Annotated in this window: 42 protein-coding genes and 1 riboswitch (1 of these 43 running past the window's edge); of the genes, 17 read left to right on the forward strand and 25 right to left on the reverse strand. The window is 44.7% G+C overall.

The genetic code is table 11. The annotated features are described in order from the left end of the window. Window positions 1–1,002 precede the first annotated feature (1,002 nt). Together QME03_RS05915 and QME03_RS05920 are read left to right on the forward strand one after the other, a co-directional pair. Window positions 1,003–1,452, forward strand: coding sequence for a lytic transglycosylase domain-containing protein (locus tag QME03_RS05915; protein WP_281723775.1), 450 nt, complete (start codon window positions 1,003–1,005; stop codon window positions 1,450–1,452). A gap of 534 nt (window positions 1,453–1,986) precedes the next feature. After that, window positions 1,987–3,195, forward strand: a complete 1,209-nt coding sequence (locus tag QME03_RS05920) for an MFS transporter (RefSeq protein ID WP_281723776.1) — start codon at window positions 1,987–1,989, stop codon at window positions 3,193–3,195. Between the two features lie 250 nt (window positions 3,196–3,445). Here QME03_RS05920 and QME03_RS05925 read toward each other — a convergent pair whose 3' ends face one another. The 5 genes from QME03_RS05925 to clpB all read right to left on the reverse strand — a co-directional run bounded on the left by QME03_RS05925 (window position 3,446) and on the right by clpB (window position 10,407). Next, window positions 3,446–4,114: an RluA family pseudouridine synthase gene (locus QME03_RS05925; protein ID WP_273149089.1), complete on the reverse strand. Its 669-nt coding sequence runs from the start codon at window positions 4,112–4,114 to the stop codon at window positions 3,446–3,448. Window positions 4,115–4,346: 232 nt separating this feature from the next. Next, window positions 4,347–5,093 (reverse strand): 3-oxoacyl-[acyl-carrier-protein] reductase, encoded by a 747-nt coding sequence (fabG, locus tag QME03_RS05930; protein ID WP_025817738.1) that lies wholly within the window; start codon window positions 5,091–5,093, stop codon window positions 4,347–4,349. A gap of 113 nt (window positions 5,094–5,206) precedes the next feature. Then, window positions 5,207–5,695: a hypothetical protein gene (locus QME03_RS05935; RefSeq protein ID WP_244912960.1), complete on the reverse strand. Its 489-nt coding sequence runs from the start codon at window positions 5,693–5,695 to the stop codon at window positions 5,207–5,209. Continuing rightward, on the reverse strand, window positions 5,692–6,288 hold the full coding sequence (locus QME03_RS05940; protein WP_273116919.1) for a TetR/AcrR family transcriptional regulator: 597 nt from the start codon (window positions 6,286–6,288) through the stop codon (window positions 5,692–5,694). The genes QME03_RS05935 and QME03_RS05940 overlap by 4 nt, the downstream gene beginning before the upstream one ends. Before the next feature lie 1,530 nt (window positions 6,289–7,818). Continuing rightward, window positions 7,819–10,407 (reverse strand): ATP-dependent chaperone ClpB, encoded by a 2,589-nt coding sequence (gene clpB / locus QME03_RS05945; protein WP_281723777.1) that lies wholly within the window; start codon window positions 10,405–10,407, stop codon window positions 7,819–7,821. A 257-nt stretch (window positions 10,408–10,664) separates the two neighbouring features. Between clpB and QME03_RS05950 the strand changes: the two genes are divergently transcribed. From QME03_RS05950 to QME03_RS05965, 4 genes are all read left to right on the forward strand, one after another. Continuing rightward, entirely contained in the window at window positions 10,665–12,170 is a 1,506-nt protein-coding gene (locus QME03_RS05950) for a glutamine synthetase family protein (protein WP_281723778.1), read from the forward strand. A gap of 126 nt (window positions 12,171–12,296) precedes the next feature. After that, window positions 12,297–13,130, forward strand: a complete 834-nt coding sequence (locus QME03_RS05955) for a hypothetical protein (RefSeq protein WP_281723779.1) — start codon at window positions 12,297–12,299, stop codon at window positions 13,128–13,130. A 202-nt stretch (window positions 13,131–13,332) separates the two neighbouring features. Next, window positions 13,333–13,878 carry a flavin reductase family protein gene (locus tag QME03_RS05960; protein ID WP_281723780.1) on the forward strand — a complete coding sequence of 182 codons (546 nt, stop codon included), beginning with the start codon at window positions 13,333–13,335 and terminating at the stop codon, window positions 13,876–13,878. A 106-nt stretch (window positions 13,879–13,984) separates the two neighbouring features. Next, complete coding sequence (locus QME03_RS05965; protein WP_281723781.1) at window positions 13,985–14,380, forward strand: hypothetical protein; 396 nt, start codon at window positions 13,985–13,987, stop codon at window positions 14,378–14,380. A gap of 834 nt (window positions 14,381–15,214) precedes the next feature. On the opposite strand, the gene QME03_RS05970 is transcribed toward QME03_RS05965, so the two are convergent. The 5 genes from QME03_RS05970 to QME03_RS05990 form a co-directional block, all read right to left on the reverse strand. After that, window positions 15,215–15,526 (reverse strand): helix-turn-helix domain-containing protein, encoded by a 312-nt coding sequence (locus QME03_RS05970; protein WP_273148816.1) that lies wholly within the window; start codon window positions 15,524–15,526, stop codon window positions 15,215–15,217. Further along, window positions 15,489–15,839, reverse strand: coding sequence for a type II toxin-antitoxin system RelE/ParE family toxin (locus tag QME03_RS05975; RefSeq protein WP_273113703.1), 351 nt, complete (start codon window positions 15,837–15,839; stop codon window positions 15,489–15,491). Before QME03_RS05975 ends, QME03_RS05970 begins: the two co-directional genes overlap by 38 nt. Before the next feature lie 209 nt (window positions 15,840–16,048). Beyond that, the gene (locus tag QME03_RS05980; RefSeq protein ID WP_281723782.1) at window positions 16,049–17,509 is read right to left on the reverse strand and encodes a glycoside hydrolase family 27 protein; all 1,461 of its coding nucleotides are present in this window, start codon (window positions 17,507–17,509) and stop codon (window positions 16,049–16,051) included. A gap of 62 nt (window positions 17,510–17,571) precedes the next feature. Next, the gene (locus QME03_RS05985) at window positions 17,572–18,618 is read right to left on the reverse strand and encodes a ribonucleotide-diphosphate reductase subunit beta (RefSeq protein WP_025815219.1); all 1,047 of its coding nucleotides are present in this window, start codon (window positions 18,616–18,618) and stop codon (window positions 17,572–17,574) included. A 42-nt stretch (window positions 18,619–18,660) separates the two neighbouring features. Further along, a complete protein-coding gene (locus QME03_RS05990; RefSeq protein WP_281723783.1) occupies window positions 18,661–21,180 on the reverse strand; it encodes a ribonucleoside-diphosphate reductase subunit alpha in 2,520 nt (839 codons plus the stop codon). A 68-nt stretch (window positions 21,181–21,248) separates the two neighbouring features. Next, window positions 21,249–21,532, reverse strand: a riboswitch (cobalamin riboswitch). Window positions 21,533–21,669: 137 nt separating this feature from the next. Between QME03_RS05990 and bcp the strand changes: the two genes are divergently transcribed. Then, window positions 21,670–22,122 (forward strand): thioredoxin-dependent thiol peroxidase, encoded by a 453-nt coding sequence (gene bcp, locus QME03_RS05995; protein ID WP_025815220.1) that lies wholly within the window; start codon window positions 21,670–21,672, stop codon window positions 22,120–22,122. Between the two features lie 23 nt (window positions 22,123–22,145). Here the strand turns inward: bcp and QME03_RS06000 are convergent, their stop codons facing one another. The 6 genes from QME03_RS06000 to QME03_RS06025 form a co-directional block, all read right to left on the reverse strand. Further along, a complete protein-coding gene (locus QME03_RS06000; protein WP_281723784.1) occupies window positions 22,146–24,470 on the reverse strand; it encodes a TonB-dependent receptor in 2,325 nt (774 codons plus the stop codon). Between the two features lie 3 nt (window positions 24,471–24,473). Beyond that, the gene (locus QME03_RS06005) at window positions 24,474–25,349 is read right to left on the reverse strand and encodes a DUF4249 family protein (RefSeq protein ID WP_281723785.1); all 876 of its coding nucleotides are present in this window, start codon (window positions 25,347–25,349) and stop codon (window positions 24,474–24,476) included. Between the two features lie 11 nt (window positions 25,350–25,360). After that, window positions 25,361–26,206 (reverse strand): hypothetical protein, encoded by an 846-nt coding sequence (locus QME03_RS06010; protein ID WP_281723786.1) that lies wholly within the window; start codon window positions 26,204–26,206, stop codon window positions 25,361–25,363. Between the two features lie 314 nt (window positions 26,207–26,520). After that, the gene (locus QME03_RS06015) at window positions 26,521–26,700 is read right to left on the reverse strand and encodes a hypothetical protein (RefSeq protein ID WP_281723787.1); all 180 of its coding nucleotides are present in this window, start codon (window positions 26,698–26,700) and stop codon (window positions 26,521–26,523) included. Between the two features lie 328 nt (window positions 26,701–27,028). Further along, window positions 27,029–27,607, reverse strand: coding sequence for an RNA polymerase sigma factor (locus QME03_RS06020; RefSeq protein WP_025815224.1), 579 nt, complete (start codon window positions 27,605–27,607; stop codon window positions 27,029–27,031). A gap of 320 nt (window positions 27,608–27,927) precedes the next feature. Continuing rightward, window positions 27,928–29,085, reverse strand: coding sequence for a purple acid phosphatase family protein (locus QME03_RS06025; RefSeq protein ID WP_281723788.1), 1,158 nt, complete (start codon window positions 29,083–29,085; stop codon window positions 27,928–27,930). 304 nt (window positions 29,086–29,389) lie between these two features. Between QME03_RS06025 and QME03_RS06030 the strand changes: the two genes are divergently transcribed. Then, window positions 29,390–29,914: a HutD family protein gene (locus tag QME03_RS06030; RefSeq protein ID WP_281723789.1), complete on the forward strand. Its 525-nt coding sequence runs from the start codon at window positions 29,390–29,392 to the stop codon at window positions 29,912–29,914. A 1,497-nt stretch (window positions 29,915–31,411) separates the two neighbouring features. Here QME03_RS06030 and ppdK read toward each other — a convergent pair. Continuing rightward, window positions 31,412–34,132, reverse strand: a complete 2,721-nt coding sequence (gene ppdK / locus QME03_RS06035; RefSeq protein ID WP_025815226.1) for a pyruvate, phosphate dikinase — start codon at window positions 34,130–34,132, stop codon at window positions 31,412–31,414. A 298-nt stretch (window positions 34,133–34,430) separates the two neighbouring features. Here ppdK and rlmD point away from each other — a divergent pair, with 298 nt between their 5' ends. From rlmD to QME03_RS06050, 3 genes are all read left to right on the forward strand, one after another. After that, window positions 34,431–35,852 (forward strand): 23S rRNA (uracil(1939)-C(5))-methyltransferase RlmD, encoded by a 1,422-nt coding sequence (gene rlmD, locus QME03_RS06040; RefSeq protein ID WP_281723790.1) that lies wholly within the window; start codon window positions 34,431–34,433, stop codon window positions 35,850–35,852. 46 nt (window positions 35,853–35,898) lie between these two features. After that, complete coding sequence (locus tag QME03_RS06045; protein WP_281723791.1) at window positions 35,899–37,089, forward strand: porin; 1,191 nt, start codon at window positions 35,899–35,901, stop codon at window positions 37,087–37,089. Between the two features lie 368 nt (window positions 37,090–37,457). Continuing rightward, window positions 37,458–37,625 carry a hypothetical protein gene (locus QME03_RS06050; RefSeq protein ID WP_170116107.1) on the forward strand — a complete coding sequence of 56 codons (168 nt, stop codon included), beginning with the start codon at window positions 37,458–37,460 and terminating at the stop codon, window positions 37,623–37,625. 699 nt (window positions 37,626–38,324) lie between these two features. On the opposite strand, the gene QME03_RS06055 is transcribed toward QME03_RS06050, so the two are convergent. The 3 genes from QME03_RS06055 to QME03_RS06065 all read right to left on the reverse strand — a co-directional run bounded on the left by QME03_RS06055 (window position 38,325) and on the right by QME03_RS06065 (window position 41,614). Further along, on the reverse strand, window positions 38,325–38,690 hold the full coding sequence (locus QME03_RS06055) for a DUF2023 family protein (RefSeq protein ID WP_025815228.1): 366 nt from the start codon (window positions 38,688–38,690) through the stop codon (window positions 38,325–38,327). Window positions 38,691–38,783: 93 nt separating this feature from the next. Continuing rightward, entirely contained in the window at window positions 38,784–39,278 is a 495-nt protein-coding gene (gene fldA / locus QME03_RS06060) for a flavodoxin FldA (RefSeq protein WP_025815229.1), read from the reverse strand. A 128-nt stretch (window positions 39,279–39,406) separates the two neighbouring features. Beyond that, window positions 39,407–41,614 carry a S8 family serine peptidase gene (locus tag QME03_RS06065; RefSeq protein ID WP_281723792.1) on the reverse strand — a complete coding sequence of 736 codons (2,208 nt, stop codon included), beginning with the start codon at window positions 41,612–41,614 and terminating at the stop codon, window positions 39,407–39,409. Window positions 41,615–42,042: 428 nt separating this feature from the next. Between QME03_RS06065 and QME03_RS06070 the strand changes: the two genes are divergently transcribed. After that, a complete protein-coding gene (locus QME03_RS06070; protein WP_273148185.1) occupies window positions 42,043–42,660 on the forward strand; it encodes an FKBP-type peptidyl-prolyl cis-trans isomerase in 618 nt (205 codons plus the stop codon). Between the two features lie 335 nt (window positions 42,661–42,995). Then, on the forward strand, window positions 42,996–44,081 hold the full coding sequence (gene aroC, locus QME03_RS06075) for a chorismate synthase (RefSeq protein WP_281723793.1): 1,086 nt from the start codon (window positions 42,996–42,998) through the stop codon (window positions 44,079–44,081). A 247-nt stretch (window positions 44,082–44,328) separates the two neighbouring features. Here the strand turns inward: aroC and QME03_RS06080 are convergent, their stop codons facing one another. Both QME03_RS06080 and QME03_RS06085 read right to left on the reverse strand, forming a co-directional pair. Further along, the gene (locus QME03_RS06080) at window positions 44,329–44,997 is read right to left on the reverse strand and encodes a hypothetical protein (RefSeq protein ID WP_273114526.1); all 669 of its coding nucleotides are present in this window, start codon (window positions 44,995–44,997) and stop codon (window positions 44,329–44,331) included. Window positions 44,998–45,009: 12 nt separating this feature from the next. After that, complete coding sequence (locus QME03_RS06085; protein WP_025815234.1) at window positions 45,010–45,492, reverse strand: hypothetical protein; 483 nt, start codon at window positions 45,490–45,492, stop codon at window positions 45,010–45,012. Between the two features lie 435 nt (window positions 45,493–45,927). On the opposite strand from QME03_RS06085, the gene QME03_RS06090 reads away from it, so the two are divergent. Both QME03_RS06090 and QME03_RS06095 read left to right on the forward strand, forming a co-directional pair. Then, on the forward strand, window positions 45,928–46,377 hold the full coding sequence (locus tag QME03_RS06090) for an NfeD family protein (RefSeq protein ID WP_110369953.1): 450 nt from the start codon (window positions 45,928–45,930) through the stop codon (window positions 46,375–46,377). 189 nt (window positions 46,378–46,566) lie between these two features. Next, complete coding sequence (locus tag QME03_RS06095) at window positions 46,567–47,523, forward strand: SPFH domain-containing protein (RefSeq protein WP_110369954.1); 957 nt, start codon at window positions 46,567–46,569, stop codon at window positions 47,521–47,523. 1,448 nt (window positions 47,524–48,971) lie between these two features. Here the strand turns inward: QME03_RS06095 and QME03_RS06100 are convergent. Genes QME03_RS06100 through QME03_RS06110 form a run of 3 tightly spaced genes read right to left on the reverse strand, consistent with a single transcriptional unit; the run spans window position 48,972 to window position 51,618 of the window. Next, a complete protein-coding gene (locus tag QME03_RS06100; protein WP_025815236.1) occupies window positions 48,972–49,880 on the reverse strand; it encodes a dihydroorotate dehydrogenase in 909 nt (302 codons plus the stop codon). Beyond that, entirely contained in the window at window positions 49,880–50,650 is a 771-nt protein-coding gene (locus QME03_RS06105; protein ID WP_025815237.1) for a dihydroorotate dehydrogenase electron transfer subunit, read from the reverse strand. The genes QME03_RS06100 and QME03_RS06105 overlap by 1 nt, the downstream gene beginning before the upstream one ends. Window positions 50,651–50,679: 29 nt before the next feature. Then, complete coding sequence (locus QME03_RS06110; protein ID WP_025815238.1) at window positions 50,680–51,618, reverse strand: M48 family metallopeptidase; 939 nt, start codon at window positions 51,616–51,618, stop codon at window positions 50,680–50,682. Window positions 51,619–51,861: 243 nt separating this feature from the next. Here QME03_RS06110 and QME03_RS06115 point away from each other — a divergent pair, with 243 nt between their 5' ends. Then, window positions 51,862–57,456 carry an MG2 domain-containing protein gene (locus QME03_RS06115; RefSeq protein ID WP_244912896.1) on the forward strand — a complete coding sequence of 1,865 codons (5,595 nt, stop codon included), beginning with the start codon at window positions 51,862–51,864 and terminating at the stop codon, window positions 57,454–57,456. Between the two features lie 13 nt (window positions 57,457–57,469). After that, window positions 57,470–57,671 carry the 5' portion of a DUF1573 domain-containing protein gene (locus QME03_RS06120; protein WP_025815239.1) on the forward strand. It continues 863 nt past the right edge of the window, so 202 of the gene's 1,065 nt are visible here — the first part of the coding sequence; the start codon lies at window positions 57,470–57,472; its stop codon lies beyond the right edge, outside the window.

Consider the following 57,671-nt stretch of genomic DNA (forward strand, 5'->3'; position numbering starts at 1 on the left):
GTTTATAAGTTGTGAGTTCATGAGTTTATTGGTTCATAAGTTTGTAAGTTTATAAGTTGTGAGTTCATGACTTTATTGGTTCATAAACAAGTTCTTGCGTTATTAGTACATGCTTTTGTATACTCAATCGTTTAAGGGTTCATGGGTTGTTATTATATTCTTTGCCCACTTAAGCGTGTAAGGGTTGATTGGGCATTAGTACTTTCGTTTGTTCACTCAAGCGGTTATGGATTGATGCGTTATTAGTACATGTATTTGTGCGTTCAAGCGTTTATGCGTTTATGGGTTAATGAGTAAATGAAGTTTTAACTTCTTGAGTAAAGACTTCTAAGTGTACAGGTTCATGTTAAGGTTAACTGTTTGTTCATGCTAACATTTCTGCGAATTAATTTTTTACCATTACATTTACTCATCAGCAATTATGTTTTATAAAACAATTTCGTTTTCGGGTGTATTTAATGTTTTCAGTTGTGCGATGCATGCGATCAATTTACAAAAGCAATCAATGTAAGTAAGAATAGCGTTATGAGTTCAATCAGAATTCATTCTTTGTCTATGCCATTCTATTTTGCGTAGTAGCAAAATGCAGTATTTCAATCCAAACGATGGCTAGCCTATTAATAAATAAACCAAAATCAAAGAAAAATATACTTTTCATGTTTAGGTTTTTATTACATTAAGTTTAAAGTTTATGTATTTGGTCGGCTTATCCTTTTTTCTTTCCTATTTCACCTAACTTATTGCTTTACAATAGATTGAGAATCCGCAAATCCTACCTTTTTATAGTCTAAATGTTTGGTTGTTTCGGTTTTATTTCTTAACTTTGCATACGATAAGAATAAGGATAGACCCTTCCCCTTGTTTCGGAAGAGCTTATTCGATAAGGTATCTAACGGGACTGAGATTATTAACTTAACTTATTTCTCATAAAGTAATAGTCACGGGCGTAAAATGTTCTATTAGGATATGGTCAATATGCTCAGGTCCCATAAATATTAAATTATGGAGAGATCAAAGAGAATTGTATTTTTATGTTTTACAATTTTAAGTTTATTGCCGGGCTTTGCCCATGCAACTAAGAATGAGGATAACGTGGCGAACAGCAATTTCAGCTGGGAACCTGTTATGGAAGCAATTATTCAGGTGGAAAGTGGTGGTAACAGATTCGCTAAAAGTGGTAAGTCTGTTGGACCCATGCAAATAACACCGATATGCGTTAAGGAGGTTAATTTGTATCTCAAGCAATTGAATATAAAGAAAGCCTACACTCTAAAAGATCGCTTTAGCGTTGAGAAATCGAAGGAGATATTCCTTCTTATCCAGAAGCGTCATAACCCAAAAAATAACGTTGAACGTGCAATACGCGCTTGGAACGGAGGCTTGAAGTATTGCAAAAAGGGGACGCAACGCTATTATGAAAAAGTGACAAGACTGATGAACAAAACCACATAATTAGTGGTATTCAGTTTATAAACTATAAAAAGGAATGAACAATATCATTTGTTCGTTCCTTTTTTCCATTTTATGATATTTGTATTTACTTCTTCTGCATAATTCCAACTACATAAGCAATTGAAAACAGTTCATACTGTCACGTCTTCACCTTGGGTTTCTATTATTGTAAGCCACCATAACGTAATGGGTTATGCATAGTGCAATTAAAAATAGAATATTTTTTCATTCAGCTTAAATTATTTTCTTCGTATCTTTTGGTCGTATCTTCCAATTGTCGTAACTTTGCTTAAACAAATAGCGCCGTGGTGAATCTAGCTATAAATACCAAGCATAGCTGTTTGTTAGGTTGTGTTCCAATGACCCTTTTATTTGCCAGAGCTGTGAAATTGTAAAGGCTTGGTCCATCAAAAGATGGATGGCGCAAAAGACAAACGATCAGCATGCAACATAAAAGTGCAGGTAAACTTTATCGCGAGATGTATTTAACTGGCCAATTGTTACGATAAATAATCAATTAAATAAACCAACATTATGTCAGAAAACAAAAATTATTTAGTGCCTATCACGTTTTTAGGCCTGTTGTTCTTCTCATGTGGCTTTGCGTTAGGCATCAATTCACTATTGGTGCCCGTGCTTCAGGAGTCGTTAAGCGTACCATCTGCCGGAGCCTATCTGCTAATTGGCGCTACGTTCATTCCCTTTCTGATTTTCGGTTATCCCGCAGGTCAATTAGTAAAACTCATTGGTTATAAGCGTACGATAGCTGTAGCCTTTTTGATGTTTGCCATTTCTTTTGGCATCCTCATTTTCTCGGCAAAACAAGAGAGTTTCGTTCTTTTCCTTGTAGCCTCATTTTGTTGTGGTACGGCCAATGCATTTCTGCAAACAGCCATCAATCCATACATCACCATACTCGGTCCGATAGACAGCGCTGCTAAACGAATCAGTATCATGGGTATATGCAACAAGCTGGCATGGCCCGTTTCTCCTTTGTTTATCACGTTGGTAGCAGGCGAGCATTTCACCATTACTCAGTTAGATAAGCCCTTTTATATCATCATTGCCATGTTCCTTGGTTTAGGCGTTTTGTCGTTGATGGCACCGCTTCCCGAGGTGAAAGCGGCCGGCGAAGACGAGGGCGAGGAATCTACAAGTGCAGAAGACGCACAGGTGTCGCAATATGCCAACAGCAAAACATCTATTTTCCAATTCCCCCACTTGATGCTCGGTGCGTTAGCCATATTCTTCTATGTGGGTGCAGAAACCATCTCTTTGGCCACTCTTATCGACTATGCCAAGGCCTTAGGCTTAGATAATGCAAACAATTATTCGTGGATTACACCTCTTTGCATCAGCGTGGGTTATGTTGCGGGTATAATTCTTATTCCCAAATACCTGTCTCAGACACGCGCTTTACAGATTTGTACTGGGATAGCCATTGTGGGAACTCTCTGCGTTGTGCTGCTTCCCGGCAAACTCAGTGTGTTTAGCATTGGAATTATTGCCGTGGGTTGTTCGCTTATGTGGCCCGCATTCTGGCCCTTGTCGATGCAAGATTTGGGTAAGTTCACCAAGTCGGGTTCGTCTGTTCTCACCATGGGTTTGATTGGTGGAGCTGCAGTTACCCTGCTGTATGGAGTGTTTAAAGACCATTTCGGTCCACAAAATGCTTACTGGATTTGCCTTCCTTGCTTCCTTTACATTGCATTCTTCGCGTTTAAAGGCCATAAGCTGAGATAAAAACACAGGCATCATCCCCAATCTCTACGGGGGAAGGTGAGAGAAGGTTAGTTGTGTTGACCAGTTAGCAAGTTAAAAGAGTTGACAAGTTGATTTGTCTTCAATACATAACGCACAAACGAATAGGCTAGCAGATGAATTAGTACAACATAACCTCAACTAACCAATACAAAACGAGCCGACAAGCAGAAAAGGATTTAACCTTAAGCTTGTCGGCTCGTTAGTTTTTATCTTAGTTGTTTTAACCTTTTTACATACCAAAGGCGTGCCAAAGATTATCATCGGGTAGGGGAGCTTCAACGCAAATCGTTTCTTTCGATACAGGATGAACAAACGAAATCTTTCGTGAAAGTAGCGAGATGCTACCATCGGGATTACTTCTTTTCGCCCCATATTTTAAGTCGCCCTTGATGGTACAGCCCATAGCAGCTAGTTGACAACGAATTTGATGATGCCTTCCCGTCATGAGTTGCACTTCTAAGAGCGTGTAGTTATCAGATCGGCCAATAACTTTATAATTAAGGATAGCCTTCTTTGCGCCAGGCACCTCGTGGTCGTGGGCATAGCTTTTATTTTGTTTTTCGTTGCGTGTGAGCCAGTGCACCAGTTCGCCTTCTTCGTTTTCAGGGTACGACTGTACGATGGCCCAATAGGTTTTTTGCACGTCTCCCGTTCTAAACAGTGCGTTCATCCTACTTAGAGCCTTGCTTGTTTTGGCAAAAGCAACGAGTCCCCACACCGGTCTATCCAGTCGGTGCACCACTCCAAGAAACACATTACCGGGTTTAGCGTATTTTTCTTTGAGATATTTTTTAACGATTTCCACCAGTGGCACATCGCCCGTTTTGTCGCTTTGCACAATCTCGCCACTGAGTTTAGAAACGATAATAATGTGGTTGTCTTCGTAAACAGGAGTCATGATATCAAGAGGTGTAATTTTAAATTGCCGAGTTCACAAGTTCACAAGTAACCAAGGCTTCAGCCAATCTCGCATTCTTGTTTAGCATATCGAAACCTTTGGTATTAGGAGAAAATCAGATGGAGTTCGCTCTCTTAGTTCTCGTTGCCCAATGAAAGGCGTAAAGGGAATTAAAGGGTTGTTTGGCGAAAGAGCCAAACAACCCTTTCGCCAAACTTATGCGTAGAAAATGTTATGTGTTCATACCGCCATCCACCTGGATAACCTGTCCGCTAACATAGCTAGAGAGGTCTGAAGCGAGGTAAAGCGCGCAGTTGGCCACGTCTTCAACGGTACCGCCACGTCGCAAAGGAATTTGGTTCATCCATTCTTTACGCACCTCATCAGAAAGTTCTTGCGTCATAGCCGTATCGATAAAGCCAGGAGCGATGGCGTTAGCGCGAATGCCTTTAGGACCCATTTCTTGCGCAACCGATTTAGCAAGAGCAATCATTCCAGCCTTAGAAGCAGCGTAATTGGCTTGTCCTGCATTGCCATGAACGCCCACAACCGAAGCCATGTTGATGATAGAGCCTCCACGTTGGCGCATCATTACTGGAATGGCAGCGTGAATAAAGTTGAAGGCGCTTTTGAGATTAACACCGATTACGGCATCCCATTGTTGTTCGGTCATGCGCAGCATCAGTCCATCTTTGGTGATACCAGCATTGTTTACGAGGATGTCAACCGAGCCAAAATCTTCTTTTACCAGTTTCACCACCTCTTCGCTTTGAGCAAAGTCGGCGGCATTGCTTGCATATCCTTTAGCTTTAACGCCGAGCGCAGCAATTTCGGCCTCAGTGGCTTTGCCGTTTTCGTCGATAACCAAGTCGGTGAATGCGATGTTAGCACCTTCTTGTGCAAACTTTAATGCTATGGCTTTGCCAATGCCACGGGCAGCTCCTGTAACAAGGGCGGTTTTACCTGTTAATAATCCCATTTTATTTTTATTTATGTTAGAAAATACGTTTATTACGTTTGGCAAAGGTACAAACTTAGTTTGATATATCAAAACGAATGTTTGCGCACCCCAAGTGTTAGATGTTCGTTGGCTTAGTCTGCGCTGTGTATGATGGTTCGGTTTACGCCAGTATCTCGTTGTTGTAGAATAAGCGTTGTAACCCCACCTTCATACTCCATTTCAATCGTAGCCTTTCCAGGTGTAATTGTGTAGTTGATACTAATCAATCCATTTACGTTCACTTCCACCTCTTGGCTTTTGTTGGGCAATTGTGGCAACAGCAGTTCGGCATTGTCGATATCGCCTAGTTTTAGCGTTAGCTGGTAGAGTGCTTTTAACGTTGTGTTGGTAAAAAGCTTGTTTTCAATTTGGGTCATACCGCCATCCTCTTCCGAGTAGATGGTGCTTGTGTCGGGGAGTTGTGGCTGCATCGTGGGGGTAGAGTCAATTGGCGTGTTGGCCTTTGTGGAAGTCATTTGCGCAGCCACTGAGTCGTTAGTGGGCATTTGTGTTTTTGTGTTTTGTGTAGTGCAAGCCATCAAAGCCCAAACAGCAAGCAGAAATATAACAAATCTACTCATAATTTATTGATGCGTTTGCCCAAAGCACCATATACCACTTTAGCCACGAGCGGTTTGCTAGTCTCTTCGGTTAGTCCGTGTCCCAGTCGGCCGTAGATAAATGGCACTTCAAGTCCTTTAATACAATAGTGTGTGATGTTGGCCACCAGTTCAACGTTATCGATATCGAATTCGCCATCCGCTTTGCCCTCGGCATACACCTTTCTAAATAGTTCAATTTCGTCTTCGTCGAAGTTTTTTCGCATTTTCTCCACTGTCCAGATGTTTCTAAAGAACTCAGCACGAAGGTTACCATTTCGCACCACCGTTTCTTTAATCATGCTCAGGTGAGTGTATATCAGCTCGATAATCTTGTCTTGCGGACTTATTTTTTTTGCGGCCACCTCGTCTAGCTTGTCCGATAGTCGTTCCAGTTCGGCTTCTATCACGGCATAGTACACGTCTTCTTTCCTATTAAAATAGGTGTAGAGTGTGCGTCGGCCTTTTCCAGAAGCCACGGCAATATCGTTCATTGTGGTGTTAGCCACGCCGTTTCGTGCGAAAAGTTGGCGCGCCACGTCCACAAGCTTTTGTCTAGTTTTAGAAATGGACATTTTCTTTCTCCTTTCTCTAATTTAAATGCTGGTTGGGCGTTATTGCACACAACCTTGTTACTGTGCAAATTTATCGTTTTTTTGTTGGATAAACAAATTATTGGTTAGTTTTTTAGAGAGAGGCCGCCTTGCTTTTGGTATTTCTGTAAATTGAGAAGAGTATATTATCTTTGTGCAGTAAAACCAAGATAAACACTCCTCTCATATACTGAGTGCAGGACAAAGACACGATAAAATCTGAGAGTCAGTTCCATTTGTCTGTGGCAAAACGTGGTTAAGCCTTAAAAAGTTTCCTGTCATAAGTCATTCAATACATTCTACACAAGTTGAAAACTAGCTGTCAATGGCGTATTACTTCTGCGTTTTTCATGATGTTGCCTCCGTTGGCCGTGGGCAGCATGCCCTGCAATCGCTCGCACTGGTGGTGGCAAGCGCACGTGTTCTCTGTGCCGTTGCCTACTCGCGCGTGTATGAAGTATAATCGTTTTGTCTAACTTTTAGTAATAATTTTAACATTGTGAGTGCCTTTTTTTCCACCAATCGTTCACCTTGCCGCAAAAAATCGATTCTCGCGAAGGTTTGTTTTGGTGCCAAAAGGGGGCAGTCGTGTATGCAGACAAAATGAATTTTTATTTAAAACGACCGCCACTAATACCCGTTTTGGGGCGATTTGCAGCAAAATGAAGTGCGTTTTGGTGCTAAACGCGGTGCAATATGCCGCTAAACGCAGTGCGTTTTGGTGCTAAATGCAGTGCGTTTTGCCGCTAAATGCAATACGTTTTGGTGCAAAATGCAAGGTGAATTGGTGCTAATTGCGAGTCGAAAAGCATAAATATCCGCTGCAATGGTATAAATTAAACCTTTTAGAACCATGAAAAACATGGCCGAAAAGGGTGAAATAGTCGTTAAAAAGTGGGTTTTTAGGGGCTAAAAGCAGGTTGTTGGGCTTTAAAAAAGACGAGCCAGCAACCCAAATAGAAAGGCAAAATGGTGCAAAATGCAGGTTTTGCTCTTAAAAACAGGCAAAACAAACAACGAGAAAAGCCCAAAATAGGGGTGATTTACCTACTTTATGGCCTACATTTTCGCTAGAATGAAACGAAAATTAGAGCTATATTGTAAAATAAAAGATAATAATTTAAGATTTTGGTTTGATGAGTTTGTTAGTTGATGAACTTGTGAGTTGATGAGTTTGCGAGTTAGTAAGTTGGTCAGTTTATGCCTTTGGTAGGTGTTGGGTTTTAGCGAGTTTGCAAGCCAGTGAGTTGACTTGCCCTGCACTCCGCTCACTTTGTAGAAATACTAAAAGTCAAAACGACTTCATTGTGAATCTTAAGAATGTTTCTTTATTCTGATGCATTGGAGCGGTTGTATGCTGTTTTTAGGAATACTTCTAACAAAAAAAAGCAGGCACAAGACTGGTTTCCCAGTTGCTTGTGCCTGCCTTTTTAAAAGCGTATTTATTGTGTGAAGCGTCTACAAACAGGTGCTTGATTCGTTGTAGGCCATCATTCCACGTTTATTTCCATTTTAGTTCCTGAACACCAGCTTGCCATCAAGGGCGTCGATGAGGATGGGTTTGTCGCGACTAACCTCGTCGGATAGTATTTTCTTGCTGAGGTCGTTAAGCACATAGCGTTGGATGGCGCGCTTAACAGGTCGTGCCCCAAACTCTGGGTCGTAGCCAAGGTCGGCCAAAAGGTCGATGGCCTCGTCGCTAACGTCTATCTTAAAGCCCTGCTCGGTAAGCATTCGGTGAACCGAACGCATCTGCAATCGAACCACTTCGGCAATTTCTTTCTTGGTGAGTGGCAAGAACATGATGGTTTCGTCGATACGATTGAGAAACTCTGGGCGTATGGTTTGTTTCAGCATGTCCATTACTTTTTGGCGCGTTTCGTCTAAAACCTCGTCGCGATTGCCCTCGCTGAGGTTGGCGCACTGTTGCTGGATGTACTGCGAACCAAGGTTTGAGGTCATGATGATGATGGTGTTTTTGAAGTTCACCGTGCGCCCCTTGTTGTCGGTTAGCCTACCATCGTCTAGCACTTGTAGCAGAATATTGAATACATCGGGGTGTGCTTTTTCAATCTCGTCGAAAAGAACCACGCTGTAAGGCTTACGTCTTACGGCCTCGGTAAGCTGTCCGCCCTCGTCGTAACCCACATATCCCGGAGGTGCACCGATGAGCCTAGACACGCTGAACTTTTCTTGATACTCGCTCATGTCGATACGTGTCATCATCGATTCGTCGTTAAATAGGTATTCGGCCAAGGCCTTCGCCAACTCCGTTTTGCCCACACCCGTTGTACCAAGGAAGATAAACGAGGCAATGGGACGCTTGGGGTCTTGCAGTCCGGCCCGACTTCTGCGCACGGCATCGCTAACAGCGGCGATAGCTTCCTCTTGCGCAATAACGCGTCGATGCAGCTCTTCTTCGAGGTGCAACAGCTTTTCGCGTTCGCTTTGCAGCATTCGTGTTACGGGAATACCCGTCCAGCGACTCACCACTTCTGCAATGTCGTCGGCCGTAACCTCCTCGCGCACCATGCCTTCACCGCCCTGTGCAGCCTGCAGTTGCATTTTAATGCTTTGTATATCATTGTCAAGCTCCTTCAGCTTACCATACCTAATTTCGGCTACACGTTCATAGTTACCCTCGCGTTCGGCTCTATCAGCCTCGTGGTTCAGGCGTTCAATCTCCAGTTTGTCTTGCTGAATTTTGTTTACCAGTTCCCTTTCGCTTTCCCATTTGGCCCTGAACGCCTTTTCTTGTTCGCGCAGTTCGGCAATGTCCTTATCCAGTTGAGCCATTTTCGGTTCATCGTTTTCGCGCTTAATGGCTTCGCGTTCAATCTCCAATTGCATTAGTCGGCGCGTAATTTCGTCCAACTCTTCAGGCACCGAGTCGCGTTCCATTCGCAATTTTGCGGCCGCCTCGTCCATCAAGTCGATGGCTTTATCGGGCAAAAAGCGGTCGGAGATGTAGCGTTCAGACAGTTGTACGGCGGCAATACAAGCATCGTCCTGTATGCGCACCTTATGATGGTTTTCGTAACGCTCCTTAATACCGCGCAAAATAGAAATGGCGCTAACCTCATCGGGTTCGTTTACCATCACCGTTTGGAAGCGGCGCTCCAGCGCTTTATCTTTTTCGAAGTACTTTTGATACTCGTTTAGGGTTGTGGCCCCAATTGCTCTAAGTTCGCCACGCGCCAAAGCAGGCTTCAAGATGTTGGCCGCATCCATTGCGCCTTCGCCTCCTCCGGCTCCAACGAGCGTGTGAATTTCGTCGATAAAGAGAATAATCTGCCCGTCGGCGGTGGTCACCTCCTTGATAACGCTTTTTAGTCGTTCCTCAAATTCCCCCTTATATTTGGCCCCAGCAACCAGTGCACCCATGTCAAGCGAATAGAGTTGCTTGTCTTTAAGGTTCTCGGGCACATCTCCGCGCACAATACGTTCGGCCAAACCCTCAACGATGGCCGTCTTACCCGTACCGGGTTCGCCTATCAAAATGGGGTTGTTTTTGGTGCGGCGCGAAAGGATTTGCAACACGCGACGTATCTCGTCGTCTCGTCCGATAACAGGGTCGAGCTTTCCGTTGCGTGCATCTTCCACCAGATTTTTGGCATATTTCTCCAGCGACTGATAGTTTTCGTCGCCCGATTGCGATTTCACTTGCTGTCCTTGCCTAAGGGCTTCGATGGCAGCGCGCGCGTCTTTTTCGGTGCATCCAGCATCTTTCAGAATGCGAGCCGCCGACGAATTAACGGCCAATAAAGCGAGGAAGAGTGGTTCAACCGAGACAAACTCGTCGCCAAGCCCCTTTGAAAGCTCTTCGGCCTTCAACAAAACGCTGTTGGCCTCGTTACTAAGATAGGGCTTACCGCCCTCAACGCGAGGCAGATGTTCGGCCTCCGAATTGGCCAGCGAGGTTACCTGCATGGCGTTAACGCCAAGTTTTTGGAAGATGTAATTGGTTACATCGGGAGCTTTTTCTAATAAAGCCTTGAGCAGATGCACAGGTTCGATGCTCTGTTGTCCGGCTCGTTGTGCAATGTTAACGGCTTCTTGAACCGTTTCTTGCGCTTTAATAGTATATTTGTCGAAGTTCATTGTCAATATGTTTAATTTGTTATGATTGTCTGACTTATTGTCTGCTATATCCTATTCAAACAGTGTGCCGAGGATGTTTTGTGTGACAATTTGTCGGTTTTGCGACTATTTTTCATGTAAAGCATAAAATATTGTCGGAAAATTTGTCACATAGATTTTTTTTCCTACCTTTGTCCCAACCGTACAAAACGGTAGGTAAAGTATTCAATTTAAACAATCACCAACGTTAAACCCTTTTAACTAAAAAGATATCGAACATGGCAAACAATGAACTTTTGATGAATGCCAACGAAGTTGTGGCGTTCTTGCAGAAACCGTCTTCAGAATTTACGAAAGAAGACATTGTACGTTTTATTCAAGAAAATGAGATTAAGATGGTGAACTTTATGTATCCTGGGGGCGATGGCAAGCTGAAAACCCTCAATTTCATCATCAACAATCTGGCTTATCTCGACACAATTCTTACTTGTGGCGAGCGTGTAGACGGCTCCAGCCTATTCTCTTTCATTCAAGCAGGCAGCAGCGACCTCTACGTACTGCCTCGTTTCTCATCGGCTTTCGTCGATCCGTTCGCCGAAATTCCTACGCTTTGCATGCTGGCTTCTTATTTCGATAAAGACGGCAATCACCTTGAAAGTTCTCCCGAATACACCCTTGCAAAGGCTGCAAAGGCTTTCCGCGACGTTACGGGTATGGAGTTTCATGCCATGGGCGAACTAGAATATTATGTTATTACGCCCGATGAGGAGGTGTTCCCAGCAGTTGATCAGCGTGGTTATCATGAGTCTATGCCTTATGCTAAAACAAACGACTTCCGCACGCTGTGCATGTCGTACATTGCCAAGGCTGGTGGCCAAATTAAATACGGACACTCTGAAGTGGGTAACTTTAGTCAAGACGGCCTAATTTACGAGCAAAACGAAATCGAATTTTTGCCCGTTCCTGTTGAAAAGGCTGCCGACGAACTAATGATTGCTAAGTGGATTATTCGCAACTTGGCTTATCAGATGGGCATGAACGTTACCTTCGCACCGAAAATCACCACGGGTAAAGCCGGTTCGGGTATGCATGTACACATGCGCTTGATGAAGGATGGCAAGAGTGTGATGGTTGAAAATGGTAAGCTAAGCAACACTGCTCGCACGGCTATCGCTGGTTTGATGCAGCTTGCAGATAGCATCACCGCCTTTGGTAACAAGAACCCCATGGCTTACTTCCGCCTTGTTCCTCACCAAGAGGCACCCACCAACGTTTGTTGGGGCGACCGCAACCGCTCTGTTCTTGTACGTGTGCCCCTGGGTTGGGCTGCCGGTGTTGACATGATGCACAAGGCCAACCCCCAGCAACCGGCCGAAACGCCCGACACTTCGATGAAACAAACCTTCGAAATGCGTTCGCCCGATGGTTCGGCCGACGTTTATCAGCTGCTTGCTGGCTTGTGTGTTGGCTGCCGTTATGGTTTTGAATTGCCCAATGCACTCGAAATAGCAGAGCAGACTTACGTGGATGTAAACATTCACGATGCTGCGAATGCCGATAAGCTTAACCGCCTAGGACAATTGCCCGACAGCTGTGTGGCATCGGCCGACTGCCTAGAACGTCAACGCAAAGTGTACGAAGCTTATGGCGTATTCTCTACGGCAATGATTGATGGTATTATCAAACAATTGCGCGACTTTAACGACAGCAATCTGCGTAAAGAAGTAGAAAATCGTCCAGAAGAATTGAAAGAGCTTGTTGAACGCTACTTCCATTGTGGGTAAGGTTTACGAAGGGAAACTAATTATACCATAAATGTAGAACCAGAACAAGGGTGGGGCAATACGCCCTGCCCTTGAACTGGCTTTTTTTTGTTTAGGCTTTTGCCTTATACTTCACGCTTATAACTCATGTCTAAAAGAAAAATGCGTGCTCTAATCGGTGGCCGCGAGGCACGCCAGCGCAGCTATTGGTGGGCCAAAGTGCGTATCACAACATACATCACACTGGTGGTTTTGCAGTTAATTCTTATTGTGTACGCTAGTTATTGGGGACTTCCACACGTTGGCTTTACAGGATTGTTGTGGCAACTTATTGCCACTTCCTCGCCGGCTTTACTGTTTGTTTACGTAGTGTTGATTATCGTGGTAGGTGTTAAGATGAACCGAATAACCACCTACGAGGAACGACATAAAAGTCCTAACTTTGAAGAAGAAGAGCGAAAATGGCGCAAAAATGCTGGCTTACTTGGGCTGATGCTCGTAGTGCTAATCATGATTGGCGGGTTTATTGCTGGCAGCATGGGGGTGTTTAATTACGTGAAGGACTTAAAAAGCGGAACCAAAATTGAGCTTATGACCTTAAACGAGGTGTTGTATAAGCATCATGTGGCACGCTCAAAACGCGTATATGATTTGTTTTTTCCAAAAGTTGGAGCAGGAGAATATACTATGTGTTTCGCTAGTTGTAGTGAAAAAGACAAATGGGGGCTAACGAAAAATCATTATTTTAAATTCTCGCAGTACGAAACAGATGCAGTAGACCAAGTGCTACGCGGTGTTTTGGTGAACGACAAGGCTTTTTCAGCCCTGCAGTTTATGGAAGAAACCGACGCCAAAGGTTTGCGCGGACGTGGTTTTAGAGAAGGACTTATCAATGGCGGAACGCCTGCTATGTATCTTGTTAGGTACTATCCACTCAGCCATGTCTTTATCAATGCCACGCCTGTGCAGGGCAAACAGTAAGGCATGGGGTATAAGTAACGAGTCTCTTGTCCACGTCTGCCAGCCGTTGTGTGGTTTGGGCAATGTCTTTTTCAATAAGGTTTGTATGCCAAAGATACGTACCAGCGAGCCTTATGGCTCGTTTTGTTAAGGTGACGTAAGGCATATCCACATGTTTAGCGCGGATTTTGTAGCGAATAAATACGACATAACCATAGATAAGATGAAAGAAATTAATTATAAGGAGATGAAATTTAATCCTTTCAACCTGTTAGGAAAGGAATGGATGTTGGTGTCTGCGGGTAATGAACAGGACGGGTGCAACACGATGACCATTAGTTGGGGGCACTTAGGTTGCCTGTGGGGACACAACGACCCCACGGCAGTTATCTATCTGCGCCCATCGCGTTACACAAAGACGTATGTGGATAAGGAAAAGTATTTCTCGCTGTGCGTTATGGATAGCAACTTTAAAAAGCAAATGGCCTACCTGGGGAGTGTGTCGGGGCGCGATGAGGACAAGATAGCCAAGGCAGGACTTACCAAAGTGTTTGCTGACGAAACGGTATATTTTAAGGAGGCCAAGCTTGTGCTTATCTGTAAGAAACTGTATGCCGCTGAATTGCAGCAGAGTGGTTTCGTGTATCAGGAAACACTCGACGAGAGCTATCCCAAACGCGACCTCCACACAATGTACGTGGGAAAGATAGAGAAAGTGTTGGTGCGAGATGATGAATATGTGGGCATGGATGCCCCCTTTAAGAAGTAATCCGTATCTGACTAGATAGTACCTAAAAGCGCTACCCAAAGTTGCTTTTTAGAGGCAACTATAAATCTAAAATCGTTTTGGGATGTGGGCAATAAAGTGTTTGTCATTGTTAGCCATGTTGCTAGTGCCCCTTTTTGTACATGGCCAGCATGTGCAAGGGCCTTGTTATGTTGTCGATGGTAAAACTTATGCCTTTGTTTCTTCAACCAACGAACTGGGCATAGAGAAAGAACTGAGCGAGCACATCGCCCAAAACTTGCCCATGATACTATATGATGGTACGTCTTTTCGGTTTGTTGTGTCTGCAACGATAGGCAAGCGGGGCCGACTTAAACAGCTAAGTCTGGTAAACAAAAAGAGTTTTAAGGGCAACATGTGGGTTTGGAAAGACGTAAAAAAGATGCTGAATGCCGTTCAATTTAAACCTGCATCGTATGGTGGAAAGCCCATTAGCTATTCTTTCGTGTTTCAAATAAAGGTGGATTTTACAACTTGGCGGTAGGCATTGGTATGGCTCGTAGAAGTTTTGGCCTGTGGAATATATTACGAAGGCATGCCGTTTAGAAAGCTGTTTGCTACAAAGTGACCATAATCGTGCAGCTTTCAGTTCTTTTATGATGAACCTGTTTTTGTTAAATGTAGTATTTATATTTTACAAAACGCGCTCTGTTCGCTGCTCCCTTCTAGCATAAATTAAGGCTTTTGTGTAGGCTATTAGCGCATATTTGCAGCCTTACGTGTTTCTTTTTCTGTCCGTTTTTTGGCATATTACCTGTATTTTGCACCATTTAGCCTTTCTATTTTGGTTGCCGAATTGTGTTTTTTCAATCCGAAAAAGCAGTATTTAGCCCCTAACCCCCCACTTTTTAATGGTTGTTTTGCACTTTTGGGTCATGTTTTTCATGGCTCGAAAAGGTTTTGTTTATACAATTGCTGTGGATGTTTATGTTTTTCGTCTCGCATTTAGCAGCATTTTACACTGCATTTTGCAGCATTTTACCTTGCGTTTAGCAGCAAAATGCACTGCGTTTAGCATCAAAACGCACAGCATTTAGCGACATATTGCATTGCGTTTAGCACCAAAACGCAGTACTTTTAGCGGCAGATAGCCCTAAGATGGGGTAAATGGCGGTTATCTTAAATAAAAATTCATTTTGCCCGCATCGCATGTTGGCCCCTTTTTTGCATCAAAACAAACCTTCGCGAGAATCGATTATTTGCGGCCTGGTTGGAGTTTTGTGGATAAAAAGGCACTCATAATGTTAAAATTTATTCTTAAAAGAAGACAAAGACGGACGAGTTAACGGGCAAGTTGGTCAACAAGTGGCCCAGCTTATTAAACCCTTACTAAGGGCTTAACAATCTCTATGCGCATGCCTAGCGCAGTAACCATGTTATAGAACTTGGCCGCACTGGGTATAATGTCTCCACTCTCAACTCGCGAAATGTAGGATTTACTGGCGTGTATGCGTTTAGCCAATTCTGCTTGTGTTACTTTTGCCTCTTTTCGCGCATCTAAGAGTAGCTGTCCTGTATAAAAAGCGTATGCCTCTTCATCAAATTTTTCGCGTTCTGCAGTGCCTGGTTTGCCAAACTCGCGCTCTATCTCTTTACTGATGCTCGTTATCATTTTTTCTTTTGTACTCATAGTAATCCTCCATTATTTTAATTGCTCTGTCTATTTCTGTTCTTGGCGTTTTCTGAGTTTTCTTTTGGAAACCATTGAACAATACAACAATTCGATTGTTGTCGAAAATAAAAAAGATACGGTAGATATTGCTCTCGTATTTAATTCTTAATTCATACAAACCTCTCAATAGGTGTTTGATGAATTTTATCGGAAGTCTGTCTTCTCTTTCTAGTAGTGAGAGGGCATAAAGCACCTTTCGCCGCTCTTTGTCATGCAGCGTTGCCATAAAGTCTTTATAATAACTGCCAAAGGCAACGATTTCTCTTCTCATCGACATTGTATTTAATGCTACAAAGATACGGAAAAGTTTTAATATATTGAAACTTTTTCGTTATTTCCTTCCTGTTTTGTGCGAACAATCTAATTACAATAGGTAAGCTTGTTAGCTATGGCAGCAGGTTTATATGAGTTGCGACAAGCGTATGCTCCGCAAGAGCGTTTGTTATATAACGTTTGGCAAAGGCACATAGTTTGTGCACGTTACAGGCTCAACCTAAACACCCGTGTGGCGTGCGGACGAACCTTTGTCGTAAAGCTATGCTTAACGGCGTGAAGTTTTTCGCCCGTCCATAAGTCACGGCATTGATAGCGTTTGTTGGCATCAAGTGCAGGAATTTTCGAGAAGTTGAAAGTGGCTTCAAGTTGTTTGTTAGCCATGTTGGTAACAGAGAGGGCCACATCACCATTCTCCAAGTCCTTGGCAAACGTCACAAGACTGTCTGCATCTGATATTAAGTCGGCCTGTTGCCCCATTCGGTCTTGGTTAAGAGCGATGAGGTTGCGATTGGTTAGTATCTTCAAGTCTTCTTTTGTCACAGTGTTGGCACGTGGATCAAAGGATAATGCCATGGGCGATGACCACATGCACCACAGCGCAAACTGGGTGGCATATTCGTCTTGCGTCATGCCTGGCGTGCCAAAACATAAGTCGTTCGAGGATTTTCCCTTGCCATGCAGGCCCGTACAAAGCATGTCTGCATCGTTAAAGCGGTTTACACCAGAATACAGAGCAATATCTTTCATTGCTTTAATACTTTCTACCACGCCCGTACCACCTGGTTCGCAGGACCATCTGTCGCGCACATCAGCACTCACACGCCAGCAGCTACCGCCCGATTCAGCTCCCCAAAGCCATGGTTTTCTGTCGCCCCATTCGCAGATATAGAGCGTAATAGGACGCGAAACAGCTTTGAAAGCATCGCCCAAACGGCGATAGCGCACAATGGCAGAATCTCGTTCGGTGGGTGCATGGCAGTAGTCGCACTTCACAATGTCCACATTCCATTGGGTATATTGCTCGGCATCAGTTAGTTCGTAGCCATACGAGCCAAACGCACCAGCACATGTTTTGTTGGCAGCATCAGTGTAAAGTCCAAATTTCATGCCCTTGCTGTGCACATAATCAGCAACGGGTCGTAGTCCGTTAGGAAATCGTTTAGGGTCGGGTAGTGGCTTTCCATCGTCTGTACGTTGACGTGCTTGCCACAAATCGTCCATCATGATGGTGTTCCATCCAGCCTCAAACAGACCGTTAGCTTTAAACATGTCGGTCACACTTTTAACAATAACCTCCGAAACATCGCCTTCAACCGAGTTCCACGACAACCAACCCATGAAAGGAAGTGGCAAAGGCAGGTTGTTTTGCACATTCAGGGTAACGCGTTCTTCGCACACTAGCCCGTTGTGGGTGCATGTGATAGTGTAAACATACGTGCCAGGCTTCTTTATCTTACCTTCCACGAGATTGCGTTGGGCGTTCCATTTAAGTCCTGCAGGCAGTCCTTTTACTCCTAATACAGCGTTGGCATGTGATGAATTTACTTTTTGCATAAAGCGCACATTGGGTTGCGAGAAAACGCTTTTAGCGCAATGCAAACCACTCTCGGCAGCGGCCACGAGCGGCACGAGTAGTAAAAGAAACGTGGAGATTAGATATTTCATATTCGAATATAAAAATTGATATATGTGCATAGAAAGGTGGAAAAGGCTCGAGTGAGAAGCCTTTATAGGTCGTCTTCGATAGCAGTGCTTTTGGCGTATGCTGTGCTTTTGGCCTCGAAGAAATCGGTTTTCACCATGTTGGCATTGGCATATTGAGCCACCCAGCGCATGTTTTCGGGTTCTTCAACGTTGTCTTCAAACAAATTGTCGAAACCAAGACTGCGCCAACGCATGTTGCCAAGATAGCGAATATAGTCGTAAACCATTTGTGCGTTCAGTCCTTGCACATCATCGCCAATGACATATTGGCCCCAAGCAATTTCTTGTCGCACCCCTTCGCGCATCATTTCCTCGTACACCTTCACTTTTTCGGGCGTGAAGTATTCGGGTTCTTCTTTCTTCATTTCCTGAATAATATTGCGGAAGAGCCACAGGTGCGTGTTTTCATCGCGGTTGATGTAGCGAATTTCTTGTGCCGAGCCCGACATTTTGCCATTGCGAGCAAGGTTGTAGAAGAACATAAAGCCACTATAAAAATAGATACCTTCGAGGATATAGTTGGCCATGAGCGTTTTCATGAGCGACGCCTTGTCGTTATTGGCGTAGAACTCGTTGTAGCAGTCGCCGATGAAAGTGTTGCGTCGCAGCAGGTGTTCATCGGTTTTCCACTGGTAAAGAATATCGTTTCGCTCTTCGGGAGAGCAAATTGTGTCGAGCATATAGCTGTAACTCTGACTGTGAACGCACTCTTGGAAAGCCTGGATATGCAAGCATAAATTCACCTCGTTGGCAGTGATAAACTCGGTGAGTGAGGGCAAGTTGGCGCTTTGCAGTGAGTCTAGAAACACCAAAAAGCTCAAAATTTTATCGTAAGCCTTACGTTCAGCTGGTGGCAACAGCGGATAATCTTTGGTGTCTTGCGTGAGGTTAATCTCTTCAGGAATCCAGAAATTGTTCATTGCCTGCCTATACCAGTCGCTCGCCCACGTATATCGCATGTTGTTAAAGTCGTTAAGATTGGTGGTGTTTCCGCCAATCATGCGCCTCAATCTCAGGTCGGTATCGCCCTGTGGATTAAACAAGGCGTTCTTTTTTAGTTTATTATTCATTACAAATGATGCTATTTAGCTAGTTGATAATATGTTGTAGGGTTAGGAAGCACAGCTTTCGCACTCTTCCACCTCAAGCGATTTGCTACGCACATAGTAGATGGTTTTCACCCCACTTTGCCATGCCAGCAGATAGAGATTTAGCAATTGGCGCATGGTATAGTTGTTGGTGATGTAGAGATTAACGCTTTGTGCTTGGTCGATGTGTCGTTGGCGGATGCCAGCAGCGCGCATACTCCAAGCCTGATCAGTTTGATAAGCACCTTTATAATGCCAAAAGGTGCGGTCGGAGAGTGCAGGTGCCACGCGTGGAAGCATAGCCCCTTTCTTCTCTTCCAAGAAAAAGCGTTGCATAACGGGGTCGAGTCCAGCAGTAGTAGCGGCCACAATGCTGGTGCTACTTGTAGGAGCGATGGCCAAGAGGTAAGCGTTGCGCATGCCTTGTGCCTTAACGCGCATAGCCGTTTGTTGCCATTGTGGCGAGAGATAACCACGTTTTTCGAAGTAATCGCCCGTTTGCCAGTCGCTTCCTTCAAAGTAGGCATAGGCCCCTTTTTCTTTTGCGAGTGCCGAACTGGCTTCTATGGCAGCGCGGTTGATACGTTCAAACACATCGTCTACAAACTGCAGATGAGCTTCGCTTTCCCATTTAATGCCTCTGATGGCCAAAGCATGGTGATAACCACTAACACCCAGTCCGATGCTACGATATCGATGATTGGTTATTTGTGCGTAAGGCACGGGATAGAAATTGAGGTCGATAACATTGTCTAGTGCTCTAACCACAGTTGCAACCACATCGTTTAGGTACTCTTCGTTTTCTAGAGGCAAGTTGCCCAGCGACAAACTGGCAAGGTTGCACACCACAAAGTCGCCTGGTCTTACGGTTTTTACCACCACGGTGTCGCCCTCTTTTGTAATCACTTCGGTGCTAAGCTCCTCAATAGGACGCATGTTTTGTGCAATCTCAGTGCAGAGATTAGAACAATAGATAATGCCATTATGTCCGTTGGGGTTAGCTCTGTTAACGATATCTCGGTTGAAGGTGAAGGGTGTTCCCGTTTCAACGGCCGAGCGAAGCACCAGGCGTATCACGTCTTTCACGGTCATTGTGCGACGCGAAAGGCGTTTATCGGCCACGCATTCGTGGTATTTTTCTTCCCATGCTGCACCGTAAAAATCTTCCAGCGCATAGCCTTTGGTGGTGAGAACCTCGTTGGGACAGAACATGTGCCACTCTAGATTGAGGTCTTGTTGGGCCATTTTCCAAAACAAATCGGGGTAACATACGGCAGGGAAAATGTCGTGCGCCTTCATTCTATCGTCGCCATTGTTGGTGCGAAGTTGTAGAAATTCGGGTAAGTCTTTGTGCCAAACGTCTAAGTAAACGGCCACAGCGCCTTGGCGAACACCTAGTTGGTCTACAGCCACAGCAGTGTCGTTAACCAGCTTCATCCATCTAACCACACCGCCAGCAGCACCTTTAAATCCGCGTATGCGACCACCAGCTGCTCTCACTTTACCAAAGTAAAGTCCCATGCCACCGCCGAACTTGCTTACTTGTGCAAAGTTGTCGATGCTGCGGTATATGCCTTCAAGACTATCGGGCACTGTGTCTATGAAGCAGCTTGAGAGCTGATGGAAAGGCTTACGCGCATTGGCAAGGGTGGGCGTAGCCATGGTCACTTCCAGTCGGCTCAGCATATCGTAGAACTTTTTCACCCAATGCAGACGGTTTTCGCCCTCGTTCATCGCCAGGTGTAAGGCAATGCCGAGGAACATTTCCTGAACACTCTCAACAGGTTTATGAGTAAACGACCTGATAACATAACGCTTGATAAGGAGGTCGAGCCCCGAATAGTTGAGCAGTTTGTTGCGTTCTTCGTCGATAAACGAAGCAGCTTCTTGTAGTTCGCTGTCGCTATAAGCCTCGGCAATATATGTTCCGTAAAGGTTTTGACTGGCTAGATGGCGCACCTTTTGCGCAAAATTTTGCAGGTCTTCCACCTGTTCGAAAGCCTGCAAGTCGCGTTGTAGGCGATAGCAAAGCAGGCGTGCAGCAATAAATTCCCAGTCGGGAGTCTCGGCCGATGTAAGTTCCACGGCAGCTTTTATTAGTGCCGAGAGTTTGTCGCGACCATTCATGTCGGCCTTAACAAAGCCCATAAACTTCTCTGTAAGTGCCGAAATGGGGTATAGTTCGGGCGAGAAATCCGACGCGATGCCTTTCAAAGCAGGCGCAATTTCGGGTTGTTGTAGGGTGTTTGCAATCTTGTTGAGCGCTTTACGTTGTTCGGTTCTCTGCCAACGAAACAAGATGTAGCTTTTAGCCTCGGCGTAAAAGCCTCTTTGCATCAGGCTTTTTTCCACCTCGTCTTGAATACATTCAACGTTTTGTTTGGCGGGATTGGTGATAATAATTTGCTCAACAGCGATGGCCACATCGTTAATTTCGTCGTCAACGATGGCTCGCCCAGTGCTTATAAAACTTTTTTTGATGGCCGTGGCAATCTTTTCCCTATCGAAAGGGGCCGTTGAGCCATTTCTCTTGGTTATGTCCATGAGGTGATTTAGACTTGCTTTTGATTTAAAAAAACTTTTCGTGGCGTTCCCTAATCCCACGAGTGAAACGGCACTTTTAAGAATGGGCAGGTCTTCTGACTTTGTTCTAATTCTCTTCGCCTTCCCGATTCGGTGCGCATACCTGGCGCTGTTGTTCCGAAACAGTGGCACACGTTGTGGCGCGTATTTAAAAAAAACTGCATTGTGCAGCACGTTTAGTTGCTTGTTAGCGCCCGTCTTTGGAAGAAAACCATAAAAAACTTACAGCTGCGGGACAGTCGAGGAATTGCACCCCGTTCCCTTTTAATTGCCTAGCGCGTGGCTATGGCAAACCAATTCTGCTACAAAGGTAAGCATTTTGCTGCAAAGGGCGAAACATTTATGTGCCGTTATGAGGGTGATAAATGAGTTTTGGTTGGGGTTAAGGCTTTTCGGAAATTAATGTTTACCTTTGTATCAAACAAACATAATAAAGTATTTTGATTAATGATGGAAATAGGAAGTAAAGCCCCCGAGGTGTTGGGGCACGACGAAAATGGTAATGAAGTGCGCCTAAGTCAATTTAAAGGCAAAAAACTAGTGTTGTATTTCTACCCCAAGGACCTCACTTCGGGCTGCACAACACAAGCTTGCAACCTCAGAGATAACTACGAAGAGCTGAAGAAACAAGGCTACGAAGTGGTGGGTGTGAGCATAAACGACGAGAAATCGCATAAAAAGTTTATCGAGAAAAACAATTTGCCTTTCCCCCTTATTGCCGATGTAGACCAGACCTTGGTGCAACAATTTGGTGTTTGGGGCGAGAAAAGCATGTACGGACGCAAGTATTTTGGCACCTTCCGCACCACGTTTATTATCAACGAAGAGGGTGTTATTACGCGCATTATGCAGCCCAAAGAAATTAAAGTGAAGGAACACGCACAGCAGATATTGGGTGAGTGAGACCTGTAAATGCGCACATGCTTTCACCAACTTATGCTCCACCTTATCATAGGCATAATGGGTACGATGCTAACTTGTTTCCATTGGGTGTCTTCGTGGAAGAGAGCGTAGGGGTTGTGCCTGTTAAACACGTTGAACACAGATAGGGATAGTTCTCGTGTGTGCTTTCTCCGCTTGGAGATATAGTTATAGGCGAGGTCTGTTCGGAAATAGTTTTTGATAGAGATGGCGTTAATATCCGACATCTGTTGTCTATCGTAGATGTGGCGATAATATTCGTCGGGATGAATGTAACCTGTTGAAAGATTTTTCCAGTGGGGCGGTGCGATACCTTGGTAAGTGCCGATGGGAAGCGTGAGGCGATTGCCTGAAGCAAACGCTATGTTGCAAGCCACGTTGTGTTCGGCTGTTCCTTTGCGTGTTACTCGCCTCACAAAGGCATATTGTAGTTGACAGTTAAGAATGTGCCGCCTATCAAACTTATAGGGAAAGGTTCTGCCATAGTTGATAGAAGGATAGGTACGGGTGGTTTTAGAGAGCGTGTAGGCCAATGAAGCAGTAAAGGTTGGCAGGATGATTGCCGAACTTGCTTCAAGTCCAAATGAGCGACCTGTGCCACTCGTAGCCTCTTCTTCCCAAGTAGAAGTGTTCAACCCAAAGGCATTGATAGGGTTAGTATAGGAGAGCAGGTTATCCATCTTTCTATAATATGCTCCAATTGTGGCATTTATTTTTCTGTCTTCAGTCCATGTTTTTTTGATAAAGGTGCCTGCGTAAAATTGGTTTGTTTGCTCGTTGGGGAAGTATTTGTTGCTTGGCACTCTAATGTTGAGTGGCCAGCCAGTGGGTAATCCTTCTAAAATATGGTGAAATTGGTTTAGCCTATCGTATGCCAACTCTACACCCAGCCAAGGCTTGAAGTACCAATGGCTAAGCGCATGGAGGTCGATATTCACTGGCAGTTGCTCCTCGTGAAAGCTAACGTTCCCTCTTAGTCCTAGTTTCAGGTCGGCTCGTTTGGCAAATTTTAGGTCGGTTTCTGCAAATACAGCCCCACGTGTGCTAGGATTAGTCTGCACGTTGTTTATGCTTCGCTCGCTCGTTATGCTTCGTTGCGTGCCATTGGTAAACCTTTGGTTTTGAAAAGAAAGGCCTGCACGCATGGCCACATTTTGCCCCCAAGTGTGGGTTAGCATAGCTCTTAATGCCCATTCTTTTAGTTTAGAGGCGATAGCAACATGCGAACGGGTGTCGCTACTGTTAGGGGCGAAGTAATCAGTCTCTTGAATGGAAAACGCAGAAGTGTGGTAAGCCAAGAAATTAAAGCTGGTTTGTTCGCTCAACTTAGTGTCCCATTGTAGCTTGGTGGCAGTGGCTTTCCAGGCTTGATTGTTTCGTGTCTCTTGGTATTGGGTGTATTCGTAAAGGTCGTTTGTGTGGAAATAAAATGCCGAAAAGGTGTTTCGGAGATTGGGCTTATAGTCTAGTTTTACGCAAAGGTCGTAAAGGTCGACGCGCAGTTTGTCGTTGGTCTTATTCATCCAGTTCAGGATATAGGGCAGGATGGTGGTACGTGCAGAGAGTCTTACCGACATTTTATCATTAATCAACGGCAAGCTGGCGTGCAATCCGCAAAGGTAAGGCGATATATAAGCCTTACCGGTGCTCGGCGTGCCATAGTTGTTTTGGGGCGAAACGCTTATTAAAGCCGACGAATAGCTGCCACTCGTGGCTGGTAATCCCCCTTTGTAGAAGTCGGCTTTGTCGGCCATTTCGGGTGGAATAACCGAGAAAAGTCCCAGTAGGTGCGAGGTGATGTAAAGCGGAACACCATCGAAATGAAGTCCGTTGCCACTGGTGTCGCCACCCCTCACAAAGATGCCCAGCGTGCCTTCCATGCCAAACGAAGTGCCAGGTAAACTCAAAGTATGCCTTATTACATCGGGTTCGCCAATGATAGAGATGGTTGAAGCGGCCTGGCGAGCATTGTAACTAAACTCGCTACCATGGTTGTTGGAGGTAGTTGATGTGATGGTGGCTTCTTTTAAAGCAACGTTTTTGGGTACTATATATATGGTGTTGCCGTTCAGCTTACGAAGATCTACTTGTTTTGGCTCGTAAGCCACGTGCGAGATGGTGACAATTGTTGCCCCCACAGGTGAGTTAAAGCAACCAGTGCCATCGGTAACGGTTGTGTGTTCGGTGGTTTTGTTGTCAAACATTACACGGCAGCTGCGCACGGCGACTTGGGTGAGGCTGTCCCTAACCATGTATGTAGCAGTCTTGTTTTGTGCAAAAAGGCAAGCGTGCACACAAAAAACGACGATGAAGAGGGCAATGTTTCTCATCTGTTATTCGGGTAAGGAATTGTTGCAGTTCAACAAAGTCTCTTCGTAAGCGCCGAAAATGCCCACCCCGTTTTCGATGTTCGAGTAGATGGCGTTTTCTTCAAGCCATTGTGTAGGGTCTTGAAACGATTCGTAAGCTTGCATCTTCAACAGACTACTTTTAAGGTAACGGTCGTACTCTTCAGAAACGGCGATAAACGAGACAACGCTGCTGTAAAGCGGATAGAGGGTGAAGGTGGTGGGTGTGGCTGTTGGAAGCATTCGAATATAATGGTGATGAAGCTTCACTTTGTTGGCCTCCGTTGCCTGCATGTTAAATTGGTCGGTTCGTGGATAGTCGGTGCCGATGTCTTCTATCATTTTATAATTGGGGCGTATCACCACGGGGCGCATAATGGTGTCTTGGTCTTTGAAGAAGGCGCATGCCCAAAACGTTTCAGTGTTTTTCTTTATTTGGAATGCACGCTTTCTCTCCTTATCCTCTTTTCTTAACCTATGGATGGGCAGATGTTCGGGAAAGGTGGTGGTAGCGGTGAGGTCGGGGTGGTTTGGTGTTTGTATTTTTAGCGTGTACCTTCCGCCTCTCACAGGCTTAAAAGCCAATTGCCATTCGCCATACGCCACCTTGTGAAATTCGCCCACTAATTGGTTGAATTCATACAAGGTAACGATGGCTTCGGGAACTTCCTCGTATGCCGTATTGTTTAGTTCGTTGGTGTAGGTTAGCGTCAGCTTTTGCACTTTGTCGAGCGTGAGCAAGCAGTTTACCACAATTTGGCGCTGACCCATGATTGGCGTGTTAATCTCTTCTACGCAAGCGGTGAGCAAACCAACCAACGTTAGCACTATTAGCCATGTTTCGAGGCAGTTCTTTTTCATATCATTGGATATTAGGGTGCCAGTTTCACAGCGGCAGCTGTGGTTTTAATCGATTTGTCTTCGCCCGTTACCAGCTCAATTGTGAATTGTGCGGTTACGGGTGCAGGCACACTAACGTTATCTTTAAATCGCAGGTATATCTCTGCGGGTGCCATGGGCTTATAAGACAGGTATTGAGAAAGGCTTATTCCAACAATCTTTTTATAGTCTGTAATCACGTTTTTGTTGGAAGTCACGATGAAAGCGTGGTGTCGGAAGTAATCTTCAACAACAAAGAGGTCGGTTAATGATTGTCCAGGAGCTCGTCCTGCTATCTCTGCCGAAGACGTGATCTTAATGTCTTTGAGCCACGTAAGTCTGTAATCCACATACACTAGGTGTGCTGCAGGCATATCATAAACGGCTCTTGTATAACGATTCTCAAGCTGTTGCTTTAATCGCGTTTCTATAACAGGGTCTTCTTTATCGGCCATTTTGTCTGGCTTAGTGGAAAGCACTATGAAAGGTGGAAAGTCTATCAATAGGCTTTCACCGTACTTTTTGTACGCTTCTTGGTAACCTTCCCAATCTGGCTGCTTCTTTATGTCTTTAAAGTCTACATTGCAAGTGGTAAATCCTAGTATAAAATCGCTTGCTTTTAATGTTGTGTCTTTTTTTAGCGAACTTATTTTTGTTTGGACAAACCCTTGATGCGGTATTTGTTTAATGTAAGCATTGAAAGCCCATGCGTAGTTACATTCCCTAGCGGTGAGGAGATAATGAGTCCCCCCTCCGATTAACTCTTTCTCATCCTTAGGAGTGCAGGCAAGAAAAGAAAGTACGAGCAGCACTAGACTAATGTATTTTGTTCTCATCATTACTTATTATTTATTTGTTAATTGGTCTTATATGATGATATATTCTTTTGTTGTAACGGTAATTGTGTCCACCTGCCGACCAAATCTCCGCATTGGGGGAAAATTCTAGGCTGTTACTATTCCCGTTCCATCCCCAATTCATCAGTAGGTAGCGAGAGTTATTATCATAAACATTATATGTCCTATCGTATTCTCGGATACCCATAGATCTTGCAGCGTTAATGTGAAGTACTTCTTCGTAGTTACCAAGTGAAGGTTCTGTTTCTTCCTTAGAATAGTCTACGATAACAGGTTCCATTTTTAACAGGTGAATGTTATAAGAGGTCTGCCGTGTATTTTGCAGTTTCTAAATTGATATTTAGATTAGGTACATAATGGTTAAAAGCAGTATTATCATTCTCCTGCTCTTGATAGCCATCAAGGAAACTGTCTTGTTGGCATGCTGAACCGACTAGAATAAGTAGCCCAACAATTGTAGTAAATCTTGTTTTCATCGTTGTATTTTAGTTATTGGTTGATTTTGGTAATAGTTTCATTATCCGATGAAAGTTTTATAACGTTCAATAGGAAACGATGCTAGTCAATATGGTGAGAGCTTGGCCTTATTTGCAGTGCTAGTCGGACTTTTGGGGTTAACAATTATTTGCTCTTGCATTGTAATGGCAAAGTAAATACGTCATATTTTGTATGGCGTTCACTCATAATTTGTTGTTTACTAGTACGATTTTGCAAACTTAAGAAAAATATCTTATATATACAATTAAAATGCTATTTTTGTTTTTATATTTCTTTTTTTATTCATTAGTTCGCTTGCCTTCACCCTTAAAATATGGGAAACAAGGAGAGCAGCCATAGCAGTTGTTTGCGACGCAGCTGACTTCTAAACATTTTAAGCGTAGAGGTGAGATAGTTTTTCACGGTTTGGGGCGATAGGTTAAGTGTCTCAGCAATTTCTTTGATGGGCATATTTTGTTCGCGACTCATTTCGTAAATTTTGCATTCCTTGCTGCTTAGCAGTGCTTTAGCTTGTTGTATGTGTACTTTAGTCTCGTTAAAATAAAGGCTATCTTCGGGTGATGTTGCGTTGGATATAGCTTCGTGTTGTTGCAAATAGCTTTCGATATCTACGTTAGCTGTTTGTCGGCGAAAGGCATCGATGATGAGATTGCGTGCCATGGTGAACACCAAGGCTTGCACATTGCCATAACAATTGAGGTTAGAACGGTTGTTCCATAGTTTTAGAAATGTGTCTTGCACCACGTCTTCGGCCATTTGTTTGTTTTTGGTTTGCACCAAAGCAAAGCTATACAACCTGTCTGCGTACAGGTTGTAGAGCATGGTAAAGGCTTCGCGCGAACCTTCTTTCAATGCCGTTACATATTGGTTGTGATCCTCCTTCATAGGAGATGGTACATTAGTGGCAATTGGATTAGGTTGCAAATATACAAAAACATGTCGAAAAGACCAAATTTATGTACATTGAGAAGATGCCTTCCTCATTTATCGAGAGGGCCTTCTTGATGGTTTTTAGGTTGTGTGCTGCATAGCCTAAAGCCTTTGTTTGAGGCTTGCATTGACCTTGTTGCATAGTTTTGTGGTGTGTTTTAGGTCTGTCGCAGTTTGTTTTGTCGGTCTGTTGTGGGCTGTTGCTTCGCAATTCTTAACGAGGCAGACAAAGCCAATTGCGATTAGACCTAAAACACATCCATCTGAAGTGACATTTATTTCAGTGGGAAGGTAAAGTGTTTTTTCTCTTTACTGTTAAGTCCCACATAGTCTACTTCCATTTTTCCACCTTTTACTTGGCAAAGCAAATAGGTGTTGTTGCTGTTTACCAGGTTGGGAAAGTTGATAATTTCGCCTGGTTTTTCGTATCCATAGCGGTGCAAGTGTCCCGATAGCATCACCTTTACATTCATTTTATTGAGTTCGGGGACGATGGTTTTCTGCATGTGATAGGGTCCGTGCCAGTCTTCGAGTGTAGGGGGCATATGCGAGAAGGCCACCACGGGATAGCGTCCCAGTGTTTTGTTGGCTTGCATTTCGCGCAACCATTTGGCTTGTTCTTCGCGATAGGCGTCGTATTCTGTTATTCCGCTGTATTCGATATCGCTATCGGGCTTGTCTTCGCCCGAGTCGATGAAGAGGAAATCCACGCCACAAACATGTTGCAAACGATAGTATTTGCCTGTGCGTGTGGGAAAATAGCGGTAAAGATTGTCGGCAAATGGACCGCGCAATTCGTGGTTTCCACGGTTGAAAAGAATGGGCACACGTGTGGCAAACATGCTTACGCAAGAGTCGATATAAGACTGAAATAGGTGGTCTTGCGAGTTGATGCGACTAGACATGTCGCCATTGAGCAGCACAAAATCAACCTTGTTAAAGTCAACATTCTTGCAAAGGTCTTTCATAAAGTCGGCCCGCTCGTGAATGTCGTTGAGCACCAAGAACGTGAAATCGCGTGGTTGAACAGGGAAAGTGCGAAACTCGTGGGGTTTACCGCGCCACACATCGGTGGCTGTGATTTTGCCATAGGTAATCCAATCATCGTATTTCCACTTTTCAACAGGTTCGGTAAAAATGCGATAACGGTAATGCGTGTCGGGTTTTAGTCCGTCGATGCGCACGCAGTGCACGCTGTCTGTAAGTAGACGTCGGCCGTGTAGGGTGGCATAATAGCGAGGTCGCTCCTTGCCATAGAAATGACCCATAGTGTCGTCGGCAATTTCAACCCAGGCTCTTCCGGGTTTATCGGTCACCCAAACAATGGTTAAGCCCGTACTGTCCATGTCGCAAATGTAGGGGCCGTGAGTTACTTTGATAGCTTTTGCGCTGAGCAATGGCAAAAGCATGGCTAAGAATATCAGTCGTTTCATCTTCAATGATTTGGTTTTACGAGTTAGGGATCGCCCTTTTTTGCTGCTCGGGCGGTGCAAAACAGTGCTGCAGGTGGCCAAAAAGCGTATGCCCAATGATGGTTTTGCGCATTTTTGCGCAACGCTGTATTGATAGTAATACGTAGAAAGGTGCATGTGGTACTTAGATTTTAGCTATTTTTTTGATGTTAACTATTGTTTTTGGTTAGTAACTTTGATGTTTGCTTCAATGATGAATGGGCATTAAGTGTTATTTCATGAAATAATTACTACCTTTGGATGCAAATTCTTAAACAATCTAACGATGGAAATTTTACGCCAAGAAAACTATAAGAGCAGCGTTTGGACAGGAGGACTAACGCGCGAAGTGTGCATTTTGCCTGCCGAAGGATGCTGTCTGGCCGACCGCAATTTTGATGTGCGGGTTTCGTCGGCTGTTATTAATGTAACAGAAAGCACGTTTTCAGACTTTACTGGCTTTACGCGTTACATTCTTTGTTTGGAAGGTAACATCACGCTAAATGTGGATGGACACACGGTGACTTTAGACAACGAGCACCTATTTCAGTTTGATGGAGCTTCAAAAGTTACGTCGGTGAACTCTTCGGGGGCGATAGATTTAAACGTTATCTGTAAAAAAGGTACGCGTGTGCGCGCACATGTAGCACAAGGCGAGCAGCATTTAACAAGCGTTGAGCGCATGCTGGTGTTTGGCATAGGTGGCGAAACCATGATTAATGATACGCCCCTAAGGCAGTACGACGCGGCTTGGGTGAGTGGCGATGTGCACATTGTGGGGCACGTGCTATGTCTTGAACACGATTTTTGAGCCTATATGTTGGGCAAAAAGCCTTAAGCGTGTCTACGTAGGCAGATTTGTTTCTTGCGTTTAGAAGAAATAAAACGTTATAGGCAAGGAGCATTCTAGGAATTGAGGTTTAAACGCAATTGTAAAACCTGTTTCTTGTGCAGTATGATTGCAAACGCTTCTGTAGCTTATCCTTGCTTTTGGGAGTTAGTTAAGTTGTATTTCTAATTTTGATTGTAAAATAAAAAGTATAAAATTTAACATTATGAGTGCCTTCTTTGCGCACGAAAGTTCACTCGGGCGCAAATTTTCGATTCTCGCGGAGGTTTGTTTGGATGCACAACAGATAAGGACAAGTGAATGTAGATGTCAACATGTTTTGTTGCGAAAACCGAAATTTGTGCGAGAAAATAAGCTTTTTATAGGAAAAAGCACTGCATTTAGCACCAAAACGCCTTGTAATATGCAGCTAAACGCAGTGCGTTTTGCTGCTAAATGCAGTGCGTTTTGCTGCTAAACGCAAGGTGAAATGGTGCAAAACGCAAGGTGAAATGATGCAAAACGCAAGGTGAAATGATGCAAAACGCTGATTTTTGAGCTGCCAAAAATCTTACAAACAAGATGAGAATTACATCAGTTTGGTGTGAAAACGGCTAATTAATGTGACATTTTATCCACTAAAAACCATTTTCCAGACGGTGAAAAATTGCTCGCACGGCACGAAATAGAAGTGCAAAAAGGTGCATATTGCAGCAATAAGGCTGAAAAATGGTGTAAAATAAAAAGCTGAAGGACTAAAAAAGGTGCTAAAAGCATGTTGTATGACATGTATTTACGCTAGAATGGATTGATTTTGAAAGTAAGTTTTGTAAAATAATAATACTAAAATTAACAAAAAAGGATAGAAGGCATACTTGTAAGCGAAAAGCTAGGGTATAATGTAAGCATTAAACATAGCCCTATGGTGCAACATTAGACAGGGTATTTGTGCAGTAGGGAGCTGGATTGATGGTTGAATACCTAGTATGATTTGCGCAATCCCCCTGGTAGAGTAGCGGTTAACGTGTGATAGAACTTAGTGTTGGTTTACTTCATGCACATAACATCCCAATCTGTGGTGAGAGACGATTAGATATTGTGCATTGTTGAGCACATTGCGCGTGTTATCTGCGAGGGCGTAGTGGTTTAGGCCAAAAGAATAAGACAGGCAAGAAGCCGACAAACTAACCAAAGAGGGAGAAGAAACAAAGATAACAATCTAAAGCAAATGATAAGCAGGCAGATCACCAATTGGGCTTAAACAGTATGCATCCCTGCATCTAAACCAAGAGAAGCCGAGGAGAGCCAAGTCCATAGTGCCAAATCGTAGACTAAAAAACAAACAGGCATCCCCAGAAAGAGGGATGCCTGTTGCGTTGTTATGAGTTAGTGCAGCGGGGAAGGGAAGGCATAGACTTAAAAGCCTTAAGTAAAACAACTGCAAAAGCAGTGGTCGTCACCTCCTTAGCGCACAAGTGATTATTCTTCAACAGCAGCTTGAGCAGCAGCCAAGCGAGCGATAGGCACGCGGAAAGGCGAGCAGCTAACGTAGTTGAGGCCTACACGATGGCAGAACTTAACCGATTCGGGTTCGCCACCATGCTCACCGCAGATACCACAAACGAGGTTGGGGCGAGTGGAGCGGCCCTTCTTAACACCCATGTCAATGAGTTGTCCAACACCCTTTTGGTCGAGAACTTGGAATGGATCGACATTCAAAATCTTCTTTTCCAAGTAAACGGGCAAGAAGCTAGCGATGTCGTCGCGGCTATAACCAAAAGTCATCTGGGTGAGGTCGTTCGTACCAAAGCTGAAGTATTCGGCTTTCTTCGCGATGTTTTCAGCCACGAGCGCAGCACGAGGCACTTCGATCATAGTACCAACATGGAAGTTAATTTCCACACCTTCTTCCTCGAAGAGTTGTTTAGCGGTGTCGCGGATAACCTTTTCTTGTTGGTCGAACTCGTGAACAACACCGATAAGGGGAACCATGATTTCGGGATGTGGGTCGAAACCTTCCTTCTTTAGCTGAATGGCAGCACCAAGGATGGCGCGTGTTTGCATTGCAGTGATTTCGGGATAAGTGTTACCAAGGCGACAACCGCGGTGACCCAGCATGGGGTTGTGTTCGCTAAGCGAGTTAACACGGTGTTGAATTTCTTGCACCGAGATACCCATTTCGGCAGCCATTGCTTGTTGTCCTTCCAAATCATGAGGTACAAACTCGTGCAAAGGTGGGTCGAGCAAGCGCACGTTAACAGGGTGCCCGTCCATTGATTTAAGTATACCGTAGAAGTCTTGACGTTGGAAAGGCAACAGTTTGGTAAGCGCCTTTTCGCGTCCTTCTTTGGTGTCGGCCAAAATCATTTCGCGCATTGCTTTAATTTTCTCGCTCTCGAAGAACATGTGTTCGGTGCGGCAAAGACCAATACCCACAGCACCGAAGTTGTGTGCAACTTGTGCATCGTGTGGTGTATCAGCATTGGTGCGCACCACAAGCTTGGTGTATTTGTTGCAAAGTTCCATCAGTTCGGCAAGGTCGCCAGTAACTTTAGCGGGCTGAGTGGTAACTTCGCCCAGGTAAACTTCGCCAGTGCTACCGTTAAGCGAGATGTAATCGCCCTCGCGTAGGAGCACGCCGTCTATTTCAAGTGTGCGTTGTTTATAGTTGATGTTGATGGCACCAGCACCCGAAACGCAGCATTTACCCATACCACGAGCCACAACGGCAGCGTGCGAGGTCATACCACCGCGAGCCGTAAGAATACCTTCGGCAGCAGACATACCAGCAAGGTCTTCGGGTGAGGTTTCGATACGCACCATAATAACTTGCTTACCCTCTTCGTGCCAGCGAGCAGCATCGTCGGCAAAGAACACCACCTGGCCACAAGCAGCACCAGGTGAAGCAGGCAAACCACGTGTAAGAACCTTAGCTTGCTTTTGCGCAGCCTTATCAAATACTGGGTGAAGCAGCTCGTCTAGTTTGTTAGGTTCGCAGCGTAGAAGTGCCGTTTTTTCGTCAATTTCGCCTTCGCGCAGCAAGTCCATGGCAATTTTCACCATTGCGGTACCAGTACGCTTGCCATTACGTGTTTGCAAGAACCATAGTTTGCCATCTTGAACGGTAAACTCCATATCTTGCATATCGTGATAGTGGCGTTCCAATTTCTCTTGAATAGCGTTAAGTTCGGCAAAAATCTCGGGCATATTCTCTTCCATAGAAGGATATTGGCTAGCGCGAACATCCTCGTCGATAAGCTGTTGAGCAGCCCAGCGCAGCGAACCCTCCTTTGTAATCTGCTGCGGAGTGCGAATACCAGCCACAACATCTTCGCCTTGCGCGTTAACAAGGTACTCACCATTGAAGATGTTTTCGCCAGTTGCGGCGTCGCGGCTGAAGCAAACACCCGTAGCCGACGTGTTGCCCATGTTACCAAACACCATTGCCTGCACGTTAACAGCCGTACCCCATTCAGCAGGAATGCCCTCCATCTTGCGGTAGAGGATGGCACGTTCGTTCATCCAACTATCGAATACTGCGCAAACAGCACCCCAAAGTTGTTCCATGGGGTCGGTGGGGAAGTCTTTACCCGTTTGGTTTTTGATGGCCTCTTTAAACAGTGCAACGAGCTTTTTGAGTTCGTCAACGCTCATTTCGTTGTCCAGCTTAATGCCACGTTCGGCCTTAACCTGCTGTATAATCTCTTCAAATGGGTCGATATCTTCCTTGTTTGTGGGCTTCATTCCCAACACAACGTCGCCGTACATTTGTACGAAACGGCGGTAGCTGTCGTAAGCAAAGCGTTCGTTGCCCGACTTTTCTGCCAATCCTTTGGCCACTTCGTCGTTCAATCCCAAGTTAAGAATGGTGTCCATCATGCCAGGCATTGATGCACGTGCGCCCGAACGAACCGAAACAAGCAGTGGGTTTTGTACATCGCCAAACTTGCAGTTCATCAAGTTTTCAATGTGATGCACAGCATTTTCCACTTCATTTTTAAGCAAAGCAACAACCTTCTCTTTGCCTTTTTCGAAGTATTCGTTGCAAACATCGGTGGTGATGGTGAACCCAGGAGGCACAGGAACGCCAATAAGATTCATTTCAGCCAAGTTGGCTCCTTTACCACCAAGCAGATTTTTCATGCCTGCTTTACCTTCGGCAACGCCATTGCCGAAAGTGTAAACTCTTTTCTCACTCATTTAATTAGAACGTATAATGTTATCTTGTTTTTACCTTTTGCAAATATAGGGATTAATTATCGATTTGCAAAATTTTTGTGCGCGATTTTGTAATTTGTACATAGCAAAATATACTGATATCGTAAACGGTGCATATTTTTTTGGGCTATTGTTATAAAATTATGTAACTTTGCAGCGATGTAGCTTAAGCATAAACAGGTGAAGAGTGCTGTAATAGTGTGCTTTTTGTAGCAAAAAGAGTGGCAGGGGGCTCTTGTTAAGTGACCTTGAACATGCAAGCTACACCTTATATTATAATATGGCAAGAAAGAGAAAGGAATTTCCAATACTGGAAAACGTCACGATAACGGACGTGGCAGCCGAGGGAAAGGCGCTGGCGAGGGTCAACGACATGGTTGTTTTCGTTCCATTCGTGGTGCCAGGAGATGTGGTAGACCTCAAGATAAGGAAGAAAAAACATAGTTATTGTGAGGCCGAAGTTGTGCGTTTTGTAAAGTATAGCGAGACGCGTGCTGTGCCTGTATGCCAACATTTCGGCGTGTGCGGAGGATGTAAATGGCAAAATTTGCCTTATGAAGAGCAACTGCGAGCTAAACAACAGCAGGTGTTCGACCAGCTTTCGCGCATATCGCATGTGCAACTTCCTGAGTTTAACCCCATCATGGGCTCGCAACTAACGCTGCATTATCGCAATAAGTTGGAGTTTGGATGTTCTAATAAGCGCTGGCTAACACGAGAACAAGTGGCCTCGGGAGAAACTTTCGACACCATGAACGCTATCGGTTTTCATATCACTGGGGCATTCGATAAGATATTACCCATTGAGAAATGTTGGCTGATGGACGATTTGCAAAATCGGATAAGAAACGAAATAAGAGACTATGCACTGGCTAATGGTATCACTTTCTTCGACTTAAGGCAACAGGTAGGCTTGCTGCGCGATGTGATGATACGCAATAGCGACACCGGAGAATGGATGGTGCTGGTGCAGTTTCACTTTGAAAGCGAAGGCGACCAACAAACGGCCGAAGCGCTTTTGAGCCACTTGGGCGAACAGTTTCCGCAGATAACATCGCTGCTTTGGGTGGATAACCAGAAATGTAACGACACGTTTGGCGACTTGCCTGTGCAGGTATTTAAGGGCAACGACCATATATTTGAGGTGATGGAAGACCTGAAGTTTAAGGTAGGGCCGAAGAGTTTTTACCAAACTAACACGCTACAAGCTTACCATCTATATGATGTTGCACGACAGTTTGCTAATCTAAATGGTAACGAAATTGTGTACGACCTCTATACAGGAACAGGAACAATAGCCAATTTCGTGGCTAGAAAAGCCAAGAAGGTGGTGGGCGTGGAGTATGTTCCTGAAGCAATTGAAGATGCTAAGGTAAACAGTGAACTCAACGGAATTGATAATACAACCTTCTATGCAGGCGATATGAAGGATATATTGAACGATGAATTCATTGCCGAAAATGGTCAACCAGATGTGATTATCACCGACCCACCGCGCGCTGGAATGCATGCCGACGTGCTCGAAACCATCGTTCGGGCTAATCCTAAGCGTATTGTGTATGTGAGTTGTAACCCTGCAACCCAAGCTAGAGACCTCATTGCGCTCGACAATAATTATGAGGTGAAAGCCGTGCAACCAGTAGATATGTTCCCGCATACGCCACATGTGGAGAATGTTGTGCTGCTAGAACGACGATATTAAACCATTGACAATAACTTTCCTAGACAAAACTATTAGCAAAATACTCATGAAACAGAAAGCAATTATTGCATTGCTTGTGGCGGCTGCATCGCTGCAGGCTAACGCACAAACCGGCGAAACGCCGACAGAAGAAAAAAAACTAACGCTGGTTAGTAACCTCAAACTGAGCGGATACTTGATATCGCAATATCAATGGGCCAATCAAGAGGGAGCTGAAAGCAATGGGTTTAACATCAGAATGGCGCGTGTGTCGCTCGAAGGACGACTGCTGAACGACTTCTATTGGAAAACTCAAATCCAGTTTAATGGCAATACTGCAACCCTTGGTACATCACCACGCGTGGTAGACGTGTTTGCCGAATGGCAGAAATTTAAAGGCTTCCGCGTGAAACTGGGACAATTCAAAAGGCCATTCACATTCGAAAATCCTCTGCATCCCATCGATCAGGGATTTATGTCGTTTGGACAAAGCGTGTTGAAACTATCGGGTTTTAGCGACCGCACGGGTGAAGCTGCAAGCAACGGACGCGATATTGGTTTGCAATTTCAAGGCGACCTTTTCCCTAATGCTAACGGTAGGGCGCTGCTTCATTACCAAGTGGGAGTGTTCAACGGACAAGGTATCAACGTAAAGGATGCCGACCAACGCAAGGATGTTATTGGCGGACTGTGGGTTATGCCCATCAAAGGAATGCGCTTGGGCGTGTTTGGCTGGACAGGTTCGTATGCTCGCGTGGGTAATTACACACTGGTAGATCCCGACACACATGCACCAATACTCGACGGATCGGGCAATACACAAGTGGTGAAGGGAAAACAAACGGTAGAAAAACGGAGATTTGCTGTGAGTGGCGAGTATGTTTCGAAGGGCTGGACCTTCAGAAGTGAGTACATTCGAAGCACAGGATACGGATTTAAAACCGTTTATAACACGAAATTCGACCTGCAAGACGCGAATATTAACTACGCAGCAGGCGACAAAGCTTATGGATTCTATGCGTTAGCTATTGCTCCGGTGGCAAAGATTTATGGTAAAACGATGCACGTAAAGGCCCGTTTCGACCAGTATTGCCCCAACGGAACGAATGCAACGGCTAAGACTTTATATGAGGTGGGCGTGGATTGCGAACTGTCTAAAATGCTAAAACTCAGTGCCGAATATGCACGAGTGAACGACAAATCGCTGAAAACACCCAACTATAATCTCATCGATTTCCAGGTGGGATTGCGCTTCTAACGCGATTGGCTGTTGGCGAACGCTATTCTGTTGTTCGCCAACAGCTATTCAAACAATCGCTGTTACTCTCGACAACCAGTAGGTATGCAGTGGCATCTGCTGGTAACTTGCAAATTAAAACATAAAACTTCAAAAGAAACAAAGAACAAAAAGAACAAAAAAACGCGGAAACTTCCAAACTAGTAAATTTACAAACACTTAAAATGATAATACGTAACAGGACAAACAGGTAGATTTGAAAGCTATAATACCTGCAAATCCAAATTCGTGTTATCCCAATTAACTCAATAGCTTGTGGACTCGTTTATTCCTCAACAGGTTCACTCGTAATCATAATTATAAAACTAGCCTCACTAAAACCATTCATCATGAGCAGTGTAAGTCATAGAGAATTAAGTGCAGAAGAGCGCTTTAAGCAGAGAAACCTTAGCTGGCCCGCACGTCGTCGCATCATTGCACGCGTACTGTTTGTAGTGCTTAGCCTGATTGCTGTAGCCGTTTTGGCTTTTGCATTTTGGGTACATACGGTTGAATAGACCTGTTTAAAAGTAGAATTCAGCCAAGTTAGATGAGTCGTATGCTCCATTCTGGTGGTGTAGCAAATTGTTGCGTACCAACGGTTGGGTAGCTATTGGCCTCTAATGTCATATCTTGTTATGTGCCCACTGCGTATTTAGGCGCTTGCGTATATAATGGTTACCTTGTCATTTGTTTGTTAAATGGCAAGTATGGGGGTAATTGCGTCTTTTCGTTACTACTTATAGTATGTGCGATGTGGATTTCTCAGGCGTTTGCATGAGACCTTTTTACTGTCGTTTCCCTCATTTTTCAAACATAACGTTTCTATATTTTCAAACGCAATGCTCCTTTTTCTTCTGCTTGATGTTTGTTCTTCTGGTGCTTAACGCTGGTTCTTTTTTTCGTGAAGCTTGTTCAACTTGCGTTTAGCGTTCCCTTTTCTCGTGCTTTGCGCTCCTTTTCTTCAAGCAAAATGGCTATTTTCTTAGGCGGTAAACTTGTTGGCAGTAAGAATAAACAACGAAAAGGAGTGTCTCCCTACATCGTTCCGTGTGTCTATGTGGTAAGGAGAAATAAGAATAAACAACGAAAAGGGGTGTCTCCCGACACCCCTTCACATATTATACAAAAACATTATGAATTTTATTTAGCGAACAAGATTAAAAGTTATCGTTATATTCTTTATTTAATTTGGCTTATTCTAAAGGTGTATTCTCTTATTGAGTCACTTTAAAAGTGCGCTCTTTGCGTTCGCAATAGCGTTCGCATTGTCGGCAGATGTCATAGCCAAGCATCGCTCCTAGGATAAAATCCTCTTCGGGGCTAAGCTCGTTTAGTGGGCGATTAATCATCATCCTGATGGCGTTGAGGCATTCTTTTTTGCCGAAAAACAGGTTAAGGTTTTCCTTTCCAACGGGAATTATCAGGTAATCGATGTTTTGTCGTTCAAGCCTTGCTATGGCAAACTGCTCGTATTTTTTGTTGAAGGTGTATAAAACCATTTGTCGCACGCCTTTCTGATACTCATAAATATGGTTCATCAGCACCTTCATATCGGCTGAAAACATTTCTATCTGCGGCATAGTCTTTTAGGTTTTTTAATGACAGTGGGGCTTTGTTGCAGTCCCCACTGTCGGGGTTTGCTCAGTGCAAAATTGTTTCTTTGCAATATTTAATTACAAAGCAGGCTTTATTTCTTCTAGCCATGCGTCGATGCGACCTTCTGTTTTGTCGTCTTCGTTCACATCATCGAGGGCCAGACCTACGAATTTCCCGTCTACAACAGCTTCGCTATCGTCGAAAGAATAGTCTTCTGTAGACACTTCGCCAACCATCTTTGCGCCGCTTTCTTTTGCTGCATTGTATAGTTCGGCCATTGCTCCGCAGAACGTATCTGAGTAAGATTCGGCGTCACCGCAACCAAATACGGCTACTGTTTTACCAGCCAAGTCAGCTTCTTTCAGTACTTTCACACCGTCGTACCAGTCGTCTTGCAATTCGCCAGCGCCCCAAGTAGAGGTTCCGATGAGCAAGTTTTCGTTTTCTGCAACAACGTCTGCGTTGAAGTTTGTAACGTCTAGGGCTTCTACACCCAGTTTGCTTGCTATTGTTTCAGCAATGCTTTGGCAGGTTCCTGTTGAAGAACCATATACTACCACCGTTTTTTTCATTTCAATTCTTGTTTTGATTGTATTGTTGATTATGGTTGCAAAGTTAATTACAAATCAACAATGGCACAATACCTAGAAATGGTGTTTTTTGTTTCTTCAATTCTTTAGCGATACCAAGTGTTGTAGCTCTATTTTTCAACAAACCTAACTAAGGTGCTGCCGCTTAGTTTTGGGCTATCTGCTTGTATCTGAATAATATACACTCCTGTTGCTATAGTTCCTAGATGTATGGTGGATTGCGCTGCTAGTAGTGTGCGTGGTCTACTTAGAATTAATGAACCCGATAGCGAATACACGTTGATGGTGCAGGCGTGTGATTGGCCATCAGCAAAAGTTATATACAGATTTCCATTGCTCGCAGGCGCAATATTCACCCCTTGTGGTTGGTGATGACTGATGCCTTGCACCTTGCTAATGCCCAGAATGTGCAGCAAACCGCGATAAACATCAATCTGCCCGTAGCCATAAAGGTTGTTGGGATGGGGTAGAGTGGTATCGTGTCGCATGGCTGTTTGTGCCAAAATGCTGCGCACTTCGTTGGCTGTGAGTGTGGGTTTAGCTTGTAGCCAAAGGGCAATAGCGCCTGCAACGGCTGGAGCCGACATCGAAGTGCCCGTGTTACAGTTCCATGCATAGGTGCTACCCTTATATTCAAAGTGCTCCACATCCCATTGAACATCGTTGTTGGTGGGATGTTTAGCGATGTAAAAGCTGTTGTACGATGATATAATGTTGCTTCCTGGGGCCACCACATCAGGCTTAATCAGACCTTCTGTGGTAGGTCCTTTCGAAGAGTAAGGCGCTATTACACCACCGCTTCCGTTGTTCGATACCTTTTCTTCGCCCTTATAATTGGTGATATGTGTGCGATAAGATGATGCGCCCACAGCGATAACAGCGGGCGAACAAGCTGGTGATAGGATTGTATGACTGTTGTCGCCACTTTTTAGTGCTGGTTCTCTTTGATTGGTTTCCCAAGTTCCTGTGCCGCGAAACAGTTCCACGTCTGCGCCTGCACCTATTATAATAAGAGCTGTGGGTGGCACATAGGTGTTCTTATCTAACGCACGCAGAAACATTTCGTAGGCCAAAGTACCCTTCTCGTTTGTGCGATAGGCCAGCGTTTGTAACTCGTAAGTAAGTTTTCCAAAGGCGAGTGTGTCTGTCAAAATCGAGTCTTTCGCGGCCAAAACGTGGCGCGTATTGATGTCGTGTGTGGTGATTGTGCCCACGCGATGAAACCTAAGTCTGAACAAAAAGTGCGCTTTGCTTTTTGCAGAAACGCGTATTCTTCCACTGGATGCTTTGACAAAAGTTCCCGCCGAGTCTATTCCTGCAGGTTTTCTTAAATAACTTATGCGCCCACCTTCGTTGCCAGCCGAGGCCACAATGATGCGCCCTTCGCCCTGCATGCTGTCTAACACGGCGTGAAACAGTTGGGTGTCGCTGTCGAACCGAAAGCTAGAACCCTCGCTAAAGGATATCACGCAGGGTTGATGATGGCGTTTGGCATAATCGAAAATGTATTTAAAGCCCAGTGCATCCGTGGCTGTGGTATATTTATAAAGGTGTTTTGGGTCCACCAAATTTTTGTTCTCGCTTGTTATGTTAGCCACAAGGCAGATGTCGCTTTCCCAGGCCACACCCCGGTAAGCACTGTTAAATCCACTACCGGCGGCTATGCCTAGTGTGTGCGTGCCGTGCGTTTCTTGTTTACCATCATACGAGTGGCGTAGCTCAAGTAACTGTTGTGGGCTGGTGTAATCGCGCCCCACGGGTAACTGAGAGCCTATGGTGTCGGGCGATAGCTGGTCCCATAGTGCTTTGATGCGGAGTGTTTGTCCCGTAGAGTCGCAGAAATTGGGGTGGGTTAGGTCGAATCCGATGTCTTGAACGCCCACCACCACGCCCTTTCCTGTATAGGCTTGAGGTAGCTTTTCGCCTTGATACGCATGTTGGGTGTTCATCACAATGTTTGTGGTGTCCATCACAACACTGTTGCTTTGGCCTGCTTCTATGCGGTTCACCCATTTCGAAAGCGACAGGTTAGCTAGCTGGTTGAGGGGGATATTTACGATGTGGATATTGCCGAAGCTAGCCAATAGCTTGCATCCGTGTGCTTTAAACACTGTTGCTGCACGGCCATTGGTGCGCACAAAGGCACAAACAAAGGTTGCTTCGGATGCCTTTGAGCGCGTGTCTGACAGTTTTGCTGCTTGCGTTTCTGCAAAAAGTTGTCGCATTTCGCCCGACATTTTGGCATAGTTGGCTCGTTGAGCGTTTGCATTTTGCATTCCTAGCAGTGCAATAAGTATTAGCGTAAGTATATTTTTCATCGTTCGTGCTTGGACAAGTGGTGATTTGGGGCTTGGGCGGTGTTGTCGTTTACCTCTTGGTACGATGCATCTCGCCTAACCAAAGCAAAGTTACGTAAAATAATGCAGATAGCAATTGATGGACCGTGAAAAATAAAAAGCTCGGATTTTTCTATTCTATTTGCGCCAATTTAGAATAATTTCTGTTCAACTATTGGTTGATTATGATAAGAAAAGTTCCGCATATATGTACAACAATACCAAAACGCTATGAGCTATTGCTATTAGTGTTGGCTTGTTCTTGTTACGGGGAATTTTTAAAATACACCATCTAAACAGAAACTTTTTCGTAACTTTGCAGATAATGTGGCAAGCTTGCGCCCTTAATTTGTGGTATTAGGCATGTTGGCATCATTATTGCATGAAAGAAATTAAAACGAAATACAACAATGGAAAAAGGAAATAACAAGTTTATCGCCGTGGCTTACAAGCTTTATTCAGTGGCCGATGGCAAGGAAACACTCATCGAAGAGGCACCAGCCGACCGCCCCTTTGTGTTTATTACGGGCTTTGGTATTACGCTAGATGCTTTCGAAAATGGGGTGGAAGACCTGCCTAAAGGCGAGCCCTTCACACTCAACATCGAAAGCGATGAGGCTTATGGTGAACGACTTGATGAGCGTGTGCTCGACTTAGATAAGGAGATTTTCACGATTAATGGCCACTTCGATCACGAGAATATCTACAAGGATGCTGTGGTGCCTTTGCAAAACGAAGACGGAAACCGCTTCATGGGGCGTGTGCTCGATATAACAGACGATATCGTGAAGATGGACCTCAACCATCCTCTTGCTGGTCTTGACTTGCTGTTTAAGGGCGAAATAGTAGAAAATCGTGAAGCTACCAACGAAGAAGTGCAGCAAATGCTTAACCATATCAGTGGCGAAGGTGGATGCGGTGGATGTGGATGCGATCACGACCATCAAGGAGAAGGCTGTGGATGTGGCCACGACCATCATGGCAAAGAAGGTGAACATGGCCACGGATGTGGCTGCTCACACCATTAAACCTTGCTCTGAATAAGCAGACTTCATGCTTTTATACAATGGCGAACACATTCGGGTATGCACTTTAGCTGCCTGGTGTTCGCCATTTGTTTGTATCTGAGTTATTTAGTTTTTTAGTTCTTTAGTTTTTGAGTTGTGAGGGTTTAACGCATACAATGCTTTTCTTGCGCCACTTCTCAATGCAGTAAGTTGAAGCACTTGTTGTTTGCTGAACGCATAATGGGATTTAGACTTTCTCTTGCTTATCACCAATGCAGCTTCTAAAACTCATTGACTTGAAAATTGAAATGTTCACACACCCCTTAAACGAACAAACCTCATCCCACATAACCATCATGCGCAACACATTTGGAAACCTTTTCACCCTCACAACTTATGGGGAAAGCCACGGACCGGCTATCGGTGGCGTGGTTGATGGTATGCCTGCGGGCATCGAAATAGATTTGGATTTCATCCAATCAGAACTAAATAGGAGGCGACCAGGACAAAGTAAGCTTACCACTAGTCGCAACGAGGCCGACCGAGTGGAGTTGCTTAGCGGTGTGTTCGAAGGCAAAAGCACTGGCACACCCATTGGCTTTGTGGTACGCAATAGTAATCAGCAGTCTAAAGACTACGATAATATGCGCCGACTTTTCCGACCATCGCATGCCGATTACACATATTTTAATAAGTATGGCTTACGCGATTATCGTGGTGGTGGGCGTTCTTCGGCGCGCATCACTGTGGCTCGTGTGGTGGGTGGTGCATTGGCTAAACTGGCTCTAAAGCAGATGGGGATAGGCATTTCGGCCTATGTCTCGCAGGTAGGCAACATCGCTTTGCAGAACGATTATAGACTTTATAATCTGGAGAATGTAGAGACCAACCCTGTAAGATGCCCTGATGAGGCTGCGGCTAAACGCATGGAACAGCTGATTTTGGATGTTAAAGCCGAGGGCGACACCGTGGGTGGCGTGGTAACTTGTGTGATTAAAGGCTGTCCTGTTGGCATTGGCGAACCCGAATTTGATAAGCTTCATGCCCGTTTGGGTTATGCCATGTTGGGCATTAATGCGGTAAAAGGCTTCGAAATAGGCGAGGGCTTTCATTTTGCCGAATGCAAGGGAAGCGAGGTTAACGATGTTTTTGCTTCTGATGATGGCCAAGTTTACACCCGCACCAATCACAGTGGTGGCATTCAAGGCGGAATAAGTAATGGGCAAGACATCTTTTTTAGGGTAGCATTTAAGCCCGTGGCAACAGTGTTGATGCAGCAAGACACGGTAGACGAAGAGGGTGCGCCCACCACATTTGTGGCTCGTGGCCGACACGATCCCTGTGTTGTGCCTCGCGCTGTGCCTATTGTCGAGGCTATGGCGGCAATGGTTGTGATGGACAATCTGGCTATGGCTGGCCATCGCTTTGCTGCAAACGATTGATAAACAATCGTTTTTACACGTGCTGAAAATAACGCTGAGCTCGGTTGTAAACGTTCTACCCTTAAGTTGATGACACACTTTTGGGCAAGAAAACAAAGCGAGTGACAAGAAAATAAAACGGGTTGGAAAAGTAATTAAATACCTTTCCAACCCATTTTTTTATTAACCAGTTGACGTGTAAAGCCCTTAACAATACGTTAAGTCAATCTGTTTGCTCGTCAAATCGTTAATCTTTTCATGGACTTTCTTACGTTCTAAGATTGGGATATAGGTCTCCCAGTTCTTTCAAAAACCTTTTACCCGCAGCGTAGCACATCATTTTGCGACGCTTAGAATAAAACATGAAAGTTTGCGACGTGGGATAAGCCACCGCACAGAGTATTAACTCGTACTCAAAGCCGTTACAAGGCACATTAATCATGTAGTATCTTGCACAGTCTCCAAGAACTTTAGGCGATTTATCGTACACAAAATGACTGAGAGTTGCGTTCTCCAATCGAGATGGCTCGAGTAGAAAATGCTTGTTAACACCGCCCTCGGCATCAAGCTCAAAGATGTGCAAACCATCATCGGCCAGCAGTAGAGGTGTGGGCATTTCCACGGTGGTAAACCTCATAGTACCAAGAGAAGCCAAAGATTTGAGTGCATCTTTACCCGCGTTCTTCATGCGCTCTTTCATACCCGTGATATGAAAATAGTAAGATGCAGCCACAACCTTGTGGTCTTTTAGTAGTTTTATGTAAGGCCCAAATTCTTTTCCTAAGAACGCAAAAAGTTCAGTGTCGTTTATTTTTTGTATTTCATTTTCGGCCTCATTATAGTTCATGTGTCTGTGTTTCAGCACGTACGATGCTGCTAGAATAATCACGACCATGATTATAATATTGATGCCGATGAGGATATACATGCTCGACATGATACCTGCTGCTTATAGTTTGGTGGGTTCAGCCTTGTCTTCTTTCTTGCGAGAGGGAATTTGTCCCCAAATCAAAAAACCGATAAGGATAACCAAAACAGCCTTGCCGCCATAACGGGTGTAGAAACCTAACTTCAGCAAGTCGCTCTCGTCCAGCTTCTTTTCTTTGATATATTCTTTCAAGAAAGCTTGCGATTGAGGTGTTGTCATTTCATAGTAGGTCTCTGTTGGAGCATCATAGAGCACCAATTGAGGTTCTTCTGTCACCCATATAGGCAAGATGTAGGCGATGTTAAACTCTTTGTGCATGCGCGCCAAGTTCACATGTTTGCCATCAATGATGATGCTGTCAGACTCGGGGATGTTGTAAACGATGTCAATAACGTCGCGTGTTCCAATTGGAATTTTAGCTCTTGCTTGTGCGATTTGAGGAACAAAAAGCATTAATGCGATGCCTACAAATAGGGCTTTACCTAGAAATTTTAGTTTGTTCATTGTGCTTATAGTTAATTTGGATGAATAATATTAGTGCGCTAAATTAATTAAAAAAAACGAATATTGTTATCGGAAATAAGTAAAATGTCAATTATTTAACACTTATGGGGTTTAATTTAATTATATTTGCGTGGCTTTTTTTGACGTTATTTCGTGTAGGTGGTGTGGTTAATGTGTTGTGCCATAGGGTGCTATGTTTGTGTTTGGTTGTCTTGTTACATTCTAGGAAAAGAGTAAATAGCTAGGTAATAGCAGATTGTAAATAGTCTAAAAAAATGCTTGTTAATCCTCTCTCTTCAGTCGATAGTAGGCTTAGTAAGCCTCATTCAATGCGTAAACATTTTTTAAGTACAGCAAGCTAATTATTTAATCCATTTGTTTTGCCATTTCGTAATTATTCCTTAATTTTGGAAACACAATCAAAATACCAATAAGATGTTCGATTACTTTAGTACAAATCTCTGGCTTTTTTGGCTTCTCATCAGCCTTTTATGTCTGATAATGGAAATGGCCTCTGGCACGTTTTATATCCTTTGCTTTGCCATCGGTGCGCTCTTTAGCATGGTGGGTACATGGATTGGTCTGCCTTTTTGGGGTCAAGTGGTGTGCTTTGCCGTCTTCTCCATCTTGTCTATCTTTGCCGTTAGGCCAGTGGTGCTTAACTATCTGCACCCCGAACACCAAGAGCGCAAGAGCAATGCAGACGCTCTTGAGGGGCGCGAGGGCGAGGTGATAGAAGACATTCAGCCACAGCGAAGTGGCTATGTAAAGGTTGATGGCGACGAATGGCGCGCCGTTACGGCCGATGGCTCTTTTATCAAGATTGGAGAGAGGGTGCGCATCGTCAAGATGGATAGCATCGTGGCCACGGTTGAGCGTGTCTAACCACATGCTCTTTTCCAGCAACTCGTGTTTGGGGCTGTGTCTCTTTATTGTGGCTCATGGACATTGATGTGCTTCGTTGTGTGTGCTTCATGCTGGTCTAAACCTTATTTTATGTGCCACAACAAGGGCTTAATCTGCACTTGCAGGCCCATTGTCTAGTATTTAATAACCATAAAACAATATAATTAAATGGATAATTTAGGAGTTTATTTACTTGTTGCAGCCGTGGTGCTGGCACTTGTCTTCGTTAAAAAGGCACTTGTGATTATTCCCCAGTCGGAAACAAAAATCATTGAACGCCTAGGTAAGTTTCATGCAATACTCAAGCCGGGTATCAACATCATTATTCCCTTTGTAGATAGCGCCAAAAGTATTGTACGAATGGTTAATCGTCGCTACCTCTATTCTAGCACAATCGACCTACGTGAGCAAGTTTACGACTTCGATAAGCAGAATGTTATCACCAAGGATAACATCCAAATGCAAATCAATGCTCTGCTTTATTTCCAAATTGTCGACCCCTTTAAGGCGGTTTACGAAATTGATAACTTGCCCAACGCTATTGAGAAGCTCACGCAAACAACATTGCGTAACATCATTGGTGAAATGGAATTAGACCAAACCCTCACCTCGCGCGATACCATCAACACCAAACTTCGCTCGGTGTTAGACGATGCCACCAATAAGTGGGGTATTAAGGTTAACCGCGTTGAGCTGCAAGACATCATCCCACCATCAAGCGTGTTGCAGGCGATGGAGAAACAAATGCAGGCCGAACGTAATAAACGTGCCACTATTCTTACCAGTGAGGGTGAGAAACAAGCCGTGATTTTGCAGTCGGAAGGTGAGAAAACCTCTACCATTAACCGCGCTGAAGCGGCCAAACAGCAGGCCATTCTCTTTGCCGAAGGTGAGGCACAGGCACGCATACGCAAGGCCGAGGCCGAGGCTATTGCCATTCAAAAGATTACAGAAGCGGTGGGTACTAGCACCAATCCTGCCAACTATCTGCTCGCACAGAAATACATTGCCATGATGCAAGACTTGGCACAGGGCGACCAAACCAAGACGGTTTACCTGCCTTACGAGGCTACCAACCTACTGGGTAGCATTGGTGGAATTAAAGATTTGTTTAAGATGCCCTAATCGCTTCGGTGCGTTGATGCATTAAGTACAATAGTGGGTGTGGCGCTTTCTGAATGAATGCGCCACACTTTTTATTCTCTCGCTCTCGCTCCTATATATAAATAGGTGAGAGACGGGGGATTTTTTGCGAGCAAAGTGTGGGGTATTTGTACGCTATTGATAACTCGGTTGAGTTATAATCCCCAATCGGTAATTTTACCACAATGTTTCTATCATTCTTGTTTTTGTGTTGTTTCCTTACATCTTTTATTTTCTTGTCGGCATCTTGTATGTCTTTGCTACTTGACGTAGCCGCAACGCCTGCGTTACAAAGACAAGCTATCTGCTCGACAATAAAACAACATCTGTTTAGACTCTAATCACCGATTGGGGATAATGCTGTTCTTTCTTGTGCTTGTATATCACCTCAACCATCACATGGTGCCGACTTTGTGGGCTGTTGCATGGTTAATGCGGGGAAAAGGCTAAGTACGATGTGTTAAATGGGTAAATATATTTTACAAAGTACACTGTTCGATCCGACGCATTCTAGACGAAAATTTCTTCAAAATGGCGAAAATATTCGCCGTCTTGTGCTAACGAACAGCGAGCGAAAGCGCGTTTTATTTCCTTTTTCTGCTATTTAACATGTTTTTGTGCTCCTTTTTGAAGAATAATTGTGCCAATTTTGCGTTCTACGCGATAAGAAAAGGTGGCAAAAATGTTGAATTTGGCAAGACGTTCTGCATAAATTCAACAGCTTTTTGCATGAACACGAACGGCTATTTGCTGCAAAACGCGATGTAATCTCCTACAAAATGCAATGCTAACTCGTGCTAAACGCAATGCTAACTCGTGCTAAATGCAATGCTAACTCGTGCTAAATGCAATGCTATCTCATGCAAAACGCAGTAAATACGCTAAAAAGTAGTGTACAAATGATTATAAGTGGCCATTTTTTCAAGTTATCAACGAAAAATGTTTTAGTGGATAGTGATTTCCGTTTTTTATGCAACGCGTTGCTATATTTATGCCAATTAAGGCTGTTTTTTACTATTTTTCAGGTAAGATGCTGTAAATCAGGTGATTGAAACCTCTTAAAATACGCCAGAAAATACGCCCGATGCCCAAATCTTTTAGGGAGATGGCACTCATAATGTTAAATTTTAGTGTAAATATTTTACAAATTTGCTGATAGTATGGCTCGAACCCCAATCGGTGATAATAGAACAGCAAACGTGCAGAAATCGGCGTAACAGGCGATGGTGGCTTAAGCATATAGTAGGCCATGGCATCCAAAATCAAACATAAGCAGCACGACTCAAACACCCACAAAGGAGAAATGCAGCGCAAAAAATAAAAAAGGTGAAAAGATAAACAAGCGAGCTATGCACTAGTATTGCAGTAAGTGCCACCCATTAGCCTTATTTATCTTTTCACCTAACAAGTAAGGTGTAGAGGCGTTGCCTTTATTTCACAACACCGATAATCTCTTTCACGTCTTTCACGCCATGGTTATCCAGCCATTCGTTAATGCCGTCGCGCACCTTAATAGTGACAGTGGGGTCGAGGAAGTTGGCCGTTCCAATCTGGATGGCCGATGCACCAGCCATAAGAAACTCGATGGCATCGGTGGCATTGCATATTCCACCCAAGCCGATGAGGGGTATTTTTACCGCCTTTGCCACCTGCCACACCATGCGCAAGGCCACCGGTTTAACCGCAGGGCCACTTAATCCGCCCGTGTTAATGCTTAAAAGCGATTGCCTTCGTTCAATGTCGATGGCCATACCCATGAGAGTATTGATGAGCGAAACACTGTCGGCCCCTTCAGCTTCCACGGCTTTAGCAATCTCAGCAATGTCGGTAACATTGGGCGAAAGCTTCACGATGAGCGTTTTGTTATAACGTTGGCGCACCGCCTTCACCACGCTTGCAGCGCCAGCGCAGGTAGTACCAAAGGCCATACCGCCCTCTTTAACGTTAGGACACGAGATGTTAAGTTCGATGGCAGGAATATTTTCCAAGGCGTTTATCCGTGAAGCACATTCCGCATAGTCTTCGGGCGTGTTGCCACTCACATTCACAATCATGCGCGAGTTCACGTCCTTGATTTTAGGATAGATGTGTTGGGCGAAATAGTCCACGCCTTTATTTTGCAATCCCACGCAGTTGAGCATACCTTGTGGCGTTTCGGCCATGCGTGGATAGTCGTTTCCCTCGCGAGGATGCAGCGTGGTACCTTTCACAATGATGCCACCAATGCCGCTTAGAGGTACGAAATCTTCGAACTCCAAGCCATAACCAAATGTGCCCGAAGCCGTCATCACGGGGTTTTTCATCGACATGTTGCCGATATTCGTAGTAAGAATGGCCATTACCAAAGCAGTTTTTGAATGTTAAACACTGGTCCTTCTTTGCATGCACAGAGGTTACCCTCCACGGTTTTCTCCACACAACAGAGGCATGCGCCAATGCCGCAGGCCATCAAATTTTCGAGCGACACCTCGCAGTTAATGCCCTTTTCGCGGGCATAGCGAGCCACAGCCATCATCATAGGCTTAGGTCCGCAGGTAGAAATCATGTCGAACGTTTCGTTTTGCAGCACCGAATGGTTGGTTACAAATCCCTTTTCGCCAGCAGTTCCGTCTTCGGTGGTAACCAGCACACGGCCAGTGCTTTCAAAGAGTTCTATCTCAAGTAAGTCGGTAGCCGTGCGAGCGCCCAGCAAGAATGTGGGTTGTGCGCCCATTTCCTTAATTATTTGTCCGAGGAAAAGCATTGGAGCCACGCCCACACCTCCACCAACGAGCAAGAAACGCTCATTAGGCGAAGTGGGAAGCGTGAAGGGATTGCCCAGTGGGAACACACAATTAAGCGTGTCGCCAGCTTTAAGCAAGGCCATATGTCGTGTTCCTTCGCCCACAGTAGCCACCAATAGTCCCATCTCGTTGCGTTGTTTGTTAACAAAGTTGATAGAGATGGGTCGGCGTAGGAATGTTTGTGGTGAGTGGTCTACGCGCACTTCAACAAATTGTCCTGGCATCATAGGAGGCAGGGGCTGGGCATGTGTGAGCCTGATGAGCACATATCGGGCATTCATTCGCTCAACATTCACGATGTTAAGGTCGAGGCAAAACTTCTTCATTTCTTCGTTCGTCATGTTTTCTTAGTGAGCTATTTGCTTTTTGTTTTGCGGTATAAGTCAGAAGCCGACACGCTTTTCGAACCCTTGTTCTTTGTAGCAGGCTTGGTGTTAGCCTTGTTGGAGTTGCTGTTTGTAGAGCTATTAGCAGCCGATTGGGTAGCCGCCTTATAATAAGCCATCGCTTCGGGCAGCAGTTGTTGAATGGCAGCGATACGCTTTGCGTCTGAAGGGTGGTCGCTAAACATGTCAGAACCATTGCTGTTACCAGATTTAGCGGCCATTCGTTGCCAAAATCCCACAGCCACAGAGGGGTCGTATCCAGCCATTGCAGCAAAGATAAGGCCCATGTGGTCGGCCTCCGACTCGTTGTCGCGCGAGTATTTCAGGTTTCTAAACGAGAAATATTGTCCAGCAGCTATTTGTGCAATGTCGCCCACCGTTTGTCCGCCAATAGCGCCAAGAATACTTCCACCAATCTGAGTTCCATAGGCTTGGCGCATCTTTTTTGACATTTGTTCGGCCGAATGTTTGGCCACGGCGTGTGCAATTTCGTGTCCCAAAACGATGGCCAACGAAGCTTCGTCTTGCGAAACAGGCAGCAGTCCCTCGTAAACCACAATCTTACCGCCAGGCATACAGAAAGCGTTAACCTGGTTGTCGGCCACGAGATTAAACTCCCATTCAAAGTTTTTCAGTTCGTCTTGGTAGCCATTGTTCACCAAATAGGTTTCCACGGCTTTTGCCAAGCGTTGGCCAACACGTTTCACCATGGCAGTATTAGCAGCGTTAGACGATAGTTTTGCGCTACTTAAAAACTTAGAGTACTCTTGTTTACTGAGGCTAAGAATTTGGCTATCCGACACCAAAAGCGAATGTTTGCGCCCAGTAATAGGCACCTTGCTCGAAGTTCCGCATGCTAGCATGAGTGCTGCAAGTGCACTAATGAGAAAATAATTAAAACGTTTCATATTTACTTGTACATTCTTTCTTATAGTCGCACAAAGATAGCTATTTAAAACCGAAAACATGTAGGAACAACAATTTTATTCGTATCAAGTTCAAATTCGGATAAGTAAAGTTTTGCGATTTGACGATTATTTTTTACTTTTGCATTGATTGCACAAACTCGGTTGGTACGCAGTTGTGGGCCTTTAGTAGGCTTCTTTGTGTTCATTCTTCGGTTTAGTACATCAGAAACAGGTCTAAAATCAATGGAAAGAGATATGAGAAAGGTTGCTTTGTGGGCGATAGCCTTATTGATGATGGTGTGTGGAACGGCCTTCGCCGAGTCCTATGAGGTGCTGTGGAAACGCTATGACGTGGCCATTGCTAAAGATTTGCCCCGAACTGGTATCGACGTTCTGAACCAGATAGCAGCTCAAGCCAAGGCTGATAGGCGTTATGGCACATTGCTTAAAACCTATATTTGCAAGGCTTCATTGATGGAAAATATTGTATCTGATTCGATTGTTGGCGAGGTGCAGCGCCTGGAAAAAGAAGAACAGGCATTGAGAAACACACAGCCTGTGGCGGCTGCCGTGTATCAAGCAGCCTTGGCACTGATGTATCAGAGTAATTACTCTCTTGGTAGTACAAGGGGTAAAAAAGCAAGTGAATATTTCAATATGTCGCTGCAAAATCCCGAAATGCTAGCAAAAGCACAGGCCAAAGATTTTGAACCGATATTGATACCGGGTGTAGATAGTAGGTTTTTTAATAACGACCTGCTGCATGTGTTGGCTATTTACGCTGGTGAATACCGCATGATGTACGATTTCTACGCTAAAAAAGGTAACCGTAGGGCGGCTTGTATCGTGGCGGCGATGATGTTTGACAAGGGCATGGGTTACCGTTTTCTTGATGAAAAAGAGGTTAAAGCCAAAGAAAACAAGAAGTCGTTCTACAAATCGCGCATCGTTCATAAGTTAGATTCTTTTATGAACGTGTACTCCGATTTACCCGAAGTGGCCGAATTGGCTGTTGTGCGATACGGATATATGAGTAATGCCGACGACGTAACCGTTGAACAACAAATAGAATACATTAAGTATGCGCTGGGCAAATGGGGTTCGTGGCAAAATATGAACAGACTGCGCAACGCATATAAAGAACTAACCAATCCCACGTTTTCTGCCCAATCGGCTAGGATGATATTGCCCAACCAACCAAGAATGGTGCATTTTACGGACGTTAGAAACATTGCTTCAATCACAATGAAGGTGTGGCGACTAAATGTTAAGGGCGACTTTGAAGAGGATGTGGAAGAAGAACGCGTGTATAAAAAGCTAAAACGAACCATGAAAGCCGTGCCAACGGCCACACGTATGTGCAAATTTGTGGGTAAACCTAACTATGTTTTCTCTGCCGACTCGGTGCAGTTGGAGGGTCTACCCGTGGGGATGTATCTGCTAGAACTTGCTGCCGACAATAAAAATGTGCCCGCTAGACGCATGTTGATGCGTGTTACCAACCTCGTTCCGATTGTGCAAGCCATGCCCAATGGCCGTTTGCGCTTCGCAGTTTTAAATGCCACAACAGGCCACCCTGTGCCTAATGCAAAGATAAGGATTACGCTTAGCAACTATAGAACAGATAAAACATGGACCGAGGTTCTCACCTGTGGCGACGATGGCGAAGTGATTTATACAGAAACTCGTAACATCAATCTAGAGTCTTTTTGTGCTTATACCAAAGACGATGTATATTATCAAGAAGCCAGAAACCGCTCTTGGTACGGCTTTTCTGAAAGGGAAACCAATTTCACATCTAATTATCTTTATACCGACCGAAGCATATATCGCCCTGGACAGACAGTAAATGTAGCGGGTATCTTGATGAGAGCAAGTGAGGATGTGACGCGTAAACCCGTTGAAGGCGAAAAACTTAAACTCACGCTTTACGATGCTAACCGTAAGGAGGTTGAGACGAAAGATGTTGTAACCGATGCCTTTGGTAAGTATGCAGCGCAGTTCTCGTTGCCCAATGATGGTTTAACGGGTAGGTATAGCGTACAGGTTACGGATGCATGGCGCAGCACCGTGTCTTTTAATGTGGAAGAATATAAACGCCCAACCTTTGAAGTGAGCTTCCCAAAAGTGGACGAAAAATATGCTCCTGGCGACACCGTGGTGGTTGTGGGGCATGCTAAGAGCTTTGCAGGTGTACCCGTTCAGGGCGCGCAGGTTAGCTATGAGGTGAAACGAACACCAGCTTTTTGGTGGTGGTATGATAGAGATGGCAACAGTTCGGGCAATTACATCCATCGAGGAACAGCCGTTACCGATGCTCAAGGAGGTTTCAGCGTGAGCATACCCATGATGCTTCCCAAGGACAATAAACGTTCGGGATTTTACAATATCCAAGTAACAGCCACCGTGGTAGACCAAGGTGGGGAGACTAGAGAGGTCTCTATGGCCTTGCCACTAGGGGCTAAAGCCACCGCTCTGGATTGCAATTTACCCGAAAAAAGCGAGAAAGATAGTCTCAAAAGCCTTTCCTTTAGCTTTAGAAATGCCTCGGGTGTGGAAATCCCTGGCAACGTTCGATACTACATAGACAACGAGTCGAACATGCAAACTGCTAAGGCCAACACCGAAATTGCCTTTAATGCGAAAGCGTTCAAGTCGGGTAAACATCGCCTTGTGGCCATCTGCGAAAACGATACCATTAATCAAGAGTTTGTGTTGTTTAGCTTAACCGACAGCCGGCCGGTGACCGAAACACCTCAATGGGCTTATCAAACAAGTACTCAGTTTAATAGCGATAACCGCCCAGTGTATGTGCAGGTAGGCACATCGCTTAAAGACACTTATGTGCTTTACGCCATTTATTCAGGAAATAAGTTGTTAGAGAAGGGCACAACGGTACTCAGCGACTCGCTCATGACCATACCCTATACCTATAAACCCGAATATGGCGATGGTATAACCATTAGCTATGTGTGGGTAAGGGGCTATAATTGCTATAGAAAAGAGTTCAGTATCAAGAGGGCGGCACCCGACAAACGGTTGGTGGCCGAATGGAAAACGTTTAGAAACAAGTTAACTCCAGGACAGAAAGAAGAGTGGACGCTGAACCTGAAATATCCCAATGGCAAACCTGCTAATGCGCAGTTGATAGCCTCATTATATGATAAGTCGCTCGAACAGATTAAAAAACATCAGTGGAGTTTTGACCCTAGTATCTATTTCAGAGTGCCTTCTGTAAATTGGTATTGGCCTTGGAATTTGAATTACGATGACCTCTCGGCTTCTTATTCCTTCGTTTCGTTGCACGAAAAAGATTTTAGTTTCTATCACTTTGATAATTCGTGCTTCTATTATGATAGGTATAGCAGTATGTATGAGCTTAGAGATAAGGGCGCTGGTGTTACAGCTAAGGGTAATGCCCATTTAAGAAAAGAGGGTGGCACACGTGCTTTAATGGTTAGGGGAACTAAGGCTTATAGTGGTGAAGCGAAGGTTTCAGGGTATGCTGTTGCAGAAATGATGAAAGATACTGCAGATGACAGAGTTGAAGAAAACTCAAAAAGGGGCGTCACCAACGAAAATCCATCTGTGCGCACAAACCTTAACGAGACTGCTTTTTTCTATCCTGCACTAACGTCTGATGCTAATGGCGATGTGGCCATCAAGTTTACGTTGCCCGAAAGCATCACCACATGGCGCTTTATGGGCTTGGCCACGGATAAAGACATGAATAATGTGCTGGTTGAAAACGAGGCTGTGGCCTCTAAAAAGATGATGGTACAACCCAATATGCCACGCTTTATGAGGCTTGGTGATAAGGGATGGATAACGGCGCGCGTTATTAATACAACCGAAACGGTATTGAAGGGTACGGCATTGATTGAAATTGTTGACCCCGAAACAGAGAAGGTGTTCTATAGCGAAACAAAGAATTGCACGGTGGATGCAGGCCAAACAGGCAACGTTAGCTTCTTACTCAATCTGCAAGAGGGTACAAAGTTCTATGCTGCTGGCGTTAAAGTGTGGGTGTGTCGCATATCTGTTACAGGCAAAGGTTTTAGCGATGGCGAACAACATTATTTGCCTTTGCTTAGCGATAGCGAACTGGTTACCAACTCACGAACTTTTACTCAACATCGTGCGGGCACACTAAATATCGACTTACGCAAACTCTTCGCTGTTCAAAGACCCGACAATCGCCTCGTTATCGAGTACACCAACAACCCCGCTTGGATGATGGTGCAGGCGCTACCTTATATGAGTGATGTGAACGTAGACGACGCCATCTCTCTGGCAACGTCGTATTATGTGAATAGTTTAGGTAATTATCTGCTTAACCAAGCACCCGTAATAAAGACCACAATCGAACAATGGAAACAAGAAAAGGGTACTAATAGTTCGATGGTTAGTGAATTGCAGAAAAACGAAGACGTGAAACAGCTGGTGCTCAAAGATACGCCTTGGGTGCAAGCTGCTGATAACGAAACGGCACAACGCCGAGAACTGACTCGATTTTTCGATGAAAATGGTATTAAATATCGTCTTAACGAGGCCACGAACAAACTGCGTGCTTTGCAGAAAAGCAATGGCTCATGGGCTTGGTATCCTAAGATGATAGGCAACAAATATGTTACCTTGTCGGTGCTTGAGATGTTAACGCGCCTGCAAACCTTAACTGGTGTACGCACAGATATGGATCGTAACCTGGTAAAGGCATTCGCATACATGGGTAACGAGGTGGCCTTAGAGGTGGCCGGAATGAAGAAACGTGAGAAAGAAGGCGAGAGCAACCTACGTCCAAGTGAGTGGGCGGTGAACTATCTCTATGTGTGTTCGCTTGTAGATAAAAGCTATTACGAAGATTATAAGGCCGAACACGCCTACCTCGTTGACCATCTGGCTAAACAACCCCTTGCCCTGACCATCTATGGCAAGGCCATTACAGCGGCTATTTTGGCCACAAACGGATATGAACAGATGGCTAAAGAATATCTGCAAAGCATACGCGAGTATAGCGTATTTACCGAAGAAATGGGTAGATATTACGATACTAGAAAGGCGTATTACAGCTGGTCGGATTACAAAATACCTACTCAGGTGGCTGCTATTGAGGCACTTCAAAACCTTGAACCCAGTGATAGCACAACCATTGACCAAATGAAACGCTGGCTGTTACAGCAGAAACGCACCCAGATTTGGGATACGCCCATCAACAGTGTTAATGCTGTTTATGCCTTCCTAAAGGGCAATACGCAGGTGCTACAAGCTGCCGCCGACTCGCCCGCAAAGCTTTTGGTAGACGGCAAACGTATCGAAACAACCAATGCTTCGTGTGGGTTGGGCTATGTAAAGACCACCATGACGGGGGCCAACCTCAACACATTCACTGTGAACAAAACTGCTCCAGGCACTTCGTGGGGTTCTGTTTACGCCCAGTTTACACAGCGAACCACCGACATCACCGATGCTTCTATGGGACTAAGTGTAAAACGTGAGCTGATTTATGATGGCGAACTGAAGGTGGGAAGCAAAGTGAAAGTGCGCATAACCATCACAGCCGACCGCGATTACGATTTCGTTCAGGTAGTTGATAAGCGCGCAGCTTGCATGGAACCCATCGACCAAATATCGGGTTATATGCGTGGATATTACTACTCGCCACGAGACAACGCCACCTATTATTATACCGACATGATGCGAAAAGGCACGCATGTGATAGAGGCTACCTATTATATAGACCGCCCTGGAACATTCACCACAGGTACTTGTACGGTGCAATGTGCATACAGTCCGGCATATATGGCTCGCACCAAGTCGCAAACGCTAATGATTAAATAAAACAAAGAGAATAATGAACAAAAACATTTTGGCCGCCATGTTCCTCTCTATGGCAGGCCTATCAGCCTCTGCACAGCGTATGGAAGCTGTGCGAACGGCCATCGACTGCGGTCAAGTGCTCTATCGCACACCCGTAACCGCGGTCTTCGAAGTAAAGAATAAGGGTGGAAAACCACTGCATATCACCACCGTTCGCAAGAGTTGTGGATGTACAA

It is taken from the genome of Hoylesella shahii (assembly GCF_937990675.1).
Taxonomy (GTDB): Bacteria; Bacteroidota; Bacteroidia; order Bacteroidales; family Bacteroidaceae; genus Prevotella; species Prevotella shahii.

What these genes read in the sequence shown, in the direction of transcription:
- QME03_RS06090 (WP_110369953.1), top strand. Translation starts at nt 45,928, where the DNA reads ATGTTCGATTACTTTAGTACAAATCTCTGGCTTTTTTGGCTTCTCATC.
- QME03_RS05920 (WP_281723776.1), top strand. Translation starts at nt 1,987, where the DNA reads ATGTCAGAAAACAAAAATTATTTAGTGCCTATCACGTTTTTAGGCCTG.
- QME03_RS06065 (WP_281723792.1), bottom strand. Translation starts at nt 41,614, where the DNA reads ATGAAAAATATACTTACGCTAATACTTATTGCACTGCTAGGAATGCAA.
- fldA (WP_025815229.1), bottom strand. Translation starts at nt 39,278, where the DNA reads ATGAAAAAAACGGTGGTAGTATATGGTTCTTCAACAGGAACCTGCCAA.
- QME03_RS06000 (WP_281723784.1), bottom strand. Translation starts at nt 24,470, where the DNA reads ATGAGAAACATTGCCCTCTTCATCGTCGTTTTTTGTGTGCACGCTTGC.
- aroC (WP_281723793.1), top strand. Translation starts at nt 42,996, where the DNA reads ATGCGCAACACATTTGGAAACCTTTTCACCCTCACAACTTATGGGGAA.
- QME03_RS06030 (WP_281723789.1), top strand. Translation starts at nt 29,390, where the DNA reads ATGGAAATTTTACGCCAAGAAAACTATAAGAGCAGCGTTTGGACAGGA.
- QME03_RS06020 (WP_025815224.1), bottom strand. Translation starts at nt 27,607, where the DNA reads ATGAAGGAGGATCACAACCAATATGTAACGGCATTGAAAGAAGGTTCG.
- QME03_RS06105 (WP_025815237.1), bottom strand. Translation starts at nt 50,650, where the DNA reads ATGAAGAAGTTTTGCCTCGACCTTAACATCGTGAATGTTGAGCGAATG.
- QME03_RS06050 (WP_170116107.1), top strand. Translation starts at nt 37,458, where the DNA reads ATGAGCAGTGTAAGTCATAGAGAATTAAGTGCAGAAGAGCGCTTTAAG.
- ppdK (WP_025815226.1), bottom strand. Translation starts at nt 34,132, where the DNA reads ATGAGTGAGAAAAGAGTTTACACTTTCGGCAATGGCGTTGCCGAAGGT.
- QME03_RS05980 (WP_281723782.1), bottom strand. Translation starts at nt 17,509, where the DNA reads ATGAAATATCTAATCTCCACGTTTCTTTTACTACTCGTGCCGCTCGTG.
- QME03_RS06080 (WP_273114526.1), bottom strand. Translation starts at nt 44,997, where the DNA reads ATGTCGAGCATGTATATCCTCATCGGCATCAATATTATAATCATGGTC.
- bcp (WP_025815220.1), top strand. Translation starts at nt 21,670, where the DNA reads ATGGAAATAGGAAGTAAAGCCCCCGAGGTGTTGGGGCACGACGAAAAT.
- QME03_RS06085 (WP_025815234.1), bottom strand. Translation starts at nt 45,492, where the DNA reads ATGAACAAACTAAAATTTCTAGGTAAAGCCCTATTTGTAGGCATCGCA.
- QME03_RS05990 (WP_281723783.1), bottom strand. Translation starts at nt 21,180, where the DNA reads ATGGACATAACCAAGAGAAATGGCTCAACGGCCCCTTTCGATAGGGAA.
- fabG (WP_025817738.1), bottom strand. Translation starts at nt 5,093, where the DNA reads ATGGGATTATTAACAGGTAAAACCGCCCTTGTTACAGGAGCTGCCCGT.
- QME03_RS05925 (WP_273149089.1), bottom strand. Translation starts at nt 4,114, where the DNA reads ATGACTCCTGTTTACGAAGACAACCACATTATTATCGTTTCTAAACTC.
- QME03_RS05970 (WP_273148816.1), bottom strand. Translation starts at nt 15,526, where the DNA reads ATGAGTACAAAAGAAAAAATGATAACGAGCATCAGTAAAGAGATAGAG.
- QME03_RS06045 (WP_281723791.1), top strand. Translation starts at nt 35,899, where the DNA reads ATGAAACAGAAAGCAATTATTGCATTGCTTGTGGCGGCTGCATCGCTG.
- QME03_RS06070 (WP_273148185.1), top strand. Translation starts at nt 42,043, where the DNA reads ATGGAAAAAGGAAATAACAAGTTTATCGCCGTGGCTTACAAGCTTTAT.
- QME03_RS06055 (WP_025815228.1), bottom strand. Translation starts at nt 38,690, where the DNA reads ATGCCGCAGATAGAAATGTTTTCAGCCGATATGAAGGTGCTGATGAAC.
- QME03_RS05950 (WP_281723778.1), top strand. Translation starts at nt 10,665, where the DNA reads ATGGCAAACAATGAACTTTTGATGAATGCCAACGAAGTTGTGGCGTTC.
- QME03_RS06010 (WP_281723786.1), bottom strand. Translation starts at nt 26,206, where the DNA reads ATGATGAGAACAAAATACATTAGTCTAGTGCTGCTCGTACTTTCTTTT.
- QME03_RS05960 (WP_281723780.1), top strand. Translation starts at nt 13,333, where the DNA reads ATGAAAGAAATTAATTATAAGGAGATGAAATTTAATCCTTTCAACCTG.
- QME03_RS06015 (WP_281723787.1), bottom strand. Translation starts at nt 26,700, where the DNA reads ATGAAAACAAGATTTACTACAATTGTTGGGCTACTTATTCTAGTCGGT.
- clpB (WP_281723777.1), bottom strand. Translation starts at nt 10,407, where the DNA reads ATGAACTTCGACAAATATACTATTAAAGCGCAAGAAACGGTTCAAGAA.
- QME03_RS05955 (WP_281723779.1), top strand. Translation starts at nt 12,297, where the DNA reads ATGTCTAAAAGAAAAATGCGTGCTCTAATCGGTGGCCGCGAGGCACGC.
- QME03_RS06005 (WP_281723785.1), bottom strand. Translation starts at nt 25,349, where the DNA reads ATGAAAAAGAACTGCCTCGAAACATGGCTAATAGTGCTAACGTTGGTT.
- QME03_RS06100 (WP_025815236.1), bottom strand. Translation starts at nt 49,880, where the DNA reads ATGGCCATTCTTACTACGAATATCGGCAACATGTCGATGAAAAACCCC.
- QME03_RS06095 (WP_110369954.1), top strand. Translation starts at nt 46,567, where the DNA reads ATGGATAATTTAGGAGTTTATTTACTTGTTGCAGCCGTGGTGCTGGCA.
- QME03_RS05985 (WP_025815219.1), bottom strand. Translation starts at nt 18,618, where the DNA reads ATGAATAATAAACTAAAAAAGAACGCCTTGTTTAATCCACAGGGCGAT.
- QME03_RS05975 (WP_273113703.1), bottom strand. Translation starts at nt 15,839, where the DNA reads ATGAGAAGAGAAATCGTTGCCTTTGGCAGTTATTATAAAGACTTTATG.
- QME03_RS05915 (WP_281723775.1), top strand. Translation starts at nt 1,003, where the DNA reads ATGGAGAGATCAAAGAGAATTGTATTTTTATGTTTTACAATTTTAAGT.
- QME03_RS05940 (WP_273116919.1), bottom strand. Translation starts at nt 6,288, where the DNA reads ATGTCCATTTCTAAAACTAGACAAAAGCTTGTGGACGTGGCGCGCCAA.
- QME03_RS05935 (WP_244912960.1), bottom strand. Translation starts at nt 5,695, where the DNA reads ATGAGTAGATTTGTTATATTTCTGCTTGCTGTTTGGGCTTTGATGGCT.
- QME03_RS06025 (WP_281723788.1), bottom strand. Translation starts at nt 29,085, where the DNA reads ATGAAACGACTGATATTCTTAGCCATGCTTTTGCCATTGCTCAGCGCA.
- QME03_RS06115 (WP_244912896.1), top strand. Translation starts at nt 51,862, where the DNA reads ATGGAAAGAGATATGAGAAAGGTTGCTTTGTGGGCGATAGCCTTATTG.
- QME03_RS06110 (WP_025815238.1), bottom strand. Translation starts at nt 51,618, where the DNA reads ATGAAACGTTTTAATTATTTTCTCATTAGTGCACTTGCAGCACTCATG.
- rlmD (WP_281723790.1), top strand. Translation starts at nt 34,431, where the DNA reads ATGGCAAGAAAGAGAAAGGAATTTCCAATACTGGAAAACGTCACGATA.